This is a genomic window from Priestia sp. FW507-14D1A (assembly GCF_058781295.1).
In genome coordinates, this window is the sequence record NZ_JBYSWQ010000002.1 from 631,784 (window position 1) to 689,454 (window position 57,671).

The 57,671-nt window shown below is 38.2% G+C and carries 59 protein-coding genes and 4 riboswitches (1 of these 63 cut by a window edge); of the genes, 21 read left to right on the forward strand and 38 right to left on the reverse strand.

The window, feature by feature from the left end:
* From AC3WJG_RS11595 to AC3WJG_RS11605, 3 genes are all read left to right on the forward strand, one after another.
* Positions 1–642 carry the end of a glycoside hydrolase family 10-like protein gene (locus AC3WJG_RS11595; RefSeq protein ID WP_098333762.1) on the forward strand. 909 nt of this gene lie to the left of the window's left edge, so only the last 642 of its 1,551 coding nucleotides appear in the window; the start codon falls outside the window, past its left edge; its stop codon occupies positions 640–642.
* Between the two features lie 88 nt (positions 643–730).
* The gene (locus AC3WJG_RS11600) at positions 731–1,225 is read left to right on the forward strand and encodes an NUDIX hydrolase (RefSeq protein WP_217598901.1); all 495 of its coding nucleotides are present in this window, start codon (positions 731–733) and stop codon (positions 1,223–1,225) included.
* Between the two features lie 140 nt (positions 1,226–1,365).
* Positions 1,366–1,548, forward strand: a complete 183-nt coding sequence (locus tag AC3WJG_RS11605; protein ID WP_013082019.1) for a CsbD family protein — start codon at positions 1,366–1,368, stop codon at positions 1,546–1,548.
* Between the two features lie 30 nt (positions 1,549–1,578).
* Here AC3WJG_RS11605 and AC3WJG_RS11610 read toward each other — a convergent pair whose 3' ends face one another.
* The 3 genes from AC3WJG_RS11610 to AC3WJG_RS11620 form a co-directional block, all read right to left on the reverse strand.
* A complete protein-coding gene (locus tag AC3WJG_RS11610) occupies positions 1,579–2,238 on the reverse strand; it encodes a haloacid dehalogenase type II (RefSeq protein ID WP_013082018.1) in 660 nt (219 codons plus the stop codon).
* Positions 2,239–2,368: 130 nt separating this feature from the next.
* The gene (locus AC3WJG_RS11615) at positions 2,369–2,842 is read right to left on the reverse strand and encodes a hypothetical protein (protein WP_028407692.1); all 474 of its coding nucleotides are present in this window, start codon (positions 2,840–2,842) and stop codon (positions 2,369–2,371) included.
* A gap of 192 nt (positions 2,843–3,034) precedes the next feature.
* On the reverse strand, positions 3,035–3,202 hold the full coding sequence (locus tag AC3WJG_RS11620; RefSeq protein WP_013055713.1) for a hypothetical protein: 168 nt from the start codon (positions 3,200–3,202) through the stop codon (positions 3,035–3,037).
* A gap of 148 nt (positions 3,203–3,350) precedes the next feature.
* Here AC3WJG_RS11620 and AC3WJG_RS11625 point away from each other — a divergent pair, with 148 nt between their 5' ends.
* Positions 3,351–3,800 (forward strand): staygreen family protein, encoded by a 450-nt coding sequence (locus AC3WJG_RS11625; RefSeq protein WP_028407691.1) that lies wholly within the window; start codon positions 3,351–3,353, stop codon positions 3,798–3,800.
* Between the two features lie 26 nt (positions 3,801–3,826).
* Here the strand turns inward: AC3WJG_RS11625 and AC3WJG_RS11630 are convergent, their stop codons facing one another.
* From AC3WJG_RS11630 to pgsB, 6 genes are all read right to left on the reverse strand, one after another.
* Complete coding sequence (locus tag AC3WJG_RS11630; protein WP_102813635.1) at positions 3,827–5,389, reverse strand: gamma-glutamyltransferase family protein; 1,563 nt, start codon at positions 5,387–5,389, stop codon at positions 3,827–3,829.
* 123 nt (positions 5,390–5,512) lie between these two features.
* Complete coding sequence (locus AC3WJG_RS11635; protein ID WP_014461308.1) at positions 5,513–5,716, reverse strand: CapE family protein; 204 nt, start codon at positions 5,714–5,716, stop codon at positions 5,513–5,515.
* Between the two features lie 20 nt (positions 5,717–5,736).
* Positions 5,737–7,299, reverse strand: coding sequence for a gamma-glutamyltransferase family protein (locus AC3WJG_RS11640; protein ID WP_102813636.1), 1,563 nt, complete (start codon positions 7,297–7,299; stop codon positions 5,737–5,739).
* A 29-nt stretch (positions 7,300–7,328) separates the two neighbouring features.
* On the reverse strand, positions 7,329–8,525 hold the full coding sequence (locus AC3WJG_RS11645) for a CapA family protein (protein ID WP_492588249.1): 1,197 nt from the start codon (positions 8,523–8,525) through the stop codon (positions 7,329–7,331).
* Positions 8,526–8,565: 40 nt separating this feature from the next.
* Positions 8,566–9,015, reverse strand: a complete 450-nt coding sequence (gene pgsC / locus AC3WJG_RS11650) for a poly-gamma-glutamate biosynthesis protein PgsC (RefSeq protein WP_013055707.1) — start codon at positions 9,013–9,015, stop codon at positions 8,566–8,568.
* Positions 9,016–9,031: 16 nt separating this feature from the next.
* Positions 9,032–10,213: a poly-gamma-glutamate synthase PgsB gene (pgsB, locus tag AC3WJG_RS11655; RefSeq protein ID WP_016763263.1), complete on the reverse strand. Its 1,182-nt coding sequence runs from the start codon at positions 10,211–10,213 to the stop codon at positions 9,032–9,034.
* Positions 10,214–11,121: 908 nt separating this feature from the next.
* Here pgsB and AC3WJG_RS11660 point away from each other — a divergent pair.
* The 5 genes from AC3WJG_RS11660 (at position 11,122) to AC3WJG_RS11680 (ending at position 13,397) form a co-directional block, all read left to right on the forward strand.
* Positions 11,122–11,775: a hypothetical protein gene (locus AC3WJG_RS11660; protein WP_028407688.1), complete on the forward strand. Its 654-nt coding sequence runs from the start codon at positions 11,122–11,124 to the stop codon at positions 11,773–11,775.
* Between the two features lie 84 nt (positions 11,776–11,859).
* The gene (locus AC3WJG_RS11665; RefSeq protein WP_014461312.1) at positions 11,860–12,450 is read left to right on the forward strand and encodes a TetR/AcrR family transcriptional regulator; all 591 of its coding nucleotides are present in this window, start codon (positions 11,860–11,862) and stop codon (positions 12,448–12,450) included.
* A gap of 42 nt (positions 12,451–12,492) precedes the next feature.
* Positions 12,493–12,834 carry a quaternary ammonium compound efflux SMR transporter SugE gene (gene sugE, locus AC3WJG_RS11670; protein ID WP_014461313.1) on the forward strand — a complete coding sequence of 114 codons (342 nt, stop codon included), beginning with the start codon at positions 12,493–12,495 and terminating at the stop codon, positions 12,832–12,834.
* Between the two features lies 1 nt (position 12,835).
* Complete coding sequence (locus tag AC3WJG_RS11675) at positions 12,836–13,150, forward strand: DMT family transporter (RefSeq protein ID WP_028407687.1); 315 nt, start codon at positions 12,836–12,838, stop codon at positions 13,148–13,150.
* 73 nt (positions 13,151–13,223) lie between these two features.
* Complete coding sequence (locus AC3WJG_RS11680) at positions 13,224–13,397, forward strand: twin-arginine translocase TatA/TatE family subunit (RefSeq protein ID WP_013055701.1); 174 nt, start codon at positions 13,224–13,226, stop codon at positions 13,395–13,397.
* A gap of 28 nt (positions 13,398–13,425) precedes the next feature.
* On the opposite strand, the gene AC3WJG_RS11685 is transcribed toward AC3WJG_RS11680, so the two are convergent.
* From AC3WJG_RS11685 to AC3WJG_RS11725, 9 genes are all read right to left on the reverse strand, one after another.
* Complete coding sequence (locus AC3WJG_RS11685) at positions 13,426–14,958, reverse strand: diguanylate cyclase domain-containing protein (protein ID WP_337133690.1); 1,533 nt, start codon at positions 14,956–14,958, stop codon at positions 13,426–13,428.
* Between the two features lie 374 nt (positions 14,959–15,332).
* Positions 15,333–15,560 carry a helix-turn-helix domain-containing protein gene (locus AC3WJG_RS11690; RefSeq protein WP_025749662.1) on the reverse strand — a complete coding sequence of 76 codons (228 nt, stop codon included), beginning with the start codon at positions 15,558–15,560 and terminating at the stop codon, positions 15,333–15,335.
* Between the two features lie 4 nt (positions 15,561–15,564).
* A complete protein-coding gene (locus AC3WJG_RS11695; RefSeq protein WP_013055696.1) occupies positions 15,565–15,711 on the reverse strand; it encodes a YvrJ family protein in 147 nt (48 codons plus the stop codon).
* A complete protein-coding gene (locus tag AC3WJG_RS11700) occupies positions 15,704–16,315 on the reverse strand; it encodes a sigma-70 family RNA polymerase sigma factor (RefSeq protein ID WP_098332408.1) in 612 nt (203 codons plus the stop codon). The genes AC3WJG_RS11695 and AC3WJG_RS11700 overlap by 8 nt, the downstream gene beginning before the upstream one ends.
* Positions 16,316–16,764: 449 nt before the next feature.
* Positions 16,765–17,208 carry a TlpA family protein disulfide reductase gene (locus AC3WJG_RS11705; RefSeq protein WP_013055693.1) on the reverse strand — a complete coding sequence of 148 codons (444 nt, stop codon included), beginning with the start codon at positions 17,206–17,208 and terminating at the stop codon, positions 16,765–16,767.
* A 117-nt stretch (positions 17,209–17,325) separates the two neighbouring features.
* A complete protein-coding gene (locus tag AC3WJG_RS11710; protein ID WP_014461319.1) occupies positions 17,326–17,868 on the reverse strand; it encodes a peroxiredoxin in 543 nt (180 codons plus the stop codon).
* A gap of 357 nt (positions 17,869–18,225) precedes the next feature.
* Positions 18,226–18,378 carry a hypothetical protein gene (locus AC3WJG_RS11715; RefSeq protein WP_337133893.1) on the reverse strand — a complete coding sequence of 51 codons (153 nt, stop codon included), beginning with the start codon at positions 18,376–18,378 and terminating at the stop codon, positions 18,226–18,228.
* 143 nt (positions 18,379–18,521) lie between these two features.
* The gene (locus tag AC3WJG_RS11720) at positions 18,522–19,508 is read right to left on the reverse strand and encodes a Gfo/Idh/MocA family protein (RefSeq protein WP_337133695.1); all 987 of its coding nucleotides are present in this window, start codon (positions 19,506–19,508) and stop codon (positions 18,522–18,524) included.
* A gap of 171 nt (positions 19,509–19,679) precedes the next feature.
* Complete coding sequence (locus AC3WJG_RS11725) at positions 19,680–20,312, reverse strand: NAD(P)-dependent oxidoreductase (RefSeq protein ID WP_098333768.1); 633 nt, start codon at positions 20,310–20,312, stop codon at positions 19,680–19,682.
* Between the two features lie 422 nt (positions 20,313–20,734).
* On the opposite strand from AC3WJG_RS11725, the gene AC3WJG_RS11730 reads away from it, so the two are divergent.
* Positions 20,735–20,932, forward strand: a complete 198-nt coding sequence (locus AC3WJG_RS11730) for a cold-shock protein (RefSeq protein WP_013055689.1) — start codon at positions 20,735–20,737, stop codon at positions 20,930–20,932.
* Positions 20,933–20,979: 47 nt separating this feature from the next.
* Here AC3WJG_RS11730 and AC3WJG_RS11735 read toward each other — a convergent pair whose 3' ends face one another.
* Entirely contained in the window at positions 20,980–22,308 is a 1,329-nt protein-coding gene (locus AC3WJG_RS11735) for an amidohydrolase family protein (protein ID WP_028407682.1), read from the reverse strand.
* A gap of 507 nt (positions 22,309–22,815) precedes the next feature.
* A riboswitch (purine riboswitch) is annotated at positions 22,816–22,917 on the reverse strand.
* A gap of 212 nt (positions 22,918–23,129) precedes the next feature.
* A riboswitch (guanidine-I (ykkC/yxkD leader) is annotated at positions 23,130–23,231 on the forward strand.
* A gap of 69 nt (positions 23,232–23,300) precedes the next feature.
* Between AC3WJG_RS11735 and AC3WJG_RS11740 the strand changes: the two genes are divergently transcribed.
* The 5 genes from AC3WJG_RS11740 (at position 23,301) to atzF (ending at position 31,728) form a co-directional block, all read left to right on the forward strand.
* Complete coding sequence (locus tag AC3WJG_RS11740; protein WP_098525465.1) at positions 23,301–24,650, forward strand: APC family permease; 1,350 nt, start codon at positions 23,301–23,303, stop codon at positions 24,648–24,650.
* A gap of 124 nt (positions 24,651–24,774) precedes the next feature.
* A riboswitch (guanidine-I (ykkC/yxkD leader) is annotated at positions 24,775–24,879 on the forward strand.
* 47 nt (positions 24,880–24,926) lie between these two features.
* Positions 24,927–25,664 (forward strand): urea amidolyase associated protein UAAP1, encoded by a 738-nt coding sequence (locus AC3WJG_RS11745; RefSeq protein ID WP_337133701.1) that lies wholly within the window; start codon positions 24,927–24,929, stop codon positions 25,662–25,664.
* Between the two features lie 19 nt (positions 25,665–25,683).
* Positions 25,684–26,337: an urea amidolyase associated protein UAAP2 gene (locus AC3WJG_RS11750; RefSeq protein WP_060746596.1), complete on the forward strand. Its 654-nt coding sequence runs from the start codon at positions 25,684–25,686 to the stop codon at positions 26,335–26,337.
* Between the two features lie 16 nt (positions 26,338–26,353).
* Positions 26,354–29,965 (forward strand): urea carboxylase, encoded by a 3,612-nt coding sequence (gene uca, locus AC3WJG_RS11755; RefSeq protein WP_337133704.1) that lies wholly within the window; start codon positions 26,354–26,356, stop codon positions 29,963–29,965.
* 14 nt (positions 29,966–29,979) lie between these two features.
* Positions 29,980–31,728 (forward strand): allophanate hydrolase, encoded by a 1,749-nt coding sequence (gene atzF, locus AC3WJG_RS11760; protein ID WP_337133706.1) that lies wholly within the window; start codon positions 29,980–29,982, stop codon positions 31,726–31,728.
* A 118-nt stretch (positions 31,729–31,846) separates the two neighbouring features.
* Here the strand turns inward: atzF and AC3WJG_RS11765 are convergent, their stop codons facing one another.
* Together AC3WJG_RS11765 and AC3WJG_RS11770 are read right to left on the reverse strand one after the other, a co-directional pair.
* Positions 31,847–32,413 carry a DedA family protein gene (locus tag AC3WJG_RS11765; RefSeq protein ID WP_225049548.1) on the reverse strand — a complete coding sequence of 189 codons (567 nt, stop codon included), beginning with the start codon at positions 32,411–32,413 and terminating at the stop codon, positions 31,847–31,849.
* Between the two features lie 231 nt (positions 32,414–32,644).
* Positions 32,645–33,625, reverse strand: coding sequence for a zinc-binding dehydrogenase (locus tag AC3WJG_RS11770; RefSeq protein WP_263034546.1), 981 nt, complete (start codon positions 33,623–33,625; stop codon positions 32,645–32,647).
* 161 nt (positions 33,626–33,786) lie between these two features.
* On the opposite strand from AC3WJG_RS11770, the gene AC3WJG_RS11775 reads away from it, so the two are divergent.
* Positions 33,787–34,665: a LysR family transcriptional regulator gene (locus AC3WJG_RS11775; protein WP_050691266.1), complete on the forward strand. Its 879-nt coding sequence runs from the start codon at positions 33,787–33,789 to the stop codon at positions 34,663–34,665.
* Here AC3WJG_RS11775 and AC3WJG_RS11780 read toward each other — a convergent pair.
* The 4 genes from AC3WJG_RS11780 to AC3WJG_RS11795 all read right to left on the reverse strand — a co-directional run bounded on the left by AC3WJG_RS11780 (position 34,662) and on the right by AC3WJG_RS11795 (position 38,139).
* Positions 34,662–35,693, reverse strand: a complete 1,032-nt coding sequence (locus AC3WJG_RS11780; RefSeq protein WP_060746020.1) for an AI-2E family transporter — start codon at positions 35,691–35,693, stop codon at positions 34,662–34,664. The genes AC3WJG_RS11775 and AC3WJG_RS11780 overlap by 4 nt on opposite strands.
* Before the next feature lie 168 nt (positions 35,694–35,861).
* Entirely contained in the window at positions 35,862–36,515 is a 654-nt protein-coding gene (gene bluB, locus AC3WJG_RS11785) for a 5,6-dimethylbenzimidazole synthase (protein ID WP_013055676.1), read from the reverse strand.
* Between the two features lie 464 nt (positions 36,516–36,979).
* Positions 36,980–37,399 (reverse strand): hypothetical protein, encoded by a 420-nt coding sequence (locus tag AC3WJG_RS11790; protein ID WP_028407667.1) that lies wholly within the window; start codon positions 37,397–37,399, stop codon positions 36,980–36,982.
* Between the two features lie 101 nt (positions 37,400–37,500).
* Positions 37,501–38,139 (reverse strand): DUF1643 domain-containing protein, encoded by a 639-nt coding sequence (locus AC3WJG_RS11795; protein ID WP_225049547.1) that lies wholly within the window; start codon positions 38,137–38,139, stop codon positions 37,501–37,503.
* Positions 38,140–38,521: 382 nt separating this feature from the next.
* Here AC3WJG_RS11795 and trhA point away from each other — a divergent pair, with 382 nt between their 5' ends.
* Entirely contained in the window at positions 38,522–39,172 is a 651-nt protein-coding gene (gene trhA, locus AC3WJG_RS11800) for a PAQR family membrane homeostasis protein TrhA (protein ID WP_013055671.1), read from the forward strand.
* A 42-nt stretch (positions 39,173–39,214) separates the two neighbouring features.
* Here trhA and AC3WJG_RS11805 read toward each other — a convergent pair whose 3' ends face one another.
* From AC3WJG_RS11805 to treP, 7 genes are all read right to left on the reverse strand, one after another.
* A complete protein-coding gene (locus tag AC3WJG_RS11805) occupies positions 39,215–40,402 on the reverse strand; it encodes an NRAMP family divalent metal transporter (protein WP_028407665.1) in 1,188 nt (395 codons plus the stop codon).
* 9 nt (positions 40,403–40,411) lie between these two features.
* Entirely contained in the window at positions 40,412–41,167 is a 756-nt protein-coding gene (locus tag AC3WJG_RS11810) for a LamB/YcsF family protein (RefSeq protein WP_060746021.1), read from the reverse strand.
* 12 nt (positions 41,168–41,179) lie between these two features.
* Positions 41,180–42,178, reverse strand: coding sequence for a 5-oxoprolinase subunit C family protein (locus tag AC3WJG_RS11815; RefSeq protein ID WP_060746022.1), 999 nt, complete (start codon positions 42,176–42,178; stop codon positions 41,180–41,182).
* Positions 42,168–42,890 (reverse strand): 5-oxoprolinase subunit PxpB, encoded by a 723-nt coding sequence (pxpB, locus tag AC3WJG_RS11820; RefSeq protein ID WP_337133717.1) that lies wholly within the window; start codon positions 42,888–42,890, stop codon positions 42,168–42,170. Before pxpB ends, AC3WJG_RS11815 begins: the two co-directional genes overlap by 11 nt.
* A 357-nt stretch (positions 42,891–43,247) precedes the next feature.
* Positions 43,248–43,964 carry a trehalose operon repressor gene (gene treR / locus AC3WJG_RS11825; RefSeq protein ID WP_013055666.1) on the reverse strand — a complete coding sequence of 239 codons (717 nt, stop codon included), beginning with the start codon at positions 43,962–43,964 and terminating at the stop codon, positions 43,248–43,250.
* An 88-nt stretch (positions 43,965–44,052) separates the two neighbouring features.
* Positions 44,053–45,738: an alpha,alpha-phosphotrehalase gene (gene treC, locus AC3WJG_RS11830; protein WP_337133720.1), complete on the reverse strand. Its 1,686-nt coding sequence runs from the start codon at positions 45,736–45,738 to the stop codon at positions 44,053–44,055.
* A gap of 15 nt (positions 45,739–45,753) precedes the next feature.
* A complete protein-coding gene (treP, locus tag AC3WJG_RS11835; RefSeq protein WP_028407660.1) occupies positions 45,754–47,217 on the reverse strand; it encodes a PTS system trehalose-specific EIIBC component in 1,464 nt (487 codons plus the stop codon).
* 199 nt (positions 47,218–47,416) lie between these two features.
* Here treP and AC3WJG_RS11840 point away from each other — a divergent pair, with 199 nt between their 5' ends.
* Positions 47,417–47,590 (forward strand): YvzF family protein, encoded by a 174-nt coding sequence (locus AC3WJG_RS11840; protein ID WP_080781634.1) that lies wholly within the window; start codon positions 47,417–47,419, stop codon positions 47,588–47,590.
* Positions 47,591–47,707: 117 nt separating this feature from the next.
* Entirely contained in the window at positions 47,708–48,259 is a 552-nt protein-coding gene (locus tag AC3WJG_RS11845; RefSeq protein ID WP_025749688.1) for a shikimate kinase, read from the forward strand.
* A gap of 74 nt (positions 48,260–48,333) precedes the next feature.
* On the opposite strand, the gene AC3WJG_RS11850 is transcribed toward AC3WJG_RS11845, so the two are convergent.
* Complete coding sequence (locus tag AC3WJG_RS11850) at positions 48,334–49,659, reverse strand: NCS2 family permease (RefSeq protein WP_028407655.1); 1,326 nt, start codon at positions 49,657–49,659, stop codon at positions 48,334–48,336.
* 433 nt (positions 49,660–50,092) lie between these two features.
* Positions 50,093–51,436, reverse strand: coding sequence for a 5'-deoxyadenosine deaminase (locus AC3WJG_RS11855; protein WP_028407654.1), 1,344 nt, complete (start codon positions 51,434–51,436; stop codon positions 50,093–50,095).
* Positions 51,437–51,951: 515 nt separating this feature from the next.
* Between AC3WJG_RS11855 and AC3WJG_RS11860 the strand changes: the two genes are divergently transcribed.
* Together AC3WJG_RS11860 and AC3WJG_RS11865 are read left to right on the forward strand one after the other, a co-directional pair.
* Complete coding sequence (locus AC3WJG_RS11860; RefSeq protein ID WP_337133889.1) at positions 51,952–52,530, forward strand: YkoF family thiamine/hydroxymethylpyrimidine-binding protein; 579 nt, start codon at positions 51,952–51,954, stop codon at positions 52,528–52,530.
* A gap of 53 nt (positions 52,531–52,583) precedes the next feature.
* Complete coding sequence (locus AC3WJG_RS11865) at positions 52,584–53,213, forward strand: hypothetical protein (RefSeq protein ID WP_098433460.1); 630 nt, start codon at positions 52,584–52,586, stop codon at positions 53,211–53,213.
* A 243-nt stretch (positions 53,214–53,456) separates the two neighbouring features.
* A riboswitch (SAM riboswitch) is annotated at positions 53,457–53,556 on the reverse strand.
* A 169-nt stretch (positions 53,557–53,725) separates the two neighbouring features.
* On the opposite strand, the gene AC3WJG_RS11870 is transcribed toward AC3WJG_RS11865, so the two are convergent.
* The 4 genes from AC3WJG_RS11870 to AC3WJG_RS11885 form a co-directional block, all read right to left on the reverse strand.
* Positions 53,726–55,045 carry an aspartate aminotransferase family protein gene (locus AC3WJG_RS11870; protein WP_337133724.1) on the reverse strand — a complete coding sequence of 440 codons (1,320 nt, stop codon included), beginning with the start codon at positions 55,043–55,045 and terminating at the stop codon, positions 53,726–53,728.
* A 360-nt stretch (positions 55,046–55,405) separates the two neighbouring features.
* Positions 55,406–55,993: a histidine phosphatase family protein gene (locus AC3WJG_RS11875; RefSeq protein ID WP_028407650.1), complete on the reverse strand. Its 588-nt coding sequence runs from the start codon at positions 55,991–55,993 to the stop codon at positions 55,406–55,408.
* Between the two features lie 12 nt (positions 55,994–56,005).
* Positions 56,006–56,812, reverse strand: coding sequence for an alpha/beta fold hydrolase (locus AC3WJG_RS11880; protein ID WP_013081956.1), 807 nt, complete (start codon positions 56,810–56,812; stop codon positions 56,006–56,008).
* Positions 56,813–56,848: 36 nt separating this feature from the next.
* The gene (locus tag AC3WJG_RS11885; protein WP_028407648.1) at positions 56,849–57,223 is read right to left on the reverse strand and encodes a DnaJ family domain-containing protein; all 375 of its coding nucleotides are present in this window, start codon (positions 57,221–57,223) and stop codon (positions 56,849–56,851) included.
* Positions 57,224–57,671 lie beyond the last annotated feature (448 nt).

Here is a 57,671-nt window from a genome sequence, read left to right on the forward strand (position 1 = left end):
ATCACTCCGCAAATTTATTGGAATATCGGATTTGAACCCGCTGCTTACGATACGCTGCTCAACTGGTGGAGAGATGAAGTGCGCGGAAAGCCAGTCCACCTTTATATTGGACAAGCTGCTTACAAAATTAATAACAACGCGGTGGAAGCTTGGTCTGATCCCGATGAGTATCCAAGGCAAATTGCTCTAAATCACCAGTTTCCAGAAGTACAGGGAAGCATGCATTTTAGCCTGAAAGATTTAAACCGAAACCCGCTAGGAATAAAAGACAAGCTGCAAAACGATATTTATAAACACCCTGCGCTTATTCCAGCAATGCCTTGGCTTGATAATACGGCCCCAAAAGCACCAAAATTAAAAAACGCGGGTCCTCATACAAAAGAAGCAGCATTTGAAATTCGAGATCACCAGCAGAATGACTCCGCTTATTATGCCATTTATCGCTTTCAAGGCAATAAAAAAGGCGACATTAACAGCGCAGAAAACCTGCTGACAACGGTTCGAAAAACGGGAGAAACACAATTGTTTGTAGATCAGAATGCACTTGAAAATCAAACGTACACATATGTTGTAACCTCTGTTGACCGTTTGCATAACGAAAGTGCCATTTCCCGCACGCTTACTGTAAAAGCATCTCATTAAAAAAGGTTCTATAGCAAAATGTATGGTAGGATAAAGAAATCAAATGATGCCTTATCAAGCCATTCTGTTATAGAAAGTAGTGAAAAAAATGGAACCAAACTATGATCGCGCCTTTGGCGTATATGGAATTTGTATGCGAAATAACAAGCTGCTTGTTATTCGAAAAAACAGAGGTCCGTATATTCATCGTTTTGATTTGCCAGGCGGACAGCTAGAGCACGGTGAAACATTAACGGCAGCGATGAAAAGAGAATTTGTGGAAGAAACAGGCTTCGAGATTAACATTATTTCTCAAGCGGGTACAACAGATTTTCAGTATCCTTGTAAGTGGAAAGAATTTACCCACGTGCATCACATCGCTGTATTCTATTACGTAGACATTGCCGGCGGTGAGCTTCTTTCCCACCCCGTACAGTTTGAAGGACAGGATTCTTTGGAAGCATTATGGATTGCACCGCAGGATCTCAACATCGATAATGCTTCGCCTCTTGTTCTAAAAGCAGTGGAATCTTTAAGCTTATTATCATGGCCTTATGAATCTCAGATTTATGATGATTGGGAGCTTAAAACCTCCGAACAATAATAATAGTGCCTATAAATTACTCCTGAATATCGTACGCTTAGCTGCTGTTTAAGTTGAAATCAGAAAATATGTTTAATTTCTTTCTAATGGTGGAACAGACAAGTAACACTACTTAATTACTAATAGAAAGGAAGATTAAAATGAGTAAAGGTTTAGGAGATAAAGTTAAAGGAAATGTATCAAAAGCTAAAGGTGAAGTAAAAGATCAAGTAGGAAATGCAACGAATAACCGCGACCTTCAGCGTGAAGGAAAAGCTGAGAAAACAAAAGGAAATGCTCAAAAAGCAGTAGGCGAAACAAAAGATACATTTAGCAATAAATAAAAAAGGACGAGCTTAATGCTCGTTCTTTTTTTATTTAATAAGCTGATTTAAGCTTTTAATGATTACGTTTGGCTGCAATTCTTTATGTTCAGCTACATTTCCTTTTCGGTTGACCCAAGCCGTTGCGAACCCGTAGTTTTTAGCACCGGCAATATCCCATGTATTCGATGACAAAAATAATACTTCTTCTCTTTTTGCGTTCATTTTATTTTTTGCATAGTGATAGCTTGCCATCGTAGGCTTGTACTGTTTGATTTCGTCTACGGAAATAACGTCTTCAAATAAATGATTCATATTGTGATAAGAAACAAGCGGATCAATCATGTGCTTAGGGCCATTCGTAAAAATAGCCAGACGATACCCTTTTTCTTTTAAATAGGCGAGCACCTCTTTGACTTCATCGTAGACATTCAGCTTCATGTAGGCACTCATCAGCATTTTTTCTTCGTGTTCCGTTAAATCAATATCATTTGCTTCTGCTGCATATTTCAGGGATTGATTTGTTAATGTATAAAAGTCAACGTACCGTCCCATCAGCTGGTATTGCATGGCATATTCAATTTGCTTCAAACGCCATAAATGGCTAATGCTTTCTCCCCGCTCCGGATACAGCTTATCACACGTTTCAATAACGGTATGTACATCAAACAGTGTTCCATATGCATCAAATAAAATCGTTTTAAATTTCATCTGTGTTCGCCTCCTTCTTTCATTTTACCCACTCGCAAAAAAACATAACGTTTTTTCTGTTAAAAAAGAGGCATATTAACAGCTGAGGTATGCTCGCTTCTTATGAAAATAAAAAAAACAGCAGGTTCTCCTACTGTTTATAATCCCACACGACTTTCCATTTTCCTTTTTCACGAACAGCATACACTTTCTGCACTAAATCAAAGTTTCCATATTTCCCTTTATACGTTTGGATAACGGTCATTTCGTAAACAACAGAAAACGCTTTACGATCATTTTCCATCTTCCAGCTCTTTCTTTTTTCAACATCTTCAATGGAATAAGTAAAAGTGTCTACGCCGAAATGATTGAGAAATACGTGTGCTCGATCTTGTATGTATGCACCTTTTGTCCACTTCTTCTTCATGGATGAATGAAAAAGATCCCATGATTCCGAAAAGTTCCCTTCCTGTTCTAGCGTATAAAATTCTTTTACGGCAGATTTGGCTTGATGACTCGGAGAAAAGAATGTAAATTGAAACATCCAAACTCCCAGCGCAATAACAGAAAGAAACACAGCTACTCCTAAACTTTGCTTCAAAAGCAGTGTTTTTTTTCGATACAAGTAAAAAGCCCCTTTATCAAAAATGCAGTATACAACAGCTTATTCGATATCCAAGCTTTTTAGTCTTGCCGGACTAAACTTATCCGGCATATCTTTAAAAAAGGGATTGAGACATAAACATAAAAGATCCGAACGATTTATCGTTCGGATCTTTCTTCAACTAAACTACGTTTGTCCCAGCCTCTTTCGTCGCTATACAATGTGAAAAGCCATTTGCATGGCTGCTAAAAAGCCGACGAATACAAGGCCCGTCACGAGACCCTCTTTCCAATCTGGCCGGTCCCCTCGAACAAATTTAGCAATATCATACGATAGCATCGCTGCTAAAAAAATGGATAAGACAATATACAGCGGCTCCATCTTTTATCACCCACTATTTCTTTTCTTCAGTGTAACAACTTTTTCATAAGTATGCATGTAAGAAAAACAGTTTAAAATTCTTGACGAATGTGTGAAATTTCTCTTTTTTATGCATAAACTACTTAAAAGCGTGAAAGGAAGATGCCCTTTGTCTGCTTTTAATCCTCAGCAATTTAGCGTCACATACCGGCAAGGAAGCACGCCCACCTTTCCTTTTATTGGGCGACGCTATACGCTCACACATTCTGAACAAACAGACGATTTATTTCTTTGGATCGACGAAAAGTTTGCTGTTGATCAATTAAATGAGCAGCGAAATGAGCTTTTTGCCGAATGGCTCCACAAAGACGGTGTTGATACGCTGTATGTATACGTATTTATTGGCAATGAACAAACGGAAAAGTCCGTTCAAGCCATACGATATGCTATTTTCAAACAGGAAATGCCTTACTTGCTAAAAGCATTGCGCTACGGTGATGCCACGTTTTTCAACGCTCACCCTGCTTTAGATCGTTCCCCCATTTACGTACATTTTCATTCCAGCGACAAAGATTTTCATTCCATTCGATATTTTCAAACGCCTTCTCACTATGCCTAAGCATATGAGAAGGGATCTTTACTTCGTTAATCTCCTGTTTTCCAAACTCCATTTCTTCTAGGGTCTCCGGCTCCTTCCATTTGTTTATCTTGAAAATTAATGGTTAACGCTTGAATACCTCCATAAAAGACGTCGCTTTCCTTTGTTTCTATTCGAAACGCAGAAGGAATATTTTTGGTATTTAAATCGGGCTCTACATAAATAGTCGAATCATCAAAGATAAAGCGCGGTTCGTTTACAGCTTTTTGAAGCGATTCATTTCCTTCAAGGTTTTTAGAAAGTACCTGAGTTAAAATTTGAGGAATCCGCGTTCCGCCGGGAGAACCTATTCCCATCGCCCACTCGCCTTTTTCTCTTATAATAGTTGGAGCCGTAAAAGTTCTTGCTCTTTTTCCCGGCTCGCGATTATTCGGTTCTTTGCTTCCAAACGTATCAGCGTTGTTATTAAGAAAAAAACCGTCAACTTGTTCGCCTGTACCAAAGAAGTTACTCAACGTATTAGTTGTAGATACGACGGTTCCTTCTGAATCAATAACCACAAAATGTGTTGTACTTTCGTGTTCTTCATCGCCTTCACCTGAAGAACGTGTCGGGTGATTGACCAAGTTTGTTATATAATCATCACTGACTAATTCACTTGAGTTTTGATTATGAAAGTCTGGATCTCCGATTTGTTTTAAACGGTCGGAGTAAGCTGCCTTTTTAATTCTGTTCATCTTTTCGTAATATTCTTTATCAGGCATTGTTTCAAGATTTTCTTTCTCTGCCATTTTTAACATTTGAATCAGTGTAATTCCGGAAAAAGGCGGAGGCGCTGAAATCACTTCACTTCCATTGTAAGTTGAAACGACAGGCTTGGTTTCTGTCACTTGATAGGAAGATAAGTCTTTTTTAGAAATAGGCGTTGCATCAGCAAGATCTTGTGCCACATCTCCTTTATAAAATGCAGACGCACCTTCTCGCTGAATTTTGATTAGCGTTTTAGCTAACACGGGCTGTGACAGTGTTTCTCCTTCTTCGATTGCTTCTCCCTTCGGATAAAAAGCGGATAGATCGTCTACATCCATCCTTCCTCTAGAGTAATACAATCGAGACGATAAAAGAGAGTCTACTTTAAACCCTTTTTCAGCGTATTCAACAGCCGGCTGAATCAAATCACTCATTGATTTTGTACCATACTTCTGCTGAATATATTCCATACCAGCGACAAATCCCGGCACGCCGTTTTTACCGCTCATAGAAGTTGGAGCGGTTTCCCGGTAATCGATAAAAGTAGCAGGCTGATCTTTTTTGGCAATCAGCATACCTCCACCTCCGCCAATTCCAGATCCAAAAGGTTCGACTACGTTAAGGGCATACGAAATAGCAATAGCCGCATCTACTGCATTCCCGCCTTCTTTTAATACGTCCATCCCTACATTTGCTGCCAGAGAATTCGATGAACTCACACCATAAGAATGATCATTATTTTTTTTAAGCAGCTTTTTAGGACTAAGATCTGTACTCGATTGAGTCATAAAAAAAGCGGCTATCACCCCGATTAACAACAAAACAGCAACAATATTAAATAACAGTAATTTTTTATTCACACATTCCCCTCCATTTTTACTCATATGTATATTTTGTGAAGCGCTTTCATTTTTATCCATAAATTAAATTGCACACAAAAAAGACATCGCCCCGGACGATGCCTTTTTATTACTATATATGTTTTATTTCCCAGAAGCTGCTGCAGCATCATTTACTGCATCTGTAGCAGCTGATTTTGTTTGTTCAATCATTTTTACGTTATTTTCAATTTTTTGCTGTTCATCTGTTGAAAGAGTAGCCGGATGTTTTAAAGCTCCAAGCCCTGCTACTACTCCTGCTACAATAGCAATTGGTCCTACAATCCCTACGATTCGTTTTGCGATCATTTTCTATTCCTCCAATTAAGTTAGTCTGTACTTTTTTCCCATAAACCGTGGCGGCGCGGATCAGCGTCACCTTGAATTTTGTTTTTCTTTAAGTCTTTCACAAGTGCTTGAACGCCTCCGTAAAACATCGCGTTATCATTGTTTTTTAAGTCATAGCCGTACGTTTTTAAACCATCTTTCGTTGACTGTTTAAGCTTAGCTTCTGAATAAAACTTATGAGAATCAAAAATGACACGCTTGTTTTCTACTGCGTTTTTAATGGAATCTTTGTCTTCAAAATAATCCCCAATTACTTGCGTTAACACTTGAGGAATGCGATTTCCTCCCGGTGTGCCAATGGACATTACCCATTCATCACCTTCACGAATAATGGTAGGAGCTGTAAATGTTCTTGGACGCTTACCGGGTTGACGCTTATTAATTCCTTCCCCAAACGTATTGAGCGTATTATTTAAAAAGAATCCATCTACATATTCACCGCTGCCAAAGAAATTACTCAGCGTATTCGTTGTTGATACAACGGTTCCTTCACCGTCCATGACAACAAAATGAGTGGTACTTTCATGTTCTTCGACGTCGCTTACTTTGGTATGATCTGTTTCAGTATTATTTAATTTATTACGAAGTAAATGCACGTAATGATCGTCGATCCAATCATTTGGCGTTTCTTTTATAAAAGCCGGATCAGCAATTTTTTTCAAGCGGTCTTGATAAGCTACTTTTGAAATTTGACCAAGAAAATGATAATAAAGACTAGGATGCGATTCCTTCAGCTTCCAAATATCTTCTTGATCCGTCATTTTTAACATTTGAATAAGCGTAGCACCAGCAAAAGGCGGAGGTGCTGAAATAATTTGATGACCTTTATAATTCGTTGATAGAGGTTTGCGTTCAACAGGCGCATACTTTCGCAAGTCTTTGTGACTTACTTTTGTTTCTTCTGTAATATCGTCTGCAATTTCCCCTCTATAAAAAGCATTTGGCCCTTCTTCCTTAATCTTTTGCAGGGTGTTCGCTAATTCATGCTGTTTGACAATTTCACCTGTGTTAATGGCGTCCTTATCTGGATAAAAGCTAGGAATTTCATCTTCATTCACATTACCTTTGTATGAAACCAGCCTATCGTGCAAATCTTTGTCCGCTTTATACCCATTCTCAGCATAGTTAATGGCCGGGTCGATTAGTTTGCTCATCGACATAGATCCGTAGTGGTGCTGAATATAATCCATACCAGCAACGAACCCTGGTACGCCAATCTCATCTTCTTTATCATTCTTAGGTGCAATTTCTCGGTAGTCAATAAATGTTGGAGAGGCATCTGCTGGATCAATCAGCATTCCGCCGCCTCCCCCAAGTCCTGATCCGTACGGTTCCACAACACCAAGCGTGTAGGAAATGGCAATAGCTGCATCAACTGCTGTACCGCCTTGTTTAAGAATTTCCATACCTACTTTTGTGGCGCGAGGATCTGAAGTACTTACTGCATATTCTTGTTTTGGAAACATAAATTGATAAACACATACACCTACTATGAGTGAAAAGATGACAATGGAAACAATAATCGTATTACGTTTATTTATCATCTTTTACCTCCTCTGTGTATGACGGGCTATTAGTTAGCTTGCGCTTCGTTCTTTTTGCGCTCCTCTGCATGTTTTATAATGCGAGAATGATCTAAGTTTAATTCAAACTTGTTTCGTTCTTTTTCTAACAGTTCAGGGTTTGAAGAAAACTTGTTTAAATCGTTATAAATACGCTTCGTGCGCCAAGGGTTATCTGTTGGAGTTGGTGTACCTGCTTTAATAACCATTGGAATAACATCAATTTTAGCTTGGCCCTGCTTGTTTAAATGATACTGAACCATCGCTGTATTTTTTGTACTTGACCACCCCTGGTCAAAAATAAAGTTTCCTAAGCTATAGAAAATAACGGAACCTTTATATACGTCATATGACTGTAGAACGTGCGGATGGTGACCAATGATAATGTCCGCACCAGCGTCTACCATCGCTTTTGCTAGTCCTTCTTGACGAGGACTTGGCTGTGCATCGTATTCTTCACCCCAGTGGGCATTTACTACAACTAAATCAGCATTTGCTTTCGCTTGCTGAATCGTGCTGAAAATAAGATCCGGATCTGCTTTTAAAATACCTGGGTTGTTTTTTCCAGCGGACATTCCGTCTGAATGTACATCCGTAAACCCTACGGTTGCAATGCGGATACCGTCAGCATCTTTATACGATATATGTTTTGCTTCTTCAGAGTTACGGCCAGCACCAACAAAATCTAATTTGTTTGCTTCAAAAGTAGAGATCGTATCTTCTAACCCTTTTGCACTGTAGTCCATTGAATGGTTGTTCGCTAAGTTTAATACATCGAAACCTGCATTTTTAACAGTCGCTAGATCAGCAGGCTTACTATATAAATGAATACCTTTTTCCATTGCTTTATATGAATCTACGTCATTTGTTAAAATCGGTGTTTCGTAGTTCCCGCTTACGTAATCCGAATTTTTAAAGAACGGCTCCACGTTGCGGAATACAAAATCTTCTCCGTAGCGTTCAGTTACTTCTCTTACATGGCGACCCATCATAATGTCTCCGACCATAGTCATCGTTAAATCATTATTGGCCTCTGGATTAGCCGTCTCAGGGTTTTCAAGAGCATCCGAACGCTCCATCCATCCTGAAAGAGCTAAAATTACGATTAAAATTGGCGTTAAGATAAGAGCTTGCTTGCCCGTTGTAGGCTTTGTTTTCTTTATAAACATCAATACTTTTTCTTGAAAGTTTAATTTTTTCTCTTTCAACGCTTTCACCTTCCTTTACCAGCTGCGGTTTGTTTGTGTATTAAAATAAATAATAAACTTGCATAATTCCAAATGTTACACCACTTAATAAAACCGTTGTTCCAACTGTTAAAGGAAGACCTTGCTTTTGCATTGTATTTGCAATTAAGCCCGGTACAATGATACCAATTCCGCGTAATTCAAACACTTCAAACGGCAAGATCGGGAAGAAATAATCAAATGCAACTTTAATCACAATACCCGTAATTAACATCGCTGTAAATTTGCGACGTCCATATAAAATAACTACTTTTGAGATTCCGTACACGACAATAACATACGTTAAAATACTAATTAAGAAAATCATTAAAATGGTAATTGGCTGATCAAATACAAGAGCTAAATACCCCGGTACGATAAGACCGGCTGGCAATACGCCCGTTTTTTCTGTAAAAATTAAGCTTAGTGTAACCCCTAACACAAGGGCAATATATAAATCTGATCCGAACATGAAATGGCCTCCTAGATTAAACTGCTTTTCTCATCTTTTTCATTTCAATAATAGCTTCAACAAGCGGCTCGGCTGAACCGTGGATATTTCCGACACCGTATACGATACGATCTTTTAAATAAGGCTTCATGCGCTCTAAAATTTCTTCTGTAGAAGCGCCTTCCATATCCCAGAATTCTTTTGTTGGCAATTCGCCTCTTTGATATGCTGCAGCGATTGGTGAGGTCGTCTGACCAATTGCAATCATTACGTCCGCTTCAATGTATGGCATTACATCTTCAGCAAATTGCTCCGTGCGATCTACACGGTCCGGACGGCAGTTCATAATGACAATAGGAAGCTTTTCGCTATAGTTCATTGAATCTACACGTTCCCAGATACGAAGCGTGGAAGAAGCATCGTTGGCAGCAAATCCATTTACTAAAAATGCTGGATTTTTTTCATCGCCAAACGTTGTAATTCTCATAGCTCCTGGGTCAGGCTGAGCATTTAACATTCCTCTCATCGCTGTTTCAGCATCGATACCAAGTGCTTCTGCTACTGCTAAACCGATGGAAGCATTATCAGGGAAAACCATATAATCAAATTCACGTAAATACGCTTCAGATACTTTATCATTGTCAGCTACAATAACTTTTGTGTTGCGCTCTGCGGCTATTTTTTTATAGTATTCCAAATATGGACCTTCAATTGTAACAAGGTGGCCATCATAAGGAATAGTAGCAGTGAACGCTTGAGCAACTTCATCTAGAGTTGGACCCATTACATCCATGTGATCTTCTAGTACGTTTACAATAACGCCTACCTTGGCTTGAATCAGCTGATTTTGGAATGTGATTTGATAATCGGGCTGTACAGCCATACATTCACAAATAAGAGCTTCCGCGCCAATATCGGCAACTTCATTTACCACTCGTCGCTGTTCTCCAATGTTCGGACCTTCTTTACGACGAATAATTGGTTCTTCTTCACTTGTATGCCAGTAGATCATACGCGCTTGTGTTCCTGTCGTTTTCCCTACTGTTTTGTAACCTGCTTCTTTTACAATACCTGTAATCAATCGTGTAACGGTGGATTTTCCGCGAATACCATTAACATTCACTCGTACAGGAATTGAATGCAGCTTGCGTAAATGTCTGCGATACTCCCAAACGCCATACCCTACTAAAAATAGGCAGCATAGGATAATTAAGATCATGTTTCATTCTTCTCCTTCCAAACTTCTCCTGTTGGATACGTTATGAATGCTTTTGATTCATAATGATAGATATACGATTTCATAGTTTCACTCCCTTTATATATGTATGGGAGCTAATCAATTAACAGCGCTAGCATGCTGCTAAAACACCTGCTTTGAAAAATGGACTCGAGTACCAATTTCAACAGCTCTAAAACTATCATCTGCGCTCATTAGTGGTCAATAGCTCAAATGTTATATATTCTTACAATTCCGATTGTCTATTTACAGAATTAAAAACTCATCGTTTTATTTAAAATTTACAGAATAGGTCTAAAGTTTATTTACCTAGAAAAATCCCATCGATACCTTTTTTTACCATAACAACAGGAATATTTTATACATCACTCTTACAATTAACACACGGAAATATTACGTAATTAAAAATTTCTTAACTTTAGAAAACGTTTTGTAATATAAAGGTGGGATAAAAAATATTTTATCCCATTAATTCCTTTTTATGGATATACCAATTGAATTTGTCTAACAACCGTACTTGTAAGGATGATAGTTAGATATAAAAGTAAGAAAAATACATTTTTTTATCATTTTATGCTTACATTTAACTTACTTAAATAGAAAGGACATTAAATATTTTTTTCTAATTATATAAGCATTTAGACTCCATATACTCCTAGTTCTTTTGTTGTTATTTTATAGATTTCCTTTATTTAATAATCAATTCAGTAAATCTAAATCTCTTGACTATGGCCTCTTTTCCTATTTTTATTTCAATATTTTCTGAATCTTTCTACCGATAAAGGCATCTTTCGTCCGTTAAGATTGCCTAGAAAAATGCATGATTTCTCACTTTTTTGGCATATGATGTTATCATAAAAAGAAGAAGTATCATCAAAAGGAGGAAAACAATGGTTGATACAATCCTTTATTTTCTATTTTCTTTTTGCTATATTGTCCTGTTTTTCTTTAGCATATATGTAGTACGAAAAAACACTTCGCCGTTTTACATGCTTTTTCTTCCTTTAGTAATAGCTGGACTAATTTACGATAATGTAATGATTGGGATTGGTTCATTTATTGGTGAAGGCGATACTTTACGTTCACTCAGCATGCTTCGATTTTGGTTTCACGCTTTATTTACCCCTACTCTGGTGCTCTTTGCGTATGGCGTAGCAAAATATTCGACGATTACATGGGCTAAAAAACCTGTTGCCGGCATTCTTTTTTTGCTAACTACGTTTGCCTTAATTAGCTATGAAATAATCGAGACGATTAGTCAGCGCATGGAAGTTGTACGCGAATATGGCATTGTTCGCTATACATTAGTGGGATCATCCGGTCCCCCTCTTATGGTTCTCATTGTGGCGATTATTTTGCTTTTTGTTGGAATTTCCTTATTTCGCAAGACGCGATGGAGCAGTATGATGATTGGAGTAGCCGTGATGATTGTAGGAAGTGCCGTGTCAATTCCTATACCAAGCACAGCCGTAACAAATACGTTTGAGCTTATTTTTATCTTCTCTTTATTTTTAACTCAGCGTCATTTAGTGAAAATACATTAAAAAGAAGCGATTCCCTTGCTTCTTTTTTTTATATTTGATATCTTTTACCTAACGACCGTTAGTTAGATTGAGGAGGAGCTTTTCTTGAGTGAATTATCAACTGTAGAAAAAATTAGAGCTGCAGCAATGGAGCTCTTTGGAGAAAAAGGCTATACAGAAACATCGCTTGCTGATATCTCATCAAAAGTAGGCATAAAAAAACCTTCCCTGTACGCTCATTTTAAGAACAAAGACGACTTATTTTTACTAACCGTGCATGATTTAATGAATTTATTTTTAACAAAGTTATCTGTTATATACGAACAGCATAAAACAAAGTCTGCTAAAGAACAGCTTCACTGCTTTGTTGTAGATTTCTGCACGATGATTGAAAAAGATTCTTTTGGTCAGATGTACCGTCGTCTTATTTTATTTCCACCTGAACATTTACAGTCGGAAGTAAAAGCTATTTTTTTAAGAAGCGAACGATTGTCTGATCAAATTCTGCATGCTATTTTTACACAGGGAATGGCTGAAGGCGAAATAATTGAACGTCCGATTGATTTGTATATCAATAGCTTTTATTGTTTAACCGACGGACTGTTCATTCAGCGCTTTTATTATGAACCAGAGTATTATGACCAAAAAATCCACGATGCTTGGACGATATTTTGGGAAGGCATACGTGCTAAATAGGCCCTGTAAAAAGGGCTTATTATTATGCAAGGAGGAATTAAAATGGCTTGGATTTACCTTATTATCGCTGGTTTGCTCGAAATTGTATGGGCAATCGGCTTAAAATATTCACATGGATTTACCGAATTAACTCCAACAATCATTACGATCGTCACAATTGTCATCAGCTTTTATTTCTTTTCAAATGCCTTAAAAAAAATTGCTGTCGGAACAGCTTATGCAGTATTTACTGGTATAGGAGCTGCTGGCACAGCGATACTTGGAATGACCGTTTTAGACGAAGGAGCAAATATTGGAAAGATTTTATTTTTAGGATTAATGATCTTTGGAATCGTTGGTTTAAAGTTAATTTCTACTGAAGAAACAGAAAGAGAGGAATCTTAACATGGCTTGGATTGCATTAATAGCTGCTGGTTTTTGCGAAGTGGGATTTGTGATTTTTTTAAAACTTTCTGATGGGTTTAAGCGGCTGGTTCCTTCCATTGGATTTATCCTTTTTGGTGCAGGAAGCTTTTATCTTCTCTCCTTAGCATTAAAGGAGATACCTATTGGAACAGCTTACGGCATATGGACGGGGGTAGGAGCTGCCGGAAGCGTACTTCTTGGCATGCTTTTCTTTCATGAAGCAAAAGATATGCGTCGAATTTTATTTATTTTTTGTATTGTAGCAGGTGTAATCGGCCTTAAAATCACTGGATAATGGTGTACTACTTCCTTTCTTTTCATGCTATACTAAACTTGTAAACACTTTCAAAAAATAGGAGACGATGACAATGAACCTTGGGTTTGGAGAAATTGCCTTAATTGTATTTGTCGCTCTATTGCTTTTTGGCCCGAAGAAACTGCCCGAATTAGGGAAAGCTGCCGGAAAAACGTTAAAAGAGTTTAAAAACGCTACAAAAGGAATTATGGAAGAAGACGAAAAAGAAAAAGCCCCTCCTAAATAAGAGGCTTATATCTCTTTTAAAAGCTGACTCAAACGTTTGAGTCAGCTTCTTTGTGGTGAGAATATACTGAAATTCGATTTCTACCCGTACGCTTTGCTTCATATAAAGCCTGATCTGCTCCATGGACAATTGAAATCGGCGGTATGTTTTCGGATGGAACGACTGTCATTATTCCAACACTGATTGTGATACACTTAAACACGTCAGAAGCTTGATGGATAATGCCACGGTGCTCCACTTGCTGTCTAATAGCTTCTGCCATTTTTATCGCTTCATATTGATTAGCTCGAGGAAGCAATATACCAAACTCTTCTCCTCCGTATCTTGCGGCAAAAGCTGATTCGTCAAAGACAACGCTTTTAGCAATATTCGCTACTTCTTTTAAGCATTCGTCTCCTTGAATATGGCCATAGGTATCGTTATACGCTTTAAAATAATCAATATCAAATAAGAGAAAAGAAAGCGGTTCGTTTTCTTTCTGTGCGTATTCCCACTCAATTTCCAGCTGTTTATCAAGAGATCGACGATTGTTCAGACCCGTTAAGCCATCTTTCATGGACAGCATTTCAAGCTTTTTATTGGCTTTGCGAAGATCACACTCAGCCTTCTTTTTCTCCGTAATATCTCGATATTCCCAATAGTGGCCAATATACACATGACCTTCATAGATTGGAATGTAGTCACGCGCATAAATCTTACCGTTAATAAACGTAATTTCTTCATCTACTATTGACTCTTTTGAATAAACGGTGCTTTCTACCGTTTTTAAAAACCTAGCAGGATCTTTCAACATAGGAGCGTGAGATAAAAACAGCTGATTACTTTTCAATCCAACGTATTGATGAGGAGGTCCGGGTATATCAAACATGTCACAAAAAGTTTGATTAATAACGGCTACTTCGCGCTCTGGCGTTTCAATCATGGTACCTGTCTTTGCATTTTGAACCATAACCGAAAACATTTTAGACAGCTTTTTATGCTGACTTGTCGTTACTCGAGATACATATATATATCTGCCTACCAGATACACTAAACACCCACCTATAAAAGAAGCAGGCAGTAAATAGACGATAATTGTAGCAGCGTGCTTGATATCTTTAAAAAGAAAGGACAGTGAGAAAAATACGCAAAGCAAGCTGATAGAATTCATTAATTGAAAACGAATAAATGGACGATAAGGTAAGCGAACCGTCCACCCAGACAGTAAAGCCATTACGATAATTGCAGCAGCGCCTATTATTCCGCTTGCCGTAATTCCAAACAAAAGCAGACGCATTACCCCTATAATACAAGCCGCAATGATAGAGGGTACTATTCCTGCATAAAGACAAACAATTGTCACTGCTAAAAAGCGAAGGTCAAGAATAATAGTAGAATCTATTTTAATTGTATATACCATTAAAATGCTGCCTAATAGTCCGTAAGAACATCCGTAATAAATTAAACGATACATATTATACCGTTTTATTCCTTCTACTCTATAAATGATTTGCTCTCGAACTATACTCGCAGCAAACATGAAAGAAATAATTAACGTGATATTAAAGAGAAGTTGACTCACTTTATTCTTCACCTCTTTCCAAAAAGCTAAAACAAAAAACAATAGGCTTCTTACCTTACATATTTTTTACTGCTGCTTTTTTATAAATCGTACTGTTTGATTTATCGAACAGCACGATTTCTTCCTTCATTAAATAAAACTCTTCTATCCTCTATTCGTCGCCGACAATCCTTTCTATATAAAGAGTGATTACCTTCCTTTTACACAAGAAATTCTACTTGTTAGTATACTACTAAACTCTATTCTTACACATCACCTTTTACCTTTTTTAAAATATTTATCCATTTTCTATTTTTTGTATTTTTTACTGTAAGGTACGTAGTCGAACTGCAACAAAAATAAAAAAAGAGCGTCGATACAACGAGCGCTCTTTTTTATTTTTGGCGTAAAAATTCCCAAAGTCCTGGCGTTTTGGAAAAATCAAACGTCTTAACAGCGGAAAGAATTTTAATCTTTAAATCTTGCTTTACGTCTTCTCTCTCATGCAGTGAAAAGCTTTGGACAGCTTTATTTAGTTTTGGTTCCAGCTTTTTTAATAGACGCCTTGACGCCTCTTCATCTCCAGCTTTCACTTTATTTACAAGCTCATATAGAGTTTCCATTTCTTCACTTCTTTCTTAAGTCAGTTGTTAGTTCTTCCACTTTTTCTTCAAGTCGCTTTATATTGTTTTCTACACGCAGTAATAAATAAAAAGAAAGGACAGCGGGAAATCCTACGTTTCCAACAAGTTGAAGCCACTGAGGATCAAACATATCTATCACTCACCTTCATAATTTTTTTCAACTTGCTTAGCGCACGTTGATAATGATTAGAAACCGCTTGCTGAGAAATAGAAAAATAAGCAGCGATTTCTTTATGAGTCCAGCGTTCGACAATAATCAAGTGCAGCATATACTGCTGCTTGGCCGTTAATTGGCGAAATGCATGATGAAGAATACGATTTTCGAGTTGATTTCCTAAAAATTCATGCTCCCATACAGCCCTGTCCTGTACTCCTAGCATATCTTCCACTGTTCGATTTCCATCTAGCGCAGCCGGCTGCTGCAGGCGAAGAGGAATATAAGAACGCTCTTTTTCTTTTACACGCATAACATCTCTGGAATAATGTCTGCAAAGCTTGTTAACATAATGAAGCAATCTAACTTCGCTATAAAACTGATGAAATTCTTTGTTTAGAAGTCTTTGTTCTTTTGTATCATGTTTAACAACCGCTTTTTGTAATCGCTCATAGCGTTCTGGTGTCAAAAATGTATTCATTATATGCGTCTGAAGAGTTGCGCTATGGTTTGTAAGAAATGTATGAAAGGTACATTCTTTGTCGTGCCGCTTTTCTTGCTGCGAATAGAGCTGAGTCATTGTGCAAATCTCCTCCTTTTTTTCCTATACTTATTAAAAAGGGAGAAAAGAGTAAAATAACAACACCAAAAACGAACATTTGTTCTTATCTAAATTTAACTATATTAGGTTTTTTATGTCAATATGATGAAAGGCTTATTAATGATTGAAAAGACTTAGTAAAAAATAAAAAAAGAGATTGAGAGATAACGAAATGAATCTAATTTAAAGACGCACAAATAGGAGACATGAGCTGATCCGCTTGTGACACCGCCGTTGCCGTTGATTTCCGTGCAAGACTTCGCCTTGCCCTCCAATCAACTGCTAGAAGGAACGAAACAGATGAAATCTACGTTCAGCATAGCAAAAAAAAACGAACCGCTAATCAAACATGTTGATCAGTGGTTCGTTTTTAATTTCAGTTAAAATATTTTTATCCGGGGCCTTTTTATTTCTTCTTCATGTAGAGATTATTCTTCGCCTAAGACGCGGTTAATACGTTTGCGAAGCATTGGCATTCCATTTCCACCCGCTTGGAAATGACGAAGCTGACCTTCTTTATCAAATACATAATATGCTGGTACATATTTATTTTCAAAAGCGTCTGTTAACTTATGCTCACTGTCTACGTAAATTGGCTGAGTAATATCGTGTCCCATTGCCATTGCCTCAATGACACCCATATCTAAGTCATCTTCCGAACGAGGCATATGAACCGCTACAACATTCAATTGATCATCATACTCATCACGAAGATCATTAACTTCAGGCATTGCTTCTTTACATAAATGGCAGCTTACTGACCAAAAGTGGATAAGCGTTGCTTTATCACCTACTAAGTCTTCCTTTGTTACTTCGTCGTTAATCCAAGATGTTGCTCCAGTTAATTCAGGCATTTGTTCACGTAATTTCATTTTAAAATCCTCCCCATCAATATAAACAGAATATTCTGTCTTTTATAGTTAGAAAACTATCTTTTCTATTTTAATGGCAGCAGTAGAGGAATTTCTCCTCTACTCCACCGCTATTTATTAAAGTGTTTTTTGACCTGGTTTCCAGTTAGCTGGGCAAAGTCCGCCAGTTTGAAGGGCTTGAAGCACACGTAATGTTTCTTCTACGCTGCGGCCGATGTTGTTATGGTTTACAACTGCGTATTGCAATTCACCTTCTGGATTAATAATAAATAATCCGCGAAGCGCTACGCCTTCTTCTTCAATTAACACGCCGTAATCACGTGCTACTGCGTGAGTTGGATCTGCAGCTAATGGATAATTCAAATCTCCAAGTCCATTATCTTTACGATCTGTGTTAATCCAAGCTAAGTGAGTATGAATTGTATCTGTAGAAACACCTACAACTTCAGCATCTAGATCTTCAAACTCTTCGTAGTGATCTGATAGAGCTGTAATTTCTGTTGGACATACGAATGTAAAGTCCATTGGATAGAAGAACAATACTGTCCATTTACCGTTTTTCATATTTTCTTCTAAACTTACTTTTCCAAATTCCTTATTTGCAAGTACAGCTTCCATTTCGAAGCGTGGTGCTTGTTTTCCTACCATACGTTCTGCCATGTCAAAATCTCTCCTTGTACAATGTATTTCACAAGCTTATGCTTGTATGTATTATTTTTAATGCAATCAATGACTCCTCCTATTTGATAACGATTATTAGTATCATTATAAACTAGTAATGACTATTGATTACATTCTTTATTATACACGAGCTATTATTATAGTCAATACTTTTTTATAATCATTTTAATCTAGGATTAATTATCGAATATTTTCTACTCTTTTTATTCTTTCCTTTGATTAATCCTATATATGCAGGGATGAATAAAGATAGAAGATACTAAAAAACTTCCCTTGTTTCAACATATTTGCTTTTAAAATGTGCTGCGGCAAGATTTCGAATCTCAATTATGCTCTTTATAACCACAATAAAAGAGAATGATCTAGTATGGATGAATGGTTACACCGCTGTTGATTTCCGTGCAAGACTTCGTTTTCCGCGGGCGGCCGATGAGCATCCTCGTCGCTTGCGCTTTTCCCGCAGGAATCTTCACCTTGCCCTCCAATCACCAGCTAGAAGCAGCTTCATACATGAAATCTACGTTCACCCTATCAATGAAAAAATCCGCACGAGTTTGATTCTCCATCAAGAATCAAACTCGTGCGGATCTTTCTTCAACTAAACTACTTTTGCCCAGCCTCTGTTCTGTTATTTATTTATTATCATTTGGATATACAAGACCGATTTGCTCTCGCACTTTATCCATTACGTGCATTGTTAAATATGAATTCTCATAAGAATTTGTGTTCGATTCCACCTTTCCTTGCTTTAACAGCTCTACGAATTCATTTATTTCATAGTACATAGCAGGATAAGGCTGATCCACCGTTAACTCTTCTACCTGTCCGTCATTGTATCGAATTTCTACTTTTTCAGCGGTATGTATTTTGTCAATAACCATACTGCCTTTTTCTCCTTGAATTTCACTTGGCAAATGCGAATTTGTAATTTTGGAATACATGATGACCGCGTCTCGATCTTCGTACTCTAAAGCAACTGATCCTTCTCCATCTACTCCAGATTCTAGCATAAACGCAGTTGCCTTTATTTTATGAGGTCCTCCAAACAACGTAATCAGAGGATAAAGACAATATACACCTAAATCCATCAGTGAACCGTTGGCAAGCTCTGGCTTAAAGGCATTAAGCACGATACCTTCTTTGTATTTATCATAACGAGAAGAATACTGACAGTAAGATGCAACGTATTTCCGAATTGGACCAATTTTATGTAAGTTCTCTTGAATCACTTTGAAGTTAGGAAGAAGGGTTGATTTCATCGCTTCCATTAGTAATACCTTGTGATTTTTGGCTGTTTGAATCATGCGAGTTACTTCTGCTGCATTGGCTGCGAGCGGCTTTTCACACAGTACATGCTTGTTATTTTTCAAAAATAAGATAGCTTGTTCCGCATGATAAGCATTTGGAGTAGCAATATACACTGCATCAATTTCAGCACTCACTGCCATTTCCTCTAAATCAGTAAATATATGAGGAATATCATATTTATCTGCAAATTCTTCTGCTTTTTCAATCGTTCGAGAATAAACAGCTGCAAGCTGAAAGTCGTCTACATACTGAGCTGATTCTAACAGTCGATCTGTTATCCAGTTTGTTCCTATTACGCCAAAACGAATCATCTTTTCATCTCCTTTTTATCATCTATATTGTATTGTATCGTCTTTAAAAAGAAAAACGAAGAAATAATAAAAAATCTATACCATTTCCAAGTGCTTTATATCTATTTTGTTTTATATAAAAAACAGCTCACAACAAATGTAAGCTGTTTTTTATATGACTCAAACGTAAGCTTATGCTTTCTCACCCACTACAGCAAAACGTTCATTCACATGGTTTTTATTCTCTAATTCATCTATTAAAGCAATCGCATAATCAGCATAGCTAATATAGCTTTCATTTTGACTATTTGTGATCACATGATCTTTTCCTAATTGATAGGCTCCCGTGCGAGCACCTTCTGCATCAAAAAAGGCTGCTGGGCTTAAATAAGTCCAATTTATAGTCGATTTTTCAAGTTCTTTTAAACCTTTACCCATGTTTGAAGCCGTTGGATAATAAGCTGCTGGAAAACCTTCTGTGCTCATTAAAGGCGTTGTTTTTTCTGCATCTACAAATAAACTTCCCGCTCCGCCCACTACTGCGAGTCGCGTTTGAACACCTTGAAATACTTTAATAAGTGATTGTATAGACTCAACGTGGAGCTGTTCGCTTCCAGGAGGTGCATTAAATGCATCTACCACAGCATCGAACTGTTCAATGTCTTTTGAAGTAATGGCAAAAATATCTTTTTCCATTACGTTTGTTTGATTTTTTAGTTTAGAAGCATTTCGAACAACGGCTGTTACTTCATGTCCTCTCTGTTTTGCTTCTTCCATAATTAATTGACCTGCTTTACCTGTTGCTCCAATAACACCAATTTTCATTTTTATTCTCTCCTTTTATTTTATTTGTAACCATTACAGTTACATATAACACAAAAAAATTGAGCTTTTTATAGCACTGCTAATTCTTCTCAGCTCGTTGTAACCATTATAGTTACACATTGCTCAATTTGTCAACCTCACTATTTATTTTTTTACGTGATAAAAGATTTTAGCGATTGCTAAAAAGCCACAAAATAATAGTTCATTTACCATTTCAAAATATATCCATATTTTCAACTTATTTTTATCTCAGAGTACTTTTTTATGAAAAAAGGTTTCTTTTTTATAAAAAAGTGTTATAATAGGTATATTATTTCTTGTTCGGTGTTAACAAATAGAAAGACTTTCTTTAAAGTGATTCTTATTGAAATTGAGCAGAGATAGTAATATATTCGTGGATTTTCCACACAGGAGGTACTACAATGGTACAAGGTAAAGTAAAATGGTTTAATGCAGAAAAAGGTTTTGGATTCATCGAAGTAGAAGGACAAGACGACGTATTCGTACACTTCTCAGCTATCCAAGGCGAAGGTTTCAAATCACTTGAAGAAGGTCAAGAAGTTACATTTGAAATCGAAGATGGAGCTCGTGGACCACAAGCTGCTAACGTTCAAAAGTAATTGATTAAGAAGCTGTCACTAATGTGACAGCTTCTTTTTATGTCTATTTAACCAATTAAAATTTGATTTTCCTGCCAAAGATTAGTCAAATTCGTATCAGCGAGCCGCTGATGCGTCTCTTTTACGCTAAGCCAGCGATGCTTGTTGAAAACAAAGCGAGTTTCGGGAAGTTCAGTCCATATTTCCTGTACAGACTGGACATTCAATAGAACAAAGTTTGCTTCGTTTCCTTCTTCCACTCCATACTTTTCTTTTCCAATCAGCCGGGCTGGTATACTTGTAATCATTCGGAGCAACTGCCTCTGATCATCCGGACTTCCCATATGTGCAGCGTAGGCAGTTAGTAACCCTACTTGCAGCAAGTCTGCTTTTCCAAACGGATGAAAAGGGTCATTCACGTTATCAGATGCAGTAGCAATTGGAACCGCTGCTTTTTGTATGTCACGAATACGCGTTACGCCTCGTCTTACAATTCCTTTATCTTCTCTTCCCTGTAAATATAAATTAGAAGCAGGTAATGTGACAACTCCAATCTTCGCCTGTTTCAAAAGGTTTAAGATTTCTTTCACTTTTGCATCAGTCATTCCTGCAAGCGAGCAAAGATGCCCCACTACCACTTTTCCTTCCATATCTAATTCAATTGTTCTATGAGCAATGTTAATTATTGTATCAACAGATGGATCATCGCTTTCATCCACATGTAAATCAAGAGGTTTATTATAGGCTTGAGCCAGCGAAAATAGAGCATCAATCTCTTTTTCTGGATTTCTAGCTAAATGAGGACAGCCTCCAATTGCATCAATTTCAAGGGCGAATGCTCGTTCAATTTTATTCATCTTGTGCATATCATCAATGTCTAGATTAGAGAATAGCGGAACAACCTGCACGTCCATATACGGGCTTAATTCGTCTCTCACTTCGACAGCCGCTTGTAAACTTCGAAATAAACTATCTTCTTCCATGCTGCAGTCAAAATCAATATGCGTTCGAATTGTAGTCGTACCGTTAGCTAATGCCTGCAAAGCAGTTTTTAACATTCGCTGCTTAATTTCTTCTTCTGGAAATGCCGGCAGGCTGCTGCTGTAATTTTTAATGGCTTCTTGAAGAGTTCCAGATATATTGGGCACTTGAGGAAGCGAATGAGCTTTGTCTAAATGCATATGCATATCTACAAATCCTGGTAATAGCACACGACCCTGTGCATCAAGTGACGTTTCTTTTCCTAACACGGCCGCGTGCAGCGGAAAAAACTCGTCACCTTCAAGATAACCGTTTTGTAAAACGATAGAAGTATACATTCCATTTGAAATTTTCACTTCAAAAAGAGCGTGGTCGTGCATAATTGGCAAACGAACATTAATTAAGTGAAGCAACATAATTCCCTCCTCAATTTTTCAACTTCTTCATTTTTCATAGACCGCTTTATCTTCTCTATCATTTATTGTTTAAAGCATTAATTCGCCAAATTTCGCAAATCACCTTCTCTTTAGAGACCTTTATTTACAGAGAAAAAAGCAAGAACAAAAAAAAAGGAGCAGCGTCCCCACGCTGCTCATCAAAGAAAAAATGCTAGAAAATAGATAGAATGTACTTCCCATGGTTAAATGAGGGCTTACAGATAAAGCTTCAGTGAGTGATTTCATGCTTTGCATCGCTGTTCTCCCCAGAAAGCAATGCAGATACAAACAAGAAATTTCCATCACTCGCTCATACTGTAAATAGACACATAAGAAAAAGCCCAAACAAAGGCAGGTCTCTCAAATACAATGAGCAAAAACCTACCCGCCTGGGCTTTTATCCCTTCGGTGTCATATCCACTTCTTTTCAAAAATGAATATGTGAATCGCTTGGACCAAACTTTCTACTAACGTAAAAATGGGAACCTAGATTCACTTTTTACTCATAGTCCTATCATTTACGGTGATAAGGTAGAAACGTCTGAGCCATATTCTCAAACATATATGAGTGAACCGTATTTAGCTTTTTCTTGTCTACAAATATACTACAGGTCTTTCTGTAAGTCAACTATAAACGAATAATCTTTTCAATAAAATTATATATAGTTCGCCTTTTACAAAAGTTTACTTTTTAAAAAAGTTTGTTAAACTATCTAACACAGTAGTTGCATCTTCTTATAATCCTGCTTATACTTCGAACTACTTACATTACCTATAAAGGTCTTCACTCTGTTGAAGACAAAAAAGCGATCTAGGGTTCCGTTTAACACATGTTAAAGACTGGTCCGAGAGAGAGCGTACGGAACGGTCCGTATACACGGAGGGATAAAAGCCTGGGAGAATGACATCATTCTCCCAGGCTTTTCTTTTTTACTACTATAAAATAAAAATAGAGGAAAGAAGGGATTTATATGAACAACCAACCAGCGTTAAGTAAATCGCTAAAGGTATATCAAATTGTGTTTTTGGGTCTTGCCTGGATGACTCCGATGATTTTCTTTACGGTTTACGGAGTAGCCTACGATGCGGCTGGAGGGCAAATGGTTCTTGCTTATTTAATCGCTTTTTTAGCTATCTTTTTTACCGCATATAGCTATAGCCGAATGGTAAAAGCATATCCGATAGCGGGATCTGCTTATACGTATACGAAAAAAGCTATACATCCTCGCCTTGGCTTTTTAGTAGGCTGGGCACTTCTTTTAGACTATATTTTCTCCCCTATTATCGCTATTTTAACATTTGGTATTTTTATGCATACGGAATTTCCTTCTATTCCTGTATACGTATGGGTCATTGTCATGAACATTATCTTAGCTTTAGTCAATATTGTTGGTATTAAATCTGTAGCTCGTATAAGCGGCATCTCCGTTGTAGTTCAGATTCTCTTTATAAGTTTGTTTTGTTTATTTATCATCAAAGATATTGCAACAGGTCAAGCTAGTTCTTCTACTCTTTTTTCACTTCATCCTTTTTTGGCTTCAGATATACCATTTACGACTATTTTTTCTGGAGCTGCGCTCATTTGCTTTTGCTTTTTAGGATTTGATGCAGTTACAACAATGGCGGAAGAAACGATTCAACCGGAAAAGACAATTCCAACAGCCATTTTTCTTATTGTTTGTATCGCAGCTGTTATGTACATCGCTATCTCGTATTTTACACAGATTGCCTATCCGGGATTCACGTTTACTAACCCTGATAATGCAGCCTACACCCTTGTAAAATTAGTGGGTGGAAATCTTTTAAGCAGTCTATTTATTACGGTATTAATTATTGCAACCTTTACTCAAGGAGTTTCTTCAGTCACAAGCGTTACTCGCTTTTTATATGCTTTAGGCCGTGAATCCGTACTGCCTCAAAAGGTATTTTCATATATTCATCCAACGTTTAAAACGCCCGTGGTGAATATCTTGCTTGTTACCGCTTTTTCGTTTTTGGGAATGTTCATTGATTTAAACACAGCCGTCACTTTTGTCAGTTTCGGTGCCTTAACCGCCTTTACATTTGTTAATGTATCAGTGATTGCCCATTTTTATATTAAGTTAAAGAAACGGTCGTTTACTGAAACAATACTCTATTTAATCTTCCCTTTGATCGGAGCAGCATTTATCGGATGGCTGCTCACACTGTTAAACAAAGACACTCTTTTGATTGGTGTCGCCTGGCTTACTGTTGGATTTCTCTATTTATTTGTAAAATCTCGACTGTCCGCTCCTTTTGTAAAGAGAGATCATTCAAAAGTGACGGTCCCTGAAAAATAAACTGAAAAATCAGTTTTCATGTCAGGTATTCTAACAAACTGCTTGTCAACTCATTTTCACTCGTACTATACTACGGTTAATCGAAAGCCACAAATGGATAAAGGTTCTTACAGCCGTTAAGAACAAAAAAGCTGTCTAGGGTTCCGTTTAACATATGTTAAAGACTGGTCCGAGAGAGAGCGATATAGCGCTACGCTGTATAACACGGAAGGATAAAAGCCTGGGAGACTACTCTCCCAGGCTTTTATCTTTTTTTTATTCTAAGGAGGTTATTTTATGAGTTCTATATGGAAGCAAACAATCCCGGCTGGTGGAAAATGGTCAGGCCGAATTGGAAGAGGAAAATCGGTGACGTTTACCGCACAAGAATCCGGTGCAAATGTCTCCCTACTATTATACAACGCTTATGATTTAACAGAACGATATAACATGCCCGATACCTTAAAAGCTCAGCACACTGCTCACTTAACAAAAGGACACGTTCTGATGAGTGACAACGGCAGAGCATTTGCAAGCATTACTGCTGACACCATCGGCTGGCATGATACCATTTCAGGCTACACTACGCGCAGCTTAACTCATCAAAAATACGGCGCATCTACTTATCAAGAATCTCGAAACGAATGGCGAAGAAATGGCGAAGAAAATTTTTCAATGGAGCTTTTGCGCAACGGTTTAACAACACGGGATTTAGTCCCTAACCTTAACTTATTTTCAAAAATATACTGCGACGAAAAAGGCAATATGAATTTTGTTTCTTCTCATTGTAAAAAAGGAGATTTTATTACGCTTAGAACAGAAATGGATTTGCTTTTTTTACTGTCTAATACACCTAACCCTCTAGACCCGAGCGAAACGTACCCTTCTGTTCCGATTGAAATAACCGTAGATGAAGCAGCTCCTGTAAGCTCAGACGACTACTGTTTAAATTTTAGACCTGAAAATAAACGAGCGTTTGAAAACACATGGTCTTATGATCTATTGCTTGGAAATAAAACACTATCAACGATTTAAAAATAAAGGAGGCTTTATAATGGCTGTATTTAATCGAGTGGAAAGCAACAGAAAAATAGAGAACGCAATTTATGATGAAACGGTACTGGCTGGGGACGGCTGGATGCACGAGCTTAAACCCGGCCAAACGCTTAGAATAATAGATGTAGAAGGCAATCAAGCAGCGGATACTTTATTCTTTGATGCTGAAAACCTAGAAGATCATTACAGTGCAGTATCTACGATTGCTAATCAAGGAAATATTTATTTATCCACCGGCACAGTGCTGCTTTCTCAATCTGGCAAAGAACTAGTCAAAATTGTTGCTGACACGTGCGGTCGCCACGATACCTTAGGCGGAGCTTGTTCGGCACAAAGCAACACCGTACGCTATGCACATAACACGCTTCCGATGCATAACTGCCGAGATACATTTATGCTTCAGCTATCAAAATATGATAGCCGCTACACCAAAAGAGATTTAGCACCAAACGTAAACTTTTTTATGAATGTACCTGTGACGCCAAGCGGCGGATTAACGTTTAATGACGGGGTATCTGCACCTGGATACTATGTAGAAATGGAAGCTATCAATCCTACGCTTGTATTGATCAGCAACTGCCCTCAGCTTAACAATCCGTGCAACGATTATAACCCTACCCCTATTCGCTTAGTTATTTGGGATTCATTATAAAAAGGAGTGTTCATCTATGTTTACAAAAGTATTAATTGCGAACCGAGGAGCAATTGCCGTTAGAATTGAGCGAACATTACGACATTTAGGAGTGAAATCTGTCGCTGTTTATACAGAAGCTGATCAAGACAGCCTGCACGTTGATGAAGCAGATGAAGCCATTTTAATTGGCAGCGGCTCAGTCAAAGAAAGTTATTTAAACGAAGACCTTATTCTAGATATTGCAAAGAAAACAGGCGCGGAAGCTATTCATCCAGGCTACGGTTTTTTAAGTGAAAACGCGGAATTTGCTCGTCGCTGTCAGGCTGAAGGAATCGTATTTATTGGTCCTACACCCCAACAAATGGAAATATTCGGATTAAAACATTCAGCTCGGGAAATTGCGCAAAAAGCCGACGTGCCTTTGCTTCCCGGTACACCTCTTATTACAGATGTATCAGAAGCTGTACGTGCTGCTGAAGAGATTGGCTATCCCGTTATGTTAAAAAGTACAGCTGGCGGCGGCGGAATTGGAATGCGTGTTTGCCAAGATGAAAAAGCTCTTCAAGCAGCTTTTGACTCAGTTTGCCATTTAGCACAAACAAACTTTAAAAACAGCGGTGTTTTTTTAGAGAAATACATTCAAAAAGCTCGCCATGTGGAAGTTCAAATCTTCGGTAATTCTTTTGGAGAAGTAGTGGCTTTAGGAGAACGCGACTGCTCTATTCAACGAAGAAATCAAAAAGTAATTGAAGAAAGCCCAGCTCCAAACTTCCCTTCATATATACGGGAAAATATGCTGCAAGCAGCTACACGACTAGCTAAAGAAGTCGGATATCGAAGCGCAGGAACGGTAGAGTTTCTTTATGACGCTGAAGCAGAGAAATTTTATTTTTTAGAAGTAAATACTCGTCTTCAAGTAGAGCACGGCGTTACAGAAGAAGTGTTAAACGTTGATTTAGTAGAATGGATGCTTAAAGAAGCATGCGATGAGCTAGTAAATCTTCCTTCTTTGCTTCCTGTGCCTTCAGGTCACAGTATCCAAGCTCGTATTTATGCAGAAGATTGCTTAAATGATTTTCGTCCCAGCGGCGGGCAAATTGACCAAGCAATTTTCTCTAAAAATGCTCGGGTTGAAACGTGGGTACGGGACGGTATTACTGTAACATCACTTTATGATCCTATGCTCGCTAAAATTATCGTTCATGGAAAAACACGAGAAGAAGCTCTTCTAAAATTGAGCGCTGCTTTAAAAGAGACAAGATTATACGGCGTTACTACTAATCTTCAATACTTGCAGGGACTGTTAGAAGAAAAAGCGTGCAGAACAGGCGACGTGTATACTCAAATGCTTAACTCATATAACCCAAGCGAACAAGCACTCGAAGTATTAGACGGAGGCGTTCAGTCCACTGTTCAAGATTACCCGGGGCGCACCGGGCACTGGAACGTAGGGGTTCCTCCGTGCGGTCCAATGGATCCTTTTGCTTTTCGCATAGGAAACAAACTTCTCGGAAACTCCCCAGATGCACCAGGGATTGAAATGACTCTCCGAGGCGGCTCTTATAAATTTAGAGACAATGTATCTTTTTGCATTACGGGTGCCAACATGCATGCTACATTAGACGGCGCTGAAATTCCTATGTATAAGACCATTAGAGCAAAGCCGGGACAAATTCTTTCATTTAGTGAAGCAACCGAAGGAATGCGTACGTATTTACTGATTGGCGGCGGACTTGATATGCCTAAAATATTAGGCAGTTCTTCTACTTTTACACTAGGAAGTTTCGGAGGACACGGCGGAAGAGCACTTCGTACGGGAGATGTACTCCGTGTCTCTGAACACGCTCACGTTGAAAATGAACTTGCTCTTTCCAATCAGCCAGCCATGACTAAAGAATGGACAATCGGAGTAATTCCAGGACCTCATTGTACAGAAGAATTTTTACAGCCAGAGTACTTACAGCAGCTAACAGATACAAAATGGGAAGTTCATTTTAACAGCTCTAGAACAGGCGTTAGGTTAATAGGTCCCGCTCCTTTTTGGACCCGTGAAGATGGAGGAGAAGCCGGTTTGCATCCATCAAATATTCATGATAACGCATATGCCATCGGCACCTTAGACTTAACGGGAGATATGCCTATTTTACTTGGCCCAGACGGTCCGAGTCTTGGCGGCTTTGTTTGCCCTGTTACCACCGCTTCAGCAGAGTTTTGGAAAATAGGACAGCTTCATCCCGGAGATAAAATTTCGTTTAAATTAATTGACCTTGAACAAGCTGAAAAACTCAAGTGTACTCAGGAAGACTTTTTACAGCATATCGGAACACCTGCATCACTTCCTGTGCTTACAAACCCAGTAGCACAGCCGCTTAAAAGCGATTATCCGCTGCTGATTAACGAAACGGAAAATAGACGCTTCCCATTTTCCGTCCGCTGCTCAGGCGATGCGAATATACTTGTGGAATACGGAGAAATGGAGCTTGATCTTCTGCTTCGCTTCCAAGTACATGCTTTAATGGAAGCTATCCAAAAGCGTGAGGATTTACCGGTTCTAGATTTAACGCCTGGTATCCGTTCTCTTCAAATTCATATTGATGCAACAAAAATGTCTATTCTTGAACTTTGTCAGCACATTTCAACTATTGATCGCGCGCTTCCTCCTCTTGAAGAAATGGAAGTTCCGTCTCGTATTGTAAAACTTCCACTTTCATGGGATGATCCTGCGACTCAATTAGCTATTGAACGCTATCAGCAAAACGTTCGTCCAGATGCACCATGGTGTCCAAGCAATCTAGAGTTTATTCGCCGAGTAAACGGTCTGAACCACCTTGAAGATGTTAAACGAGTTGTATTTGACGCTAATTATCTTGTAATGGGGCTTGGAGATGTATATTTAGGCGCACCTGTTGCTACGCCTCTAGACCCTCGTCACCGTTTAGTTACAACGAAATACAACCCTGCCCGTACATGGACGCCTGAAAATGCAGTTGGTATTGGCGGTGCGTATATGTGCGTATACGGAATGGAAGGTCCTGGCGGCTATCAATTTGTGGGACGCACGATTCAAATGTGGAACCGACTTCGTCAAACGGAAAGTTTTGAAGCAGGAAAACCGTGGCTTCTTCGTTTCTTTGATCAAATTCAATTTTACCCAGTAGAAGCAGATGAGCTTTTAAAACTGCGCGAAGATTTCCTTCGTGGGAGATTTGAAGCAGATATTACGGAGACAACGTTTAAACTTGGAGAATATTTAGATTTTCTTTCATCTATTGAAGAAAGCACGGCTGCTTTTCGTCACACCCAGCAGGCTGCTTTTCAAACAGAACGAGAAAATTGGAAAGCACTTGGTTTAGCTGAGTACGTCTCTGAACATGAAACAGCTGAAATTACGGAACAAGAACTGCCCGAAGGTACGGAAGCCGCGCGCTGTACAATGCCGGGAAGCGTATGGAAAGTTCTTGTAGAAGAAGGACAAAAAGTTGAAAAAGGCGATACGTTAATTATCGAAGAAAGCATGAAAATGGAGTTTCCACAGCTAGCACCTATGGATGGATATATCAGCTCTATTCATGTGAAACCCGGCGATGAAGTACAAGCTGGACAGCTGATTGCCGGTATAAAAGCCTTTGCTCCAATTACTCATTAAGGACGGTGGATACAATGAAAACAGTGAGCTTGCCTAAAACATTTTCGGTTCAATGGTTACGTGATATGTATATCAAAAAAGAATTAACTCCGGAAGATGTAGTACATCAAATTCTTGCGCGTGTAGAAGCTGACAAAGACATGAATATTTGGATTACCCCTCCCTCACTCGGTGAGTTAAAACCTTATCTGGATCGCTTAGCTACGCTAGGCCCTGAAGCGTTACCTTTGTGGGGAATTCCATTCGCCGTTAAAGATAATATCGATGTAGCACATGTACCGACGACAGCCGGATGTAAAGAATATACGTATACCCCTTCTGAACATGCTACGGTTGTGCAACGCCTTATCGATGCAGGTGCTATTCCTCTTGGAAAGACCAACTTGGACCAATTTGCTACAGGACTGGTCGGGACACGGAGCCCGTATGGCGAAACGCAGAATGCGTTAAAGCCAGAGCTCATTAGCGGCGGATCAAGCTCAGGATCAGCTGTATCCGTAGCTCGGGGGCATGCTGCTTTTTCTTTAGGTACCGATACAGCAGGTTCAGGGCGGGTTCCAGCTGGTTTAAATCGCCTAATCGGCTACAAACCTTCCCTTGGAGCTTGGCCATCTGCAGGTGTAGTTCCGGCATGTAAAAGCTTAGACTGCGTCACTGCTTTTGCTCATGAATGGAGTGACGTACTGCTCGTAGATTCCATTATTAGAGGAGTAGACGATCGAGACCCATGGTCACGCTCTGTTGTTCGGGCTTCTTCGGCACTTCCTGAAAAAATTTATATGGTAAAAGAACCGCTTTCGTTTTACGGGCCGTTTGCTGAGCAGTACGAAAAAGCATGGAAACAAGCTGTGAAAAAGATTGAAGATTTATCTATTCCTATCGAATACATGGACGGCTCGTATTTAAGTGAAGCAGCTGCTTTATTATATGACGGCCCTTACGTAGCAGAGCGCTGGGCTGACTTAGGAGAATTTATCACTTCTCATGAAGAAACAGCCTTTCCTGTAACCGAGCAAGTGCTTCGTTCAGGAGCTAAATCAGAATATGATGCTGCTGCTTTATTTCAAGCTTCACATAAGCTTCAATCCTTTAAACATAAAGCATATCATCAGCTTAAAAATGCTGTTCTTGTTATGCCGACAGCAGGCGGAACGTGGACGCGGGAACAAGTAAGAGAAAATCCAATTGAAACAAACAGTGACATGGGGCGTTTTACAAATCATTGTAACTTACTCGACTTGTGTGCTGTCTCTCTTCCATCTCAAGATGCGGATTTTGATTTACCGTTTGGCATTTCATTTTTCTCTACATTTGACGGCGAACAATTCATTTGCGGACTCAGCGAATTGTTTTTAAATGGTGAACGAACCGTTGGCTCAAAAAAAGATACAACATTAGTAGCTGTTTGCGGTTTGCATATGCGCGGGTTTCCACTTGAATCTCAAATACGTGAACACGGAGCTTCATTCGTCCGAAAAGACCGAACCGCTCCTTATTACCAGCTTTTTAAACTGCCTACTTCTCCAGCAAAACCGGGGCTGTTGCGAACACATCAACAAGGAGAAAAAATTGAAGTTGAACTTTGGGAAATGCCTTTATCACTACTCGGCTCTTTTGCCGATTCTATCCCTTCTCCTCTCGGACTAGGCAAAATCACTCTTGAAGACGGCAGTGAAGTAGCGGGTTTTCTTTGTGAAGCTCATGCGACAGAAGATGCGGAGGATATTACGTCTTATAGAAGCTGGCGGGCTCTTCGTAGTTGAATAAAAGAGCCGCCTCTAAGTCGAAAACTCGGCTCAGAGGCGGCTCTTTTGAATTATGAAAACCTCAATTTAAAAACTCTCTTATTTTAAGGCAGTGCTTATTTAGGCAGATCCTTTTTTATGTATTTTTTCTCTTTTTCATCCACCAGCCTGCACCAACTATCACTCCGATTACGAGAATAACAAATATTAAACGATCAACATCATGCAAATATTTTTGGATTTTTTCAATATCTCCAAGTCCTCCTACATAGAGCAAAAAAACAAACCACGGAAAAATGCCTAAGGTGCTGTATAAAACAAAGTCCCTAGATTTGATTTTACTAAGACCTGCCAAATAGGTTATATAGTTTGCGATACTGATGGGACGGGAAATCGTAATACTCCATTTTCCATATTTATGAAACCATTTTTGGGCACGTTTTATATTTTTTTCACCAAACCAGCGCTTGGTAATAGATTCAAACCTGTATCCCATAACGAACGGAATATAGTTGAATGCAATATAAATAACGGTATTAACAGCTGAAACAATAAGGATTTTCCATATTGAGAGCTGCAGCACCGAGCCAATAAGCAAAATCGATAACGTACACGGAAAAGGAATTGCCGCAGCTTCGATTGCTGTAGCAATAAAGATGCCCACTATGCCTAAATTTTGTACAAAATCAATAAACCCTTGCACCTTTTTTCTCCTTTCAATCATACAAATTTCACGTTCTTTCATCATAACTCAAACTATTCAAAATTTCACGATTTCAAAGCAATTTTACTAGTAAAAAAAGCTCATACGCACCCGTTTGCTATATTCGATTATCTTCTATCATATGCAGTTCATAAGTGAAGTAACGCAAAAAAAGAAAATAGCAGAAAAAAACTCTTTTATTAGTTATAATAAAAGAGTTTTTTTCTGCTATTATTTAACTTTAGCAATGATTTTCCCTTTCACATGGCGTTTTGAAAGCTCTTCTAATGCACTTGGCACTTCTTTTAACGAGATGATGCGCTCAATCATCGGAGCTACTTTCTTCTCTGCTACTAATGCTAAAAGCTCATCGCCCATTTTTGCTAAATCCGCTTGCGCAATCATGTCATTAATGTGGTGTGCAGCATTTAAAGCTACTTCATGATAAGAAATCACCTTTGTAAAAGGCTTTACTTTTGTATAATCAGGTGCACCAGCAATATGTGCTAAATGTCCTCTATAGGCAATCATATCTAAAGAATCCGTTGCGTTCTTTGCGCTCACCGTGTCAAGCACAGCATCTACGCCGCGGCCATTTGTCAGCTCCAATACTTTTTCCGCGACGTTTTCCTCGCGATAATCAATTACATAATCAGCTCCTAACGACTTCACATACTCATGATTATGTGCTGAAGCTGTTGAGAAAACGGTTTTTCCAGCGTTTTTAGCAAGCTGCACGCCAAAGCCTCCTACGCCTCCAGCTCCTCCATGAATTAAGATGGTTTGAATATGGTTCATTGGAAGTTTACGAAATAGTGCTTCATACGCTGTGTAACCTGCCGTAGGCAAAGCAGCAGCTTCTTCAAATGTAACAGCATCAGGAATGCGCGAAATTGAATGAGCAGTTGTAACCGCATATTCAGCATATCCGCCTTTTTTCATAAAGTCCCCGTGATAGACAACGCGGTCTCCTTTTTTCCAGTCAACTACTCCTTCTCCAACTTCATCAATTGTCCCAGCTACATCTAAACCTAGAATGTGAGGATATGTCCAATAAGGATTTCCATTAGTAGCCGTTTTATAATCTACGGGATTAAGTCCCACTGCGTGAACTTCAACTACTACTTCCCCTTTATTTGGAAGAGGTTTTTCTATTTCTTCTACTTTCATTTCTGTCCATTTATTTTTATCTTGCAATAATAATGCTTTCACAGTCTAACTCTCCTTTTTAAATCATTTGCCTAGCGTTGCTTTTATTATTTTATCTAAAAATGATTTGCTTACTATTTTTATTTTAAAGAGAGCTTGTCTATAATACAAATTAGAAAATAAATAGATATCCATAAATAAATTTATAAGAAAGGATAGCATAAATGATTGATTTTGAATGGTATCGCAGCTTTATTAGCATTTACAAATACCGATCCGTTTCTGAAGCAGCCAGAGCGAGGATCTTAACGCAGCCGGCCATGAGTCAGCACTTAGCTGCTTTAGAAGCTGAAATAGGGGAAGGTTTATTTATCCGTGCACCGAGAAAAATGATTCCAACAGAAAAAGGTAAAGAACTGTACACGCGTATTGTCCCGTTAATTGAAAGTCTAGAAGCTGCTTCAATTGAATTAAAAATGACCGCTTCATCTCCCGACGCGCTGCCGGTCGTAAAAATTGGTTCTCCCGTAGAGTATTTTACCGAACAAGCTTTAGAAAGAATAAAAGATGCAGGCATCCGCTGCTACAGCCAGTTTGGTATTGCTTCTGTTTTGCTTGAAAAGATACAAAGCGACGAAATTGATATTGCGATTACAACCCAAAGATTGCAAATACCTGGAATTGAATATACGGTCATTGAAGAAGAAGAGTTTGTCTTAACCGTCCCTCCTTCTTTTGAAATGACACCTAGTAAAGACGTAGAAGAGTTTTTATACAACCAGCGGTGGATTAGCTATGGTCTTGAACTTCCTATTATTAGACGTTTTTGGCGGCAGCATTTTAAAAAACGACCTGAAATTCAGCCTCATCACGTGATTCCAAATCTTCAAACGGTGTTAAAAGCCATTCAGCATCACATGGGAATCAGCCTGCTTCCCCGCTATTTAATTCAAGAAGCGCTTCGAGAAAAAAAAGTAAAAATCGAACTTGAACATTTAGCAGTAAAAAATCAGATCTTTCTTGCTTATAAACTTAAGCATCGCGATCATCCTACTATTCAAAAAACGATACGCTGCTTAAAAAAAGAAACCTCTGCAGACTAGTCTGCGGAGGTTTCTTTTTTTGACAGTTGCTGTGCTGAATCTACTCCTACCAAATCTAAAAAGAAAATAAAAATTGGAATACCAAGAATTAGCCCCCATACGCCCAAGAAGTGTTCACCAAACACTAAAATGATAAACGTAATGAACGTTGGCAAGTTTGTTTTAGATGACATGAGCTTTGGATTTAATACATAGCTTTCAAGTGCGTGAAGCACTACCACCATAATTAACACAGATAGTACTTTTACACCGCCTCCTAAACTGTAAGCGATTGTACAAAGTGGAATGAGTGAAACAAATACCCCAAGAACCGGCACTAGCCCTAGTAGAAAGACCATAACGCCAAGTGCAAGCAAATTAGGAAACCCTAACACCCACAGCGCAATAACGGACAAAATGCTGTTCACAAAAGCGATAATAAACTGAACTTCTATTACCTTGCCGAAGGAATTAACAAATTTTCTCCCCAAATAGCCAGCTTCTTTGAAAAACCAGCCCAGCCTAGATTGTTCCAGTTGGACAAATAATCGGTGAATCCGCGACTTTTCAAGTAAAAAGAATAGGCTTAACAAGAGTGCTAAGAAAACTTGTGCACTTACTTTTCCAATATTAGATAAATAGCTGTATACTAAATCAATATTCTGCTGAATATTCTCTGGTGATTTGAATCTCTTTAGATTATCGATAATATAGGTGACGAATGTATTATCAGGGGGGTGTTTGTAAAAATACATCAGCTTCTGTACAAGCTCAGTAACTTGCGTCATAATAACCGGGATATATACATATCCTACAATACCGAGCGCCCCAATCAGTGCGATATAGATGACGATGAGTATAAGCGTTGAATTAAGCGGAAGCTTTTTTCTTAACGTTTGTTGAAGACGACCAATTAAAAAGGTGAAAATAAACGTAAATAACAGCAGCTGAAGCATACTTCTAATGCTGACAAGTAAAACTGTAATGATAATAAGCGTAATGATGCGAACAGTAAGTTTGTTGTGAAGCCAACTTCTTGCAATATTCATGAAACCTTCAATTCTCCTATCTCTCTTTTTCCCAAGTCATTTGTATACATATAAATAAAACGGATACGCTAGACGCTCATATCCGCTTTCGCTATATATAGTGTATCATTTAATATTCAAATTTTACTATATTTCGGCGCTTTTTAGTATGTCTTTATTTTCTCTCCGCTATTCTTTTTCATTTTCCCATACATTATGATAAATTAGCTTGTCTAAATCCCTTCTTTTTTCCCAGTTAGCTTGTTCTAAGATTGGTTTCTCAGGATATTTATCTGTATAGCCAATTGACATAAGCGCTACAGGATCAATATGAGGAGGAATATGTAAAATGTCACGCACATCATTTTTCTTATAAAAACTTACCCACCCCATTGCCAGTCCTTCTGCATATGAAGCAAGCCACATATTTTGAATCGCACACGCAGTTGACATCATATCGGTTTCTGGAATTGAGTTTCTTCCGAGAACATGAGAGCCCCCTCTTGTTGGATCACACGTTACGCAAATAGTTAACGGCGCTTCTTTTAATCCTTGAATCTTTAGCTCTAAAAAATCTTCTTTCTTTTCACCTTCATAATGAATAGCCAGTGCTCTTCTCTCTTTATCTGCTGCCCAGGCAAGTTTATTTTTCACTTCTGTATCAGATACTAATATAAAATTCCAAGGTTGCATAAACCCGACGGAAGGTCCGCTGTGAGCAGCCTGTAGAATGTTATAAACCGTTTCATTCGGAATCTCATCAGACAAAAATGTTCGTACATCTCTTCTTCCATAAATCGCTTTGTATACTGCTTGCTTTTCGTCGTTTGTAAACGAATTCATCTTCTTCAACCTCCATTAAACTCTTTTTTTAACTATTTTTCTAAAAAAACATTAAAAAAATGTGATCCAAACTTTATGTTTTCTCGTATTACTATATGAATCTATCATAAAGGAGGTTGCAAACATGTTCAACGACGTTTTAATGAACTTATTTAACGCAGTAAGCAGCATCATTAACACAATTGGATAATTTGATTGTACATATTGAGTAAGAGAGGGGGCATATTGCATGCTAAACGAGGTACTTATGAACTTTTTTAACGCAGTAAGCAGCATCATCAACACAATCGGATAAAAAAAGCACAAAGAAAAGGGTAACTGCCATTACCACCGTCTTTATGCTTTACTAGTTAAAAATCATATATTTTACAATAAAAAGAACTCTTTGATTAGGAGTTCTTTTTATTTATCCTAACATGTTCCCTTTTATTTGTATATATGCCTTGCCATTTCAACAGATTCACTTATATGTTGCAAGCATACACGTATGTCTGCAGCTCGTAGTGAAGTTCTTTTAAGTCTTCAGCTGCTTCAGTCAATAACTTCTTTCGCTGAGCTGTATACACATCTAGAATAGCCCTTTCTACTTTTACCTTTTCTTCATATAAAATATCTAACTTATCTTCATTTCCTTCAAGGGAAATAGGCTTTAACATAGCAAATTGATAAATGGGTTGTCCATAATCCAATTTTGTTAAAATAGAACCTACTAATACATCCTGTGAGCATTCATATACAAAGTTTAACAGCGTACTTAATTCTTCTAGACGAGAAATATCCAGCTCTGCATTTTCGTTGATCACAGCCCCTATATATTGAAAGCACTCTTCTTCTAACTCATTATAAATAGTTGTGATGCGGTGCAACACTTCATTCAACTTCATAAAGTTCCCCCTTCACACACGCTTCTTGATACAACCATATGACAAAACTTGGTGTTTTATACTAACGAAAAAGCGAGGAATATAAACCTCGCTTCTTCTTTTTACCGATACATACTGGCAATATCTTCAATAAACATAAGCGGTTCTTCTTCTGTTAGTTGTTTAATTGGAGAATACTCCTCTCCACCAAAACTTTGATCTATGTCTTCAATAAATGAAGAAACTTCTTCCGACTCTTCACGATTAGCCGGCATTTCGTATTTTTGTAATTCTGTGCGGTGCACGACGGATAAAATATGGCGAGGAAATTGCTGCTTCGTTTTTCCAAAACAGTATACCGGCTTGTGTTTCAAAAAGCGTTCTACTTCCTCTTGCCGGTTATAAATGCTTCCATGATCACCCCAAGCTACCACAACCAGTTCAGCATCTTCCACTGCTTTTTGAATATATTCACCTGTTCTTGTTCCAACAGCTTCTTCTTTTGAAAGCATGCGTAAAAACGAAACATGGTCGGTTTGATAGCTGAATAAATAAACGATTTCTAAGACTCCAAATCCCCACTTTTGCGCCAGTTCTATGCATTTGGATACAGCTGTATCGTCGCTGTATTCATACGTATTTTCTGGGAATGACAAGATAAACGTAAGTTTACGTTCGTTTACTTCACTCCATTTGCATAATAGAGAATATTTGTATGTGCCTGTTTCATCAAAAATAACTTCTTTTTTCACTGCTTCCATCCCCCTGCCTTCTTACAATCTTGTTACTTATCTATTGCAAATGAGCTAAGCAGTAATCGTAACCTTGACTGTTAAAAGTTTTATTTTATATGTATTTCAAAATCATGCCTTCATGACAACTTTTCTGCCATTTTTTCAAAAAGCCATTTTTTCTTCTATACATGTTTTTTACAGCTAGTGAACATTCACATATACATCTTTCCTCTTTTCGGACCTCCAGTCAAAATAGATAAAATCAAAAGAATGGTCTATAATAAAGAAATAACCAATGACCTTTTCACTCATGTTTTTGACAGTTACAGATTTTTTCTCAGCAGGTATATTCAAACCTGATCCTCTGAGAAAATAGAAGATAAATTTGTGTAAAGAAAGGATTTTGTAAATGGCTACTACACACACATTTACAAGAGGAGAAGAAATTGCAAATGCGATTACACACGGCGTTGGAGCCGTACTCAGCATTGTTGGATTAACGCTTTTAATCGTACTTTCTTCGTTAGAAGGAACGCCTTGGCATGTTATCAGTTTTACTATTTACGGAGTAACCATGCTGCTTCTCTATGTCTCCTCTACGCTTGTCCATAGTTTTCCGGAAGGTAAGGTAAAAGATCTTTTTGAGATATTTGACCACTCTTCTATTTATTTGTTTATTGCCGGTACGTACACTCCATTTTTATTTATCGCAGTAAAGGGAACCACCGGCTGGACACTTTTTGGAATTGTATGGGGCATCGCTCTTGCAGGAATTGTATTCAAAGCTTTTTTTGTGAAGAAATTCCTTTTTATTTCCACTATTCTTTACGTATTTATGGGATGGATGATTGTGTTTGCTTGGGATTCGTTAACTCAAAACATTGCCCATCAAGGAATTGTCCTTCTCGTAGTTGGAGGCGTGTTGTATACAATCGGGGCCGTTTTTTACGTATGGCGAGGATTTCGTTTTCATCATATGATTTGGCATATGTTTGTTCTTGGCGGAACCGTACTCCACTTTTTAGCAATCATTTTATATGTATTGCCTATAACCAATTAAAAAAGGGCCAGAAGGCCCTTTTTTAATTGGTTATAGAATTCCTTACCACAGTTTGGCCATTTGAGTCACAAGCGTATAGACTCCTAGCACAGCCATAATAACGACCACAAAACCGCCAAAAACGGTAAGCCAAGTCGGATGCTTGTAATCGCCTACTATCTTCTTTTTATACGCCGCTATAAGCATTGTTCCGAGTGTAATAGGTAAGATTAACCCGTTTAATGCTCCAGCTAAAATAAGCAGAGTGACCGGCTGGCCAATCGTCAAGAAAACCAGGGTTGAAATCGTAATAAATGCAATGATAATCCAGTTTTCATATTTCTCAATCCGTTTGCTGAAGGATTTAATAAAGGAAACCGATGTATATGCTGAACCAATAACTGAAGTGATAGCCGCTGCTGCCATGACGACGCCGAATAATTTATAGCCAATATCCCCTGCGGCTAACTGAAAAACAGAGGCTGGTGGATTGTCAGGATTCAGTTTTAACCCTTGACTCAACACACCTAATGTCGCTAAAAATAGAAAAATTCGAATGATCGAAGCAATCGTAATACCAGATACTGCTCCTCTTGTTACTTCAGGAATCGCGGCTTTTCCTTTAATTCCTGCATCTAATAAACGGTGACCTCCTGCAAATGTAATATATCCTCCTACCGTTCCTCCTACAAGAGTAACAATCGCCATTACATCAATGTGCTCCGGCCAAAATGATTTAGAGACTGCTTCTCCTACTGGGGGAGCGGACGAAATAGCCACATACACCATTAAAATAATTAATATTCCGCCCATTAATTGAGCAAATCGATCCATTAATTTTCCCGCTTCTTTGACTAAAAAAATTGCGATAGAAATGATGGCTGTAATGACTGCACCCGCTTTAGGAGAAATACCAAATAGCGCATTGAAGCCAAGACCGGCTCCTCCTACGTTTCCAATATTAAATGCTAAGCCTCCAATTACAATTAAAATAGCAATAAATAAGCCGAGGCCTGGCAAAACATTGTTAGCGATATCCTGTGCTCTTTTTTCTGAAACGGCAATAATACGCCATACGTTTAGCTGAACGCCAATGTCTAATAAAATCGACAGTAAAATGACAAAACCAAAACTTGCGGCGAGAGCTTGTGTAAAGACCGTTGTTTGAGTTAAAAAACCTGGCCCCACTGCTGAAGTAGCCATTAAAAATGCTGCTCCGAGCAGCACGCTCCAGTTGCGTTCTTTTTTCATGATGTCACCTCATTGTGGTTGAATAATGATTTGTTCTTCTTTTAGCTTGTCACAAATAGCTTTGGCAAATTCAACAGCATGTGCACCGTCTCCATGAATACAAACGGTATCTGCTTGAATGGGAATCTCTTCATTTTGCACAGTGAATACTTTCTTTTCTTTGACCATTTTAATTACTTGAGAAATAGCCGCTTCTTCATCTTGAATCACGGCGTTTTCAACGTTTCTCGGCGTCAGCATGCCGTTCTGTTGATAGGTTCGATCTGCAAATACTTCCTGAGACGTACGCAAGCCCATTTCGTTTCCAGCCTTAATCAATTCACTTCCAGCCAAACCATATAGAATAGCTTCCTGACTAACATTATAAACAGCTTCAGCAATAGCTTTAGCTATGTCTCGATCCCCTGCAGCCATATTATATAAAGCGCCATGAGGTTTCACATGATGAAGGGTCCCTCCTTCTGCACGTATAAAAGCTGAAAGAGCCCCCATTTGATACACCATTAAATCATAAGCTTCTCGAGGCGTAATTTTCATATATCTACGTCCAAATCCAGCTAAATCTTGCAATCCGGGGTGCGCGCCAATCGCCACATTTTCACTCAAAGCCAGCTTTACTGTTTCTCTCATAACCGAAGGATCTCCGGCATGAAAGCCACAAGCAATGTTTGCAGACGTTACATAGCGTAAAATTTCTTTATCATTTCCTAATCTATAGTTCCCAAAGCTCTCCCCTAAGTCACAGTTCAAATCAACGGTAGCCATCTTCTTCTCTCCTTATATTTTCATTCGAAGTGCTCTTTTAATATGATTTATTTTCTTTTCCTGCTCCATATATAAATGCTGCGCTTCATCCAGTGAAATTGCTTGAAAAGAAACCTTTTTTCCTGGAGAAATTTGCGCCAGCGCTGAAAAATCTGCAGTTGCTACCTGTCCGATTCTAGGATATCCTCCTGTCGTTTGATGATCTGCTAATAAAACAATGGGCTGTCCTTCTTTTGGTACTTGAATCGTACCGAACGTCACAGCGCTAGAGAGCAGCTCTTTTTCTTGACCAAGGACTAATTTCTTCCCTTTTAGCCTATAGCCCATGCGGTCAGATTGAGGGGTAACGTCAAATTCTTGATTAAAGAAATGTTGTTGACTTTCTTTTGTAAACCAATCAAATTCCGCACCTTTCATCGTGCGGATAATAGACGTCTCGTATGAAGGAAGAAGTTTAGGATGAATCGTCCAAAAAGCCTGCTGAAAAGAGCGGTCCGTTTGCTTTTTCATCAGTTTCTTTATAATTGCTTCCCCCGTTTCTGTAGGAGGGCGGCTTAATACTTCGTCCCCTGACTGTAGTGCTCTACCGTGCAGCCCGCCTATCCGAGCGCGAAGTGAAGTAGATGTACTTCCCATAACTGCAGGAACATTAAAAGCACCGGAAACCGATAAATAAGAACGGCACCCTAAAGTCGGAACACCAAACTGTAGCACGCTCCCTTTTTTCACATATAAAGGCCGCCACATCTTTACGGCTTCATCATTAACAGTTGGCGATAAATCCCCTCCCGTCAGGGCAATCAAAGCATCTTGCTGAAATTCAATTTTTGGTCCCATTAACGTAATTTCAATAACCGGCTGATTTTCTTGATTTCCTACTAATAAGTTGGCAATCCTTAAAGCAACTTTGTCCATTGCTCCGCTGACAATCATGCCGTCCTTTTGATATCCATGTCTGCCGGTATCTTGAATCGTTGTTAATAAACCGGGACGTATCACTTTAATACTCATCTTCGTCCACCTCCTTTTGGGCTTCATATTCCGTTTCAGAGATAGAAACAAATCGGACACGATCACCTGCTTGAAGCAAGCTTGGCGAATCTTTTTTGGGGTTAAATAGTGTAAGAGAAGTACGCCCAATCAACTGCCATCCTCCAGGTGTCTCAATTGGGTACACGCCGGTTTGCATTCCTGCGATGCCAACTGACCCTTTTGGGATTCTGTTTCTCGGTGATTCTTTTCTTGGAGTCGCAATTTCTTCGCTCATCCCACCCAAGTAAGGAAAACCAGGAGCAAAGCCTAGCATATACACCAAATATTCTCCATTTGTATGAATGGAGATAACTTCATCAGGCGTTAATGAATGAAAAGCAGCTACCCTCTCTAAGTCCGGGCCGTACTTTCCTCCGTAGCACACCGGAATTTCAATTTGTCTAGCGACCGCTTCAGATTTTTCTTCCTGGCGGAAAAGCAGCTCTTCAATATATGTAGATATTGCTGTGTAAGGATTTCTTCTTCCTTTTTCACTCATTATCCAAGGGTCATAATAGATTGTAACTGTTGTAAAAGCCGGCACATATTCAATCATCCCCTTACATAATGATTGCTCTAGCACCTCAGTAAATTGCTGAATACGTTTATGTATGCCGAAATTAATTTCGTCTCCAAATGAAACGACAATGCCGCTGTCACCAAGAGGATAAAGTCGATAATCGTGGCTCATTCCGTCTCCTCCTTTTTTACTTAGTATTGTTTGAGCAGCTCCCTTTAATGCTGTAATTAGATACATCCATTAGAATTACTAATGAAATTATTGTTTTTGAATAACAATTTCTTATATATCTAATAAAAAAAAGAACAATAAATCCCTATCCTGTATGGATAACATTATATAAATATAAAATAATCTTATGTTCTACTAAAACAAACTCCAAAGAAAAATTCAACCTTTTTAAAATTTTATCGTCAAAAGGATCACGTTTTTTCAATTTTCCCCATAAAAAAACTGCTTTGTTTTTTATACCAAAGCAGTTTTTTTGTAAACATGTACAAAAAGGAAAAACTCATGGGCAGTAAACCATTATATACCTCTGCGAGCGAAATCTACAAAACGAAACTTATCAAGACGATGACGTGATTCCGTATATTGAAAAAGGCTTGCATCTTCTAAATACACATAGTTTCTTACTACCACAATATGTTCATAGTCTTTTAAATCTAAGTAACACTTATCTTCGTCCGTCAGCTCGTCAACGGAAATTTCTTTTTTGGCAAAGCTGATTTTCAGCCCAAGATCTTTTTCTAAGTATTCATAAATAGAGCCTTTGCATATATCTTTTGTGAGGTGAGGAACATACTTTTTATGAAAAAAATCTTTATCTAAAATAATTTTTTCTCCATCGATTTCACGCGCTCGAACTACTTTCCATATGAGATCTTTTTTCGTCGCCCCAAGCTGTGTGCACAGATCTTGATCGGCCTTGACTAATTCAAACTCTTTTACAATAGTAGTCGATGTATGTCCTAGCTTTTCCGCTACTTCTTTAAAGCTAACAAGTCCTGATACTGGAAAATCAAAGCGTGATACGTCCAATACAAATGAGCCTTTTCCTTTCATTTTTTGAATGTACCCATTTTGTGAAAGTAAATTTAACGCTTTCCGTATTGTTTCACGAGACGTTTGATACTGTTCAACAAGCTCATTTTCAGAAGGAAGTTTTGTATTAGGACGCCAGTCACCACGTTTAATTTTATCGACTAACTGTTCGTAAATGCTGATAAATTTATTTTCTTTCAATTGCCATCACCTATTTTACTTTCTATATATACCCAATTGTATAAAAAGAACGATAGATTGTCACCCATCGTTCTTTGTACTTTTTTCTCTATTTTTTTAAATGATACACGATCGATTCATACGGCCGAAGCAAGACTCGCTTTAATTCCTTTGATGAATCTTCGTAGTTAGACAGCAATATTTCACTATGATATCCTTCAAAAGTTAGATTTTCTGGCAGTTGAAAAATTGTTTCACTCCCGTAGAAATTGTTTATCACGAGCAGCTTTTCATCTGCTCCATTTCGGATATAAGCAAAAATCTGCTCGTCTTCTCCAAGAATCAATTCATAGTTTCCATAGGTGATAATCTCATACTGCTTGCGCAGTGCAATAAGCTTTTGATAAAAATAAAAAATTGAATCTTCATCATCTAACGCTTTTTCTACATTAATTTCACGATAGTTATCGGCTGGATTAATCCACGGCTTTCCTTTTGTAAAACCTGCATTATGCTCATCGCTCCATTGCACCGGTGTACGGGAATTATCTCTTGATTTATGTTTTAAAATCTCCAAAATTTCATTTTCGTCCATTCCTTGTGCACGTTTTATCTCATACACATTTAATGACTCCACATCTCTATATTCATCAATAGAAGAAAACTTCGGGTTTGTCATACCTATTTCTTCCCCTTGATAAATATAAGGTGTTCCCTGCATCAGATGAATCGTTGCAGCGAGCATTTTGGCAGATTTATGATGATAGAGTTCATCGTTTCCATAGCGGGAAACAACGCGAGGCTGATCATGGTTGCACCAAAATAGTGCATTCCATCCTCCTCCTTTATTCATCTCCGTTTGCCAAGTTGATAGAATCTCTTTTAATTTAATGAAATCAAAATCTGCTAGCGCCCACTTTTCTCCGTTTGGGTAATCGACTTTCAAATGATGAAAATTAAACGTCATGCTAAGCTCGCCCCGGTCCGGATGAGAATATTGAATACAGTGGTCAACAGTTGTCGACGACATTTCTCCAACGGTCATGCTATCGTATTTTGAAAAAACTTCTTGATTCATTTCTCGCATATATTCGTGAACGCGAGGACCGTCGGTATAAAATTTCCGTCCATCTCCTGGCGCGATAGAACCATCATCATCTAAAAAGCGCTGATCTTTTGAAATTAAGTTAATAACGTCCAGACGAAATCCATCTACTCCTTTTTCAAACCAAAACGTCATCATATCGTACACGCTGCGGCGCACACGCTCATTTTCCCAGTTCAAATCCGCTTGCGTGACATCAAACAAATGCAGATACGATTGTTCTGTCAGCTTATCATGCTCCCACGCCGAACCTCCAAATTTTGAAACCCAATTCGTCGGAGCACTTCCATCTTCTTTTTGATCTTTCCAAATATAAAAATCTCTGTACGGGTTATCTTTCGATTTTTTAGCTTCTTGAAACCATTCATGTTCAGTTGACGTATGATTAACGACAATATCCATGATGATTTTAAGATCCCGCTTATGCGCTTCTGTTATTAAACGATCGAAGTCCTCCATTGTTCCGTATTCTTCTTGAATAACAAAATAATCACTTATATCATATCCATTATCCCGCTGCGGCGATTTATAAATTGGCGTTAGCCATACAACGTCTACGCCAAGCTTTTTCAAATAATCTAGCTTTTCAATAATACCAGCTATATCACCCACGCCGTTGCCAGTCGTATCGTAAAAGCTTTTAGGATAAATTTGATAGACAACCGATTTTTTCCACCAAGGTTCTTGCATTTTTAACACCACCATTTAATTCTTTGGATTATGTTGAAACGATTCTGTAGCCGCGACAGTTGATGTAACGGTTGATTTTTTCTGAAGCTTTCCAAGCGTTAACGTTAAAAGAAACGGCACCACAATTACGATTACCATTCCAATAATAAAAGCTGGCCAGCTCTGTGGAACAATTGATAACGGAGCAGGGATACCCCCAATTCCCACCGATGCTGCTTTCACTCCCGCCACGGATATGACGACACCTGCAATAGCTGAACCAATCACTGCAGAAATAAAAGCAAATCTAAAGCGTAAATTCACACCAAACATTGCAGGTTCCGTAATGCCAAGCCACGCTGAAATCCCTGACGTTAAAGACAGTCCTTTTAATTTCTCATCATTTTTTGAAAGAATCATTATCGCAAAAGCCGCAGAGCCTTGTGCAATATTAGATAATGCTACCATTGGCCACAAGAACGTACTTCCCACGCTTCCAATCAGCTGTAAATCTACAGCTAAAAATGTATGGTGCATGCCCGTAATAACAAGAGGAGCATATAAGCCTCCGTATACAAGCCCTCCAATAAATGGAGCCGTTTTAAAAAGCCATACAACTGCACCTGTAATAACATTTCCTATTGCAAATGTAATTGGACCAATCACAATAAAAGCGAGAAACCCTGTTACTAAAAGAGCTACAGGCGCTACAATTAAAAGCTGAAAACCATCCGGTATTCGTTTTCGTAAAAACAATTCGATTTTTGCCAGTACAAACGAAGCAGCTAGCACAGGTAAAACCTGCCCTTGATAGCCAACTTTCTCAACGTGCAGACCAAATAAATTCCACGTATCGATACTTCCTTTTTTTAATGCTTCTCCATAAGACCAGGCATTTAGCAAATCAGGATGGACCAGCATGAGCCCAAGGACAATTCCAAATAAAGGACTTCCTCCAAAACGCGTAACAGCTGACCATCCAATAAGAGCCGGCAAAAAGGCAAAAGCCGTATTGGCAATTAAATTAATCATGCTCGCGAAGTCTTTCCACTGTGTATGAACATCTACGATTGATTTATCATCGTAAAAAATTCCGGCTCCTGTTAATACATTATTGATTCCCATTAATAAACCCGCGGTTACGATGGCCGGTAAAATGGGAATAAAAATGTCAGCTAATGTTTTTATTGCGCGCTGCAGCGGATTTAAGTTTTTAGCCGCTTCGTTTTTCACTTCCTCTTTTGACAGTTCACCTATCCCTGTAAGCGCCACCATTTCTTTATATACTTTATCAACCGTGCCTTGACCAATAACAACTTGAAACTGGCCGTTTGTAGAAAAAGATCCTTTTACCAATTCGTGCTCATCTAGCATACGTTGATTGACTTTACCTTCATCTTTTAAAACAAGTCGAAGACGCGTTACACAATGCGTTGCAGCAGAGATATTTTCTTTTCCGCCAACGGCTTCTACAATGCGCTCCACAGATTCTCGATTCATGTCTTTTCCCCCTTGTTTCCGTTTTCATTTTACTCCTGTATTTCCTATCCCCCATATAAATCTCACCGCAAACCTGTATATACAAGTTTTATGTTTTTATTCTAACCTGTATATACAGGTTCGTCAACAAAAATAAAATTACTTCTTTTTCATTTCATGATATAGTCAAAAAGCAAAGTATATGGAAGGAGACGTTACAATGCTGCAAGTAAGATTAATGGGAAAACAAGAAGAAATTAATGAAGCGATCAAACAGTTTGAACAAAACTACCATATAGAACATCAGTCAAAAGAATATACGCGAAGCGCTAATCCAAAGTACGAGCGCAAAAAAGATACTCGGGTGTATCTTTCCATGCATCCTAAAAAATAATTTCCGGTTTATTTCAGAGAAGAATAGTAGCTTTTACAAACTAAAGGATTTATATTATAATTTCAGTATTTACTATAACATCCGATTTGTATTTAAAAATCAGAAAGAGGCTTAAAAATGGCATATAACGACATATCTCTTAGAGAGAAAAGTATTGTATTTATCGGCTTTATGGGGGTAGGAAAAACAACTATTGGAGAAATGGTTGCCAAAAAATTGTATAGAGATTTTGTTGATATAGATCAAGAAATCGAAAGAGAATTTAATATGCCTACTTCTCAGATTTTTAAAGAGCACGGTGAAACTTTCTTCAGACAAAAAGAAAAAGAAGTAATAAATCGACTTTCACAGCAGCGTTTAAAAATCATTTCTTTAGGGGGAGGCGCTTTTTTACAAGAAGAAATTCAAGAGATTTGTTTATCTAACTGCATCGTATTCTTTTTAGATTTATCTTGGGATTCTTGGAAAGAACGCATTAGTTTAATTATTGATAGCCGCCCTGTTTTACAAGGAAGAAGCTTAGAAGATATTGAAAAGCTATTTTACGATCGTCAAGCTATCTATTCCAATCACCATTCGAAAGTTGAAACTGATAATTTAGATATTGAAGAAGTAGCTAACTATATCGTTGATTCATTAAAAACAGCTTGGGACATTTATCAACCTTAATGAAATAAAAATTCGTTCCCTTAACAAGCCTTTACAAAAAAAGACGTAGCTTAATGCTACGTCTTTTTTCATCCCTAATGCGAACTCATATAAAAATTGATAAAAAAGGCAATGGTAATCACATACATCATCCAATGAATTTCGCGACGGCGTCCTGTAAACAGTTTAATCGCTGTGTATGAAATGAAGCCGAATGCTAAACCTTCTGCAATGCTGTAGGTTAACGGCATCATGACAATTGTTAAGAAAGCGGGAACAACTTCGGTAAAGTCGTCGAAGTTAACGTTTCGAATGTCACTTAGCATAAGCGAACCAATAATAATGAGTGCTGGAGCAGTAGCAACGCTTGGGATAAATTGAATGAGCGGTGCAAAAAACAAGGTAAATATAAATAAGATGGCAACCGTTAATGCCTTTAAGCCGGTACGCCCTCCTTCTGCAATACCTGTTGCATTTTCAATATACGTATTTAACGCAGTGCTTCCAAAAATAGCACTCGCCATTGTACCGATTGAATCCGCTGCAAGCGCGCGATTTAAACCTGGAATTTTACCGTTTTTATCTACCAAGTTGGCTTTTTTAGATAATCCAATCAATGTCGCTAGCGTATCAAATAATTCTACGATGGTGAAAGAAAATACAACTGAAAAAATGCCGTAGGCAACTGCACCCTTTAAATCCATTTGAAAAAATGTTTCTCCAACGCTTGGCGGCGTAGCTGAAAAGACGTCTTTCAAGGAATGAGGAACTGCCTGTACTCCTACAATCATCGCTAATATAGTCGTAGCAAAAATACTTATAATGAGAGCACCTTTTACATTTTTAGCCATCAGTACAGCTGCTAATATCAGCCCAAAAATAGCCAGTAAGGGACCTTTATCCATGACATTTCCAAGCCCTACAAAAGTAGACTCGTTTGCCACAACTAATCCAGCGTTTTTCAAACCGATAAACGCAACAAAAAGACCAATTCCAACTGCTATGGAAGACTTTAATACGTTCGGAATGGCATCAATAATCTTTCCGCGTATTCCTGTTACCGTTAAAACAAAAAATAAGACCCCGGATATAAAAACTGCTCCAAGTGCCGTTTGCCATGACAATCCTTGCCCTAATACTACTGAATACGTAAAAAACGCATTTAAACCCATCCCTGGACCGGTTACAATCGGGAAATTTGCCCATAGAGCCATCAGTAACGTACTAAATACAATGGCATAAATGGTAGCTGCAAGCGCCGCTTCTCGGGGGATACCCGCGTCAGACATGATAATGGGGTTGACAATTACCATATAACTGACCGTCATAAAAGTTGTAAGTCCTGCTAGTATTTCTTGTTTTGGTGTTGTGTTGCGCTCTGATAGTTTAAACAAGCGCTCTAATATTCCGTTACGCTCCAACACGCGCGCCTCCCTACTTCTAAAAAAAATAAAAAATCCTACCTATTCAAATGTCCTAAAAAAGACACGATTTAGGAGGATTTTACGTTGCAAAGTAAAATCTTTTGTCCTATTATAGTCTTAATTTGTAGATATGCAAAGGTAGAAAACGCTATCATTATAAAAATTTTTATCTTCCGTTAGTTTGGAATTTTGAAAATTTATTTCTCTTATCTTTTTAGTCTGTTGCAAGAGTACTCTTTTTACTCATTTATACAAAAAAGAGATTAAGACATAACTAAATAAATCCATTCTCAAGACAAATAAACAGATGAAACCTGCGTTCACCTTGACAACGAAAAAACTCGAATTATTAATCAATAACTCCGATTAATAATTCGAGTTTTACTTTTGTTAAAATACTTTTGTTCCAGCCTCTTCTTTGTTTTACATCTTATGAAATCAAAAGCGGGATTCTTTTTAAAAGACGATCAATCGAATGATTTGCTTCTTTCAATACAATTCCTTGGTCAATTGTTTTTAACACGCGATTTTCCATCACAATTTCTCCATCAACCATCGTTAATTCTACATCTCCTCGCGTTGCTGAATACACAACTCTGGAAATAGGGTCTACGCCGTAAGATGGAAAAGTATGAAGCTGATTTAAATTTAAAATAGCAAGATCCGCTTTTTTCCCGACCTCTAAACTTCCAATTTCTTTTTCAAGCCCGACTGCTTTCGCTCCGCCGATTGTAGCCATTTCTAGCACGTGCTTTGCATTCATGGCCGTTGGTCCGTGCGAGGGTTTATGAATCGTAGCGGCCAGCCTCATTTCGTTGAACATATCCAAATTATTATTACAAGGAGCACCGTCAGCGCCAAGACTTAAAAATACACCTTGCTCTAATAAACCGGGCACATCTGCGATTCCCGATGCAAGTTTTAAGTTTGAGCCTGGGCAATGACTAACTTTTACTCCTTGATTCTTAATAATTTGCTTTTCTTGATCATTTAGCCACACACAGTGCGCTAAAATAAGGCGTTCATTGGCTAATCCTAAATGATCTAAGTACATGATATTTCTCATACCCGTTTCAGCTTCTACGATGCGAATTTCTTCTTGATTCTCAGAAGCATGAGTATGTACATGAACATTATATGCAGCTGATAAATGGCTCACTTCACGCAGCAAATCTTCCGTACACGACAGCACAAATCTTGGGGAGAATGCGTATCGAATACGACCGTTATTTGAATTATGCCATTTTTCAAGCAGCTCTACACTTTCTTTGATCGAGTCAGCCGTTGTCTCCTGCAGAGCTTTTGGCAGATCATCGCCTTTTTTATCCATCATTACTTTTCCTGCAAGGGCTCGGATTCCACTTTGAGATATAGCTTGAAAAGCAGAGTCCGTATGATGAACAGTTTCCATATCTACAATTGTTGTAGTCCCGCTTTGAATGAGTTCGCCGATGCCTAACAGGGCTGAATAATAGATAGATTCTTCATCATGTGAAGCTTCAAGCGGCCATATTTTCTTCTTTAGCCAGTCTAACAGCTCTAAATCATCTGCTTGCCCTCTAAAAAGCGTTTGACATAAATGAATATGAGTATGTATAAAGCCCGGCACAATCGTTTTATTTGCTGCGTCAATGACTTTATCTACCTTTTCCGGATGCAGGTTTTTCCCGATGGCTGCAATACGATTTCCAACAATATAAAGGTCACCGTAAATAATATCATTCTTCTCATTCATCGTAATAATCTCTGCATTTTTAATTAATGTGTGCGTCATACCTTCTTTCCCCTCTTTCGTAACATCTATCTATTTCTAGCTCAAGCCGAACACTAACATCTTCAAGCAATCTTTCTTACACTGATCTTATATATATATATGATGTATGCTCTGAGTTGAATAAGTGTAGGTAACCTCATGCGCGATAGAGAGTTTGGGTAAAAAAAATTCCTAGCTGATTATACAGCTAGGAGGTTGGATTTATGATAAAATCCCAAGTCCCTTTTTCAAGAGGTTATACGAAATCGCAGGAGAATAATGTGATCTTGTATTTATAATATGGTGTTTTCAGTCTATATACCAGCTTTTTGTCAGAAGTTCTAACATTGTTTTTTTATTCTTTTTCATTATGTGACTTTTCTTAACACCCTTATTTTTCATGTTATGCAATTTATTTTTGTTTTTTCTATGTAATATTTCCTAAAAATAAAGAATCTATCTTCTGTTTCTATACAAAACAGAAAAGTTATTTTATGATTTGTATGATTAAAAAACTACAAATCTATATTTTAGGGGTGATTAACTTGGAAAAAATAAATGTTGGCTGTCGTTTTACGCTTTCCGTTATGAGTGATAACTTCATCGATATTATTTTAGGTGCACTAAACGAAGTGGATATGTCTAAAGTTCAGCGAAAAACGGACCGTGTGAGTACGTTTATTGAAGGAACTGCCAAAGACGTATTTGAAGTTGTGCAAGCCGTTTATAAAAGTGCTGGAAAGTCAGGAAAGCATATTGTGCTGAATGCCACGTTTTCAACAGGGCAGCACGAAGAATATTTCGAAGAAAGAAAAATAAAACCAAAAGAAAACATGTCTTCAAACCAACAGCTTTGTGCTTCGTTCCCTGTATCCACTCAATTTTCTTTGTATCCATTAGATACGCCGCATTATGTAGACATCATCAAAAGCGGAATTGGCGCAGTTAAACAACAGGGAGTATTTGCCGAAACCGTGCCTTTTGCAACAGGTTTAGAAGGAGATGTGGACAAAGTGTTCGCTTCTCTATACGAATGTTTTATGAAATCTGTACAGCAAGCTCGTGTCGTGATGACAGTTAATATGTCAGCACCCAGTCCTTCTTCAAAACGATAAATTACTTCTTATCTGTTTATAAAGATAGAATACTAGAAAGGATTTATATAAATATGGCTACAAATAGAACGTTTTTTTCTTTTTTCCTGATAAGTTCATTATTATGTCTATTAATCGTGCCAAACTCTGTTATGGCTAGTGAAAAACCTGCACATTTAACGGTTGCTTCTTACACGCAGTTCTTGAAAGCGCAAAGTGATAAAAGTTCACTGTATGAATTTTCAAAACTGTCGCGTCAGCAAAAACAAAAAGTTGTACAATCACTAAAGGATTCATCTCCGTTAAAAATGGATATTGAAGAGACTAGCGGCACGGTCGAAGCTGCAAGCACAGCAGCATACGGAGCAAGAACGGCTTCACCTTTATTCAAAACAGCAGCTTATACGGCTTCTTATAAAGCGGCTGGATTTACAACAACAAAACTAACGGTGTATGTAGACTATTACACGAAAAACTCATCGGTGACTTCAGTCAAAAGTGTACGAGGCGTCGTCACGAAAAATGTAAACCCCCTTGTGTCTATTTCAAAAAAGAGTTCAAAATCTTGGGTGCAAAATAATCGAGCGTACGGGCAAATTGACTGGCAGTGGAAAATTGCAGCTAAAAATGCCGGAATTAAAAGACAAACTGTTTACGGTACAGCTTCCGGCGCTTCAGGCGGATCAACAGCTATAGTTAATTGACAAAGAGGAATAAATAATGAAAAAAATGATGTGGTGGATTATTGGTATTACAATTGGAGTACTTTTACTAGGAATTCTGGTAGGTTATTTATCATTTTACAGCATATAAAAACAGCAGGTAATTTCACCTGCTGTTTTTTATCTAAATGTCATCTTCTTGTCATAAAATTAAAACCTCCACTTACAGTGTCTAAGTGCCTGTAAGAAGAGGTTGGGATCACAATTGTTAGTAAGCCTGGTCTCTTCTTATCTTTCAAGCACTGCTTGTGGGAGTTAGCACGGTTCTATAAAGTCCGTTGCCGAGGTTTCAAAGGGCCTATCCCTCCACCTCTCTTGATAAGAAGTTTGTCGAATTTTGTTGATAATTGTTGATAAGATAAATATTATGTTACATGCTGCACAAACAGATGTCAACTACTTTTCAGAAAATTGTTTTCCCTCTAAAACTATGATATCGCTACCATTACTATGACAACTAGGTTACAAATAGATAAATTTTTTATATTTTTTTATTACGCTTTTACAACTGACTTTTTCTCAAAAGAAGTAATAGCCTCATCTAGCATACGAATGCCGGCATCTACCTGTTCTTTTGTTACAGTAAGCGGAGGTACCATGCGAATAACTTCACTTGCATTTCCGCAAAAATAAAATAACACGCCTTTTTCTAAAGCTAAGTCCAGAATCTCAAATAAGGCGTCTCCATCGCCTTCTCCCGTATCCGGATTAACAATTTCGATTCCAATCATAAGTCCTAAACCACGGATATCCCCAATAACTGAATGTTTGTCCTTTAAAAGATACAGCTTTTCTAACGCATAAGCGCCCATTTTTCTTGTGTTATCCAGCAGTTGTTCTTCTTTCATCACCTCAAGAGTTGCAAGGGCTGCTGAACATCCAATAGGATTTCCTCCAAATGTTGTACTATGTGTGCCAAGGGGCCACTGCTTCATTAATTCTTGAGAAGCTACCGTTGCACTAAGCGGAATTCCAGAAGCAATTCCTTTTGCTATAGCCATAATATCTGGTACGACATCAAACGTTTGTCCAGCAAACCATTCGCCCGTACGGCCAAACCCTGTTTGCACTTCATCGAAAATAAGTAATATTCCGTGACGATCACAAATCTCTCTTAACTTCTTCATCCAACTTTTCGGAGGAATAATATAGCCGCCTTCTCCTAATACTGGTTCCAAAATAACGGCCGCCACTTCTTCAGGCGTGACTTGGTGCTTAAAGAGTATTTCAAAATCTTTTTCAAGCTTTTCAGTAAAGTACACATCGCTGTCTAGCTCCGCAGGGCACTCTTTTGGATTGGCATATGGAATCTGATACGTCAGTCCCGAAGGGTGCTGAAATTGTCTATATTTGCTTTTCGAGGTTGTAACACTTAAAGCTCCCATCGAGCGGCCATGAAAACACCCTAAAAAAGAAATAACATACGGACGCTTTGTGACATGTCTCGCTAATTTCAAGGCTCCTTCAATTGCTTCGGTGCCACTATTTCCAAAGAAAAAGCAGTCTAAATTGCCCGGCGTTACTTTTCCTAACTCATCGGCTAACTTTAATATCGATTCGTACATAATAACACCTGAAGGACCGTGCAATAATTGATCTGCTCCGTCTTTGATTGCTTTTACTACTTTCGGATGTCTGTGTCCTACATTTGTCGTAGCGATTCCGGAAGTAAAATCGAGATATTCTTTACCATCCAATCCATAATAATAGCATCCTTCTTCTTTCACAACGGGCAGATTCGGATGGTCTTTAGCCATCGTCGGTGCTAGCAATTCAGGCATTCTTTCAAATAAGTGACTCCAATCTTTTGACATACTACATCCTCCTTGAAATTATACAAATCAATTAATCTTATTCCGAAATATAGTTACTTATTAAACAATATTAGGAAATTCAGTTATACTAAACGCTTTAATAGAATAGTAATAAAACTTATTTTACTATGCATTTTTATTAAAATCAATTGTATAAATATTTATATATAAAATTAATATGCGGGGTCTCATCCCTTCCGCTTTTCCCGCAGGAGTCTTCATCTTGTCCTTCAATCAACAGCTAGAAGTACTCACATATATGAAACCTACGTTCACCATCACCATAAAAAAATCCGAACGATTAATCGTTCGGATTTTCCCTCAACTAAAATACTACTGCCACAGTCTCTTTAAGTATATTTATTCAAGATGTTTGGCATCATTGATCGTTTCAAGACGCCATTTTCCACTTTCATAAGCAAAAGTTGTAATCGATGTATTTTGTAAAATAGTAGTCCCTGTTCCTTGTTCTCCGCTTGTTACATGATGAATGAATGTATTAATTGCCGCTCCGTGACTAACAACTGCTACTTTCTTTCCGATAGACTTCTTCATAATTTCCGTTAACCGCCGAACCATCCGTTCTTGAGCCGCTTCGAGTGTTTCGATATTATATAAAGGCTCTTCTCCCCAATTTGTCGCATAGTTTGGCACAAGCTCATGCAGAACTTCTACGTTCTTTGATTCTAGTTCTCCAAAAGAGCGCTCACGCAGCTGCTCACAAACTTCGATTTTCTCTACTTTAGCAGCTGCTGCAATTTCCCTAGCCGTCTCCTGCGCACGAAGCAAATCGCTTGTATAGATTACATCAATATGGATATCTCGAAAACGTTCCGCTACGCGTTTAGCTTGTTGCTTTCCAGCTTCGTTGAGCGGAATATCAGCATGCCCTTGAATAAGTTTGTTTTTATTCCAATCTGTTTGGCCGTGTCTAATTAAGTAAAGCATCGTAATCCCCCTTTAATCCCGTTTTAAAAATTGATAGACAGCTTTATCAACCTCTGAGCTTTCATGTAAATCCGAATGTGCTTCATGAAACGTTTGGAGATGAATGTGTTCGGTGAACTCTTGCAGTCCGTACGCACTTTCTACTGTTACCACTCCATCTGTCTTATCTCCCACATCTCCTGCTCCTGAAAAAACGTCGATTTCTTTTGAGAAATCTTGACGACTTTCGTACAGCTTGTTTAATGCTATAGAGTGAAAAGCTAAATCACGAGCACCCATAGATTCAATATGATTGCGTGCATGAGGGTACATTTCCATTAATTCCTGATAATCTAATCCTTGAATTGGCGATCCTAACGTAACTAACTTTTGAATATATTGAGGGTTAGACAAACTAACAGCTGCTGCTGTTACTCCTCCCATACTATGTCCAACTAAATCAACAGAAGATGCTTTATATGTATCACGTACATCTTGCATAATAGCTTCAATCCATTTTTGCTGCTGTGCAATACTGGCATCTGGCTTTTTAAAAACGATATGAATAAGCGGAAGTTTTCCCTCTTTTGCTTTCATAATATGCTTCCACTGAATAGCTCCATCTTTTTGAACAACGCAGTAACCTACTTTAGTTCCCCATCCGTTTTGTTCAAATCGTTTAATCATTTTCCCTAAGCTTTTTTGACTGCCTAAATAGCCATGAATAAATAAAACCGGCACATTTTTCGATTGGGCACCTCGTTTTATTTGTGGGGCAAAAATATAAAAACAAAGCGAAATAAATAGTATGATACTGATCAATAAAATTAACAGCCGCAAGTTCTCACCCTCCGATCGTCTGGTCCACTACACTCATTAATAAAAAAATTTGGAGTAAATTTTATTCTGATACGTCCTGTAAGCTGCAGAACTTGTCATCTTTTTCTTGCCAACGAGCTGCTCAAAGCGCAAACGCTTTTCCGTAAGCATCTCTGTTAGCCTTTGTTCTTCATTAGCATCCGTGCATATAGAAATCAATTCTTCTATTGTAGCCATATCTCGTTTCAGCTCTTGTTCATCCGTTATCATGTTTGCATTTTTTAATATCCTATACGCTTGGCGCAGTTCTTCAGGTATGTGTGACAAATCTTCTAACTTTAATGGTTTGCCTTCCCCAGGCAGCTTATCAAAGTCACCGTCTTTTATTGCTTGTCTAATTCTTTCTTCAGCAATTATATACGCAATATCCAAGGAAAGACCTCCTTTAAGCAAATATAAAATTCAATCTTACCTTCTATATAAAAGATGTATAAAAAACACAGCTTTTATAACCGTATTTTTTATTATACTATGATTATAAAAATTGAACTACCTTCACTTCTGGGATAGACTATCCTCCCTTTGTGAAATGATTTCCAGAGCTTCACTCCTTTCATTATCAAACTTTCTTGAGCAGTTTCTTAACTAGCTGAAATTCAATAAACGATTCTGCATAAGATTTTGTTATCTTATCTTACTATATTTATACAAAAAAGCCTCCTTACGCATGTAAGGAGGTGGAAAAAGATAATTCTAAGGTCATCATGTTATGCCTACTTACTATAAAACCACAATTTGATAGCGTTTTCAACATTTTTTTATTACTTTACTAATTTTCTTTTCGTTTAATGAGGCTCCGTAAATATAACGAAGCCTAACC

Coding starts and splice junctions, on each gene's coding strand:
- AC3WJG_RS11600 (WP_217598901.1), top strand. CDS start 731: ATGGAACCAAACTATGATCGCGCCTTTGGCGTATATGGAATTTGTATG.
- AC3WJG_RS11605 (WP_013082019.1), top strand. CDS start 1,366: ATGAGTAAAGGTTTAGGAGATAAAGTTAAAGGAAATGTATCAAAAGCT.
- AC3WJG_RS11610 (WP_013082018.1), bottom strand. CDS start 2,238: ATGAAATTTAAAACGATTTTATTTGATGCATATGGAACACTGTTTGAT.
- AC3WJG_RS11620 (WP_013055713.1), bottom strand. CDS start 3,202: ATGGAGCCGCTGTATATTGTCTTATCCATTTTTTTAGCAGCGATGCTA.
- AC3WJG_RS11635 (WP_014461308.1), bottom strand. CDS start 5,716: ATGATCGCAAAACGAATCGTAGGGATTGTAGGACCAATTGCTATTGTA.
- AC3WJG_RS11640 (WP_102813636.1), bottom strand. CDS start 7,299: ATGATAAATAAACGTAATACGATTATTGTTTCCATTGTCATCTTTTCA.
- pgsC (WP_013055707.1), bottom strand. CDS start 9,015: ATGTTCGGATCAGATTTATATATTGCCCTTGTGTTAGGGGTTACACTA.
- pgsB (WP_016763263.1), bottom strand. CDS start 10,213: ATGATCTTAATTATCCTATGCTGCCTATTTTTAGTAGGGTATGGCGTT.
- AC3WJG_RS11660 (WP_028407688.1), top strand. CDS start 11,122: ATGGTTGATACAATCCTTTATTTTCTATTTTCTTTTTGCTATATTGTC.
- sugE (WP_014461313.1), top strand. CDS start 12,493: ATGGCTTGGATTTACCTTATTATCGCTGGTTTGCTCGAAATTGTATGG.
- AC3WJG_RS11675 (WP_028407687.1), top strand. CDS start 12,836: ATGGCTTGGATTGCATTAATAGCTGCTGGTTTTTGCGAAGTGGGATTT.
- AC3WJG_RS11680 (WP_013055701.1), top strand. CDS start 13,224: ATGAACCTTGGGTTTGGAGAAATTGCCTTAATTGTATTTGTCGCTCTA.
- AC3WJG_RS11690 (WP_025749662.1), bottom strand. CDS start 15,560: ATGGAAACTCTATATGAGCTTGTAAATAAAGTGAAAGCTGGAGATGAA.
- AC3WJG_RS11695 (WP_013055696.1), bottom strand. CDS start 15,711: ATGTTTGATCCTCAGTGGCTTCAACTTGTTGGAAACGTAGGATTTCCC.
- AC3WJG_RS11700 (WP_098332408.1), bottom strand. CDS start 16,315: ATGACTCAGCTCTATTCGCAGCAAGAAAAGCGGCACGACAAAGAATGT.
- AC3WJG_RS11705 (WP_013055693.1), bottom strand. CDS start 17,208: ATGAAATTACGTGAACAAATGCCTGAATTAACTGGAGCAACATCTTGG.
- AC3WJG_RS11710 (WP_014461319.1), bottom strand. CDS start 17,868: ATGGCAGAACGTATGGTAGGAAAACAAGCACCACGCTTCGAAATGGAA.
- AC3WJG_RS11720 (WP_337133695.1), bottom strand. CDS start 19,508: ATGATTCGTTTTGGCGTAATAGGAACAAACTGGATAACAGATCGACTG.
- AC3WJG_RS11725 (WP_098333768.1), bottom strand. CDS start 20,312: ATGAAAATTGGTGTTATTGGAGCAACAGGTAAAGCAGGTCAATTAATT.
- AC3WJG_RS11730 (WP_013055689.1), top strand. CDS start 20,735: ATGGTACAAGGTAAAGTAAAATGGTTTAATGCAGAAAAAGGTTTTGGA.
- AC3WJG_RS11735 (WP_028407682.1), bottom strand. CDS start 22,308: ATGTTGCTTCACTTAATTAATGTTCGTTTGCCAATTATGCACGACCAC.
- AC3WJG_RS11740 (WP_098525465.1), top strand. CDS start 23,301: ATGAACAACCAACCAGCGTTAAGTAAATCGCTAAAGGTATATCAAATT.
- AC3WJG_RS11745 (WP_337133701.1), top strand. CDS start 24,927: ATGAGTTCTATATGGAAGCAAACAATCCCGGCTGGTGGAAAATGGTCA.
- AC3WJG_RS11750 (WP_060746596.1), top strand. CDS start 25,684: ATGGCTGTATTTAATCGAGTGGAAAGCAACAGAAAAATAGAGAACGCA.
- uca (WP_337133704.1), top strand. CDS start 26,354: ATGTTTACAAAAGTATTAATTGCGAACCGAGGAGCAATTGCCGTTAGA.
- atzF (WP_337133706.1), top strand. CDS start 29,980: ATGAAAACAGTGAGCTTGCCTAAAACATTTTCGGTTCAATGGTTACGT.
- AC3WJG_RS11775 (WP_050691266.1), top strand. CDS start 33,787: ATGATTGATTTTGAATGGTATCGCAGCTTTATTAGCATTTACAAATAC.
- AC3WJG_RS11780 (WP_060746020.1), bottom strand. CDS start 35,693: ATGAATATTGCAAGAAGTTGGCTTCACAACAAACTTACTGTTCGCATC.
- bluB (WP_013055676.1), bottom strand. CDS start 36,515: ATGAATTCGTTTACAAACGACGAAAAGCAAGCAGTATACAAAGCGATT.
- AC3WJG_RS11790 (WP_028407667.1), bottom strand. CDS start 37,399: ATGAAGTTGAATGAAGTGTTGCACCGCATCACAACTATTTATAATGAG.
- AC3WJG_RS11795 (WP_225049547.1), bottom strand. CDS start 38,139: ATGGAAGCAGTGAAAAAAGAAGTTATTTTTGATGAAACAGGCACATAC.
- trhA (WP_013055671.1), top strand. CDS start 38,522: ATGGCTACTACACACACATTTACAAGAGGAGAAGAAATTGCAAATGCG.
- AC3WJG_RS11805 (WP_028407665.1), bottom strand. CDS start 40,402: ATGAAAAAAGAACGCAACTGGAGCGTGCTGCTCGGAGCAGCATTTTTA.
- AC3WJG_RS11810 (WP_060746021.1), bottom strand. CDS start 41,167: ATGGCTACCGTTGATTTGAACTGTGACTTAGGGGAGAGCTTTGGGAAC.
- AC3WJG_RS11815 (WP_060746022.1), bottom strand. CDS start 42,178: ATGAGTATTAAAGTGATACGTCCCGGTTTATTAACAACGATTCAAGAT.
- pxpB (WP_337133717.1), bottom strand. CDS start 42,890: ATGAGCCACGATTATCGACTTTATCCTCTTGGTGACAGCGGCATTGTC.
- treC (WP_337133720.1), bottom strand. CDS start 45,738: ATGCAAGAACCTTGGTGGAAAAAATCGGTTGTCTATCAAATTTATCCT.
- treP (WP_028407660.1), bottom strand. CDS start 47,217: ATGAATCGAGAATCTGTGGAGCGCATTGTAGAAGCCGTTGGCGGAAAA.
- AC3WJG_RS11840 (WP_080781634.1), top strand. CDS start 47,417: ATGCTGCAAGTAAGATTAATGGGAAAACAAGAAGAAATTAATGAAGCG.
- AC3WJG_RS11845 (WP_025749688.1), top strand. CDS start 47,708: ATGGCATATAACGACATATCTCTTAGAGAGAAAAGTATTGTATTTATC.
- AC3WJG_RS11855 (WP_028407654.1), bottom strand. CDS start 51,436: ATGACGCACACATTAATTAAAAATGCAGAGATTATTACGATGAATGAG.
- AC3WJG_RS11865 (WP_098433460.1), top strand. CDS start 52,584: ATGGCTACAAATAGAACGTTTTTTTCTTTTTTCCTGATAAGTTCATTA.
- AC3WJG_RS11870 (WP_337133724.1), bottom strand. CDS start 55,045: ATGTCAAAAGATTGGAGTCACTTATTTGAAAGAATGCCTGAATTGCTA.
- AC3WJG_RS11875 (WP_028407650.1), bottom strand. CDS start 55,993: ATGCTTTACTTAATTAGACACGGCCAAACAGATTGGAATAAAAACAAA.